The sequence below is a fragment of the Pseudobutyrivibrio ruminis CF1b genome, assembly GCF_000424005.1.
Classification (GTDB): domain Bacteria; phylum Bacillota; class Clostridia; order Lachnospirales; family Lachnospiraceae; genus Pseudobutyrivibrio; species Pseudobutyrivibrio ruminis_C.
The window spans coordinates 115344-173014 of sequence record NZ_AUJB01000012.1 but is presented as its reverse complement, the minus strand read 5'-3'; the positions used below and the strand labels follow the sequence as shown (position 1 = coordinate 173014).

General features: G+C 38.7%; 45 protein-coding genes and 1 tRNA gene (2 of these 46 cut by a window edge). 38 read left to right on the top strand and 8 right to left on the bottom strand.

Annotation, left to right across the window (positions count from 1 at the left end; all coding sequences use genetic code 11):
* On the top strand, positions 1-266 hold the final stretch of the coding sequence (locus G592_RS0111510; RefSeq protein WP_028247950.1) for a DUF5688 family protein. 370 nt of this gene lie to the left of the window's left edge; 266 of the gene's 636 nt are visible here — the last part of the coding sequence; the start codon falls outside the window, past its left edge; its stop codon occupies positions 264-266.
* Positions 267-364: 98 nt separating this feature from the next.
* Here the strand turns inward: G592_RS0111510 and G592_RS0111505 are convergent, their stop codons facing one another.
* From G592_RS0111505 to G592_RS0111485, 5 genes are all read right to left on the bottom strand, one after another.
* A complete protein-coding gene (locus tag G592_RS0111505) occupies positions 365-1432 on the bottom strand; it encodes an ABC transporter substrate-binding protein (protein ID WP_028247949.1) in 1068 nt (355 codons plus the stop codon).
* Positions 1432-2217 carry an ABC transporter permease gene (locus G592_RS0111500; RefSeq protein WP_028247948.1) on the bottom strand — a complete coding sequence of 262 codons (786 nt, stop codon included), beginning with the start codon at positions 2215-2217 and terminating at the stop codon, positions 1432-1434. Before G592_RS0111500 ends, G592_RS0111505 begins: the two co-directional genes overlap by 1 nt.
* The gene (locus tag G592_RS0111495; RefSeq protein WP_036952748.1) at positions 2214-3041 is read right to left on the bottom strand and encodes an ABC transporter permease; all 828 of its coding nucleotides are present in this window, start codon (positions 3039-3041) and stop codon (positions 2214-2216) included. Before G592_RS0111495 ends, G592_RS0111500 begins: the two co-directional genes overlap by 4 nt.
* On the bottom strand, positions 3034-4101 hold the full coding sequence (locus tag G592_RS0111490) for an ABC transporter ATP-binding protein (RefSeq protein WP_028247946.1): 1068 nt from the start codon (positions 4099-4101) through the stop codon (positions 3034-3036). The genes G592_RS0111495 and G592_RS0111490 overlap by 8 nt, the downstream gene beginning before the upstream one ends.
* Positions 4102-4130: 29 nt before the next feature.
* Positions 4131-4203: transfer RNA gene (locus G592_RS0111485), tRNA-Thr, on the bottom strand.
* Between the two features lie 147 nt (positions 4204-4350).
* Here G592_RS0111485 and G592_RS0111480 point away from each other — a divergent pair.
* The 18 genes from G592_RS0111480 to G592_RS0111390 all read left to right on the top strand — a co-directional run bounded on the left by G592_RS0111480 (position 4351) and on the right by G592_RS0111390 (position 35202).
* Positions 4351-4698 (top strand): hypothetical protein, encoded by a 348-nt coding sequence (locus G592_RS0111480; RefSeq protein WP_028247945.1) that lies wholly within the window; start codon positions 4351-4353, stop codon positions 4696-4698.
* Positions 4698-5333, top strand: a complete 636-nt coding sequence (locus tag G592_RS0111475; RefSeq protein ID WP_036952744.1) for an epoxyqueuosine reductase QueH — start codon at positions 4698-4700, stop codon at positions 5331-5333. Before G592_RS0111480 ends, G592_RS0111475 begins: the two co-directional genes overlap by 1 nt.
* Positions 5334-5352: 19 nt before the next feature.
* Positions 5353-6732: an argininosuccinate lyase gene (gene argH, locus G592_RS0111470; protein WP_036952741.1), complete on the top strand. Its 1380-nt coding sequence runs from the start codon at positions 5353-5355 to the stop codon at positions 6730-6732.
* 67 nt (positions 6733-6799) lie between these two features.
* Positions 6800-7885: an aspartate-semialdehyde dehydrogenase gene (asd, locus tag G592_RS0111465; RefSeq protein ID WP_028247942.1), complete on the top strand. Its 1086-nt coding sequence runs from the start codon at positions 6800-6802 to the stop codon at positions 7883-7885.
* A 774-nt stretch (positions 7886-8659) separates the two neighbouring features.
* Entirely contained in the window at positions 8660-10939 is a 2280-nt protein-coding gene (locus G592_RS16400) for an ATP-binding protein (protein WP_242830169.1), read from the top strand.
* A 27-nt stretch (positions 10940-10966) separates the two neighbouring features.
* Positions 10967-11731 (top strand): response regulator, encoded by a 765-nt coding sequence (locus G592_RS0111455; protein ID WP_028247941.1) that lies wholly within the window; start codon positions 10967-10969, stop codon positions 11729-11731.
* Between the two features lie 118 nt (positions 11732-11849).
* Complete coding sequence (locus G592_RS0111450; protein WP_028247940.1) at positions 11850-13211, top strand: ATP-binding protein; 1362 nt, start codon at positions 11850-11852, stop codon at positions 13209-13211.
* Between the two features lie 104 nt (positions 13212-13315).
* Positions 13316-17125 carry a DNA topoisomerase III gene (locus G592_RS16395; protein ID WP_081660402.1) on the top strand — a complete coding sequence of 1270 codons (3810 nt, stop codon included), beginning with the start codon at positions 13316-13318 and terminating at the stop codon, positions 17123-17125.
* Positions 17126-17143: 18 nt separating this feature from the next.
* Entirely contained in the window at positions 17144-17812 is a 669-nt protein-coding gene (locus G592_RS0111440; protein WP_028247939.1) for a UDP-N-acetylglucosamine pyrophosphorylase, read from the top strand.
* Between the two features lie 184 nt (positions 17813-17996).
* Positions 17997-20126, top strand: a complete 2130-nt coding sequence (locus tag G592_RS16390) for an HD domain-containing phosphohydrolase (RefSeq protein WP_036952738.1) — start codon at positions 17997-17999, stop codon at positions 20124-20126.
* A 17-nt stretch (positions 20127-20143) separates the two neighbouring features.
* Positions 20144-24154, top strand: a complete 4011-nt coding sequence (locus G592_RS16385) for an ATP-binding protein (protein WP_196801841.1) — start codon at positions 20144-20146, stop codon at positions 24152-24154.
* A 16-nt stretch (positions 24155-24170) separates the two neighbouring features.
* On the top strand, positions 24171-26552 hold the full coding sequence (locus G592_RS0111425; protein ID WP_028247938.1) for an HD-GYP domain-containing protein: 2382 nt from the start codon (positions 24171-24173) through the stop codon (positions 26550-26552).
* 203 nt (positions 26553-26755) lie between these two features.
* Entirely contained in the window at positions 26756-27448 is a 693-nt protein-coding gene (locus G592_RS0111420) for an iron-sulfur cluster assembly scaffold protein (protein WP_015549537.1), read from the top strand.
* A gap of 21 nt (positions 27449-27469) precedes the next feature.
* Positions 27470-28480, top strand: coding sequence for a GGGtGRT protein (locus G592_RS0111415; RefSeq protein ID WP_015549538.1), 1011 nt, complete (start codon positions 27470-27472; stop codon positions 28478-28480).
* 131 nt (positions 28481-28611) lie between these two features.
* Positions 28612-30063, top strand: coding sequence for an extracellular solute-binding protein (locus G592_RS16380; protein ID WP_081660401.1), 1452 nt, complete (start codon positions 28612-28614; stop codon positions 30061-30063).
* Positions 30064-30075: 12 nt separating this feature from the next.
* A complete protein-coding gene (locus G592_RS0111405) occupies positions 30076-31800 on the top strand; it encodes a methyl-accepting chemotaxis protein (protein WP_028247937.1) in 1725 nt (574 codons plus the stop codon).
* 460 nt (positions 31801-32260) lie between these two features.
* Complete coding sequence (locus tag G592_RS0111395) at positions 32261-34117, top strand: methyl-accepting chemotaxis protein (protein WP_028247936.1); 1857 nt, start codon at positions 32261-32263, stop codon at positions 34115-34117.
* 107 nt (positions 34118-34224) lie between these two features.
* Positions 34225-35202 carry an aldolase catalytic domain-containing protein gene (locus G592_RS0111390; protein WP_028247935.1) on the top strand — a complete coding sequence of 326 codons (978 nt, stop codon included), beginning with the start codon at positions 34225-34227 and terminating at the stop codon, positions 35200-35202.
* Between the two features lie 4 nt (positions 35203-35206).
* On the opposite strand, the gene G592_RS0111385 is transcribed toward G592_RS0111390, so the two are convergent.
* Complete coding sequence (locus tag G592_RS0111385) at positions 35207-36361, bottom strand: glycosyltransferase (RefSeq protein ID WP_028247934.1); 1155 nt, start codon at positions 36359-36361, stop codon at positions 35207-35209.
* Positions 36362-36472: 111 nt separating this feature from the next.
* On the opposite strand from G592_RS0111385, the gene G592_RS17125 reads away from it, so the two are divergent.
* The 3 genes from G592_RS17125 (at position 36473) to ilvC (ending at position 38825) form a co-directional block, all read left to right on the top strand.
* Positions 36473-37129 (top strand): 4'-phosphopantetheinyl transferase family protein, encoded by a 657-nt coding sequence (locus G592_RS17125; protein ID WP_051194894.1) that lies wholly within the window; start codon positions 36473-36475, stop codon positions 37127-37129.
* A 139-nt stretch (positions 37130-37268) separates the two neighbouring features.
* The gene (gene ilvN / locus G592_RS0111375) at positions 37269-37769 is read left to right on the top strand and encodes an acetolactate synthase small subunit (RefSeq protein ID WP_028247933.1); all 501 of its coding nucleotides are present in this window, start codon (positions 37269-37271) and stop codon (positions 37767-37769) included.
* Between the two features lie 27 nt (positions 37770-37796).
* Positions 37797-38825, top strand: coding sequence for a ketol-acid reductoisomerase (gene ilvC / locus G592_RS0111370; protein ID WP_028247932.1), 1029 nt, complete (start codon positions 37797-37799; stop codon positions 38823-38825).
* A 108-nt stretch (positions 38826-38933) separates the two neighbouring features.
* On the opposite strand, the gene G592_RS0111365 is transcribed toward ilvC, so the two are convergent.
* Positions 38934-39743: a hypothetical protein gene (locus tag G592_RS0111365; RefSeq protein ID WP_028247931.1), complete on the bottom strand. Its 810-nt coding sequence runs from the start codon at positions 39741-39743 to the stop codon at positions 38934-38936.
* Between the two features lie 80 nt (positions 39744-39823).
* On the opposite strand from G592_RS0111365, the gene G592_RS0111360 reads away from it, so the two are divergent.
* The 16 genes from G592_RS0111360 to thiI all read left to right on the top strand — a co-directional run bounded on the left by G592_RS0111360 (position 39824) and on the right by thiI (position 57377).
* A complete protein-coding gene (locus G592_RS0111360; RefSeq protein WP_242830168.1) occupies positions 39824-40543 on the top strand; it encodes an AzlC family ABC transporter permease in 720 nt (239 codons plus the stop codon).
* Positions 40536-40841 (top strand): AzlD domain-containing protein, encoded by a 306-nt coding sequence (locus G592_RS0111355; RefSeq protein ID WP_028247929.1) that lies wholly within the window; start codon positions 40536-40538, stop codon positions 40839-40841. Before G592_RS0111360 ends, G592_RS0111355 begins: the two co-directional genes overlap by 8 nt.
* A gap of 309 nt (positions 40842-41150) precedes the next feature.
* Entirely contained in the window at positions 41151-42290 is a 1140-nt protein-coding gene (chvE, locus tag G592_RS0111350) for a multiple monosaccharide ABC transporter substrate-binding protein (protein ID WP_028247928.1), read from the top strand.
* An 86-nt stretch (positions 42291-42376) separates the two neighbouring features.
* Complete coding sequence (gene mmsA, locus G592_RS0111345; protein ID WP_028247927.1) at positions 42377-43939, top strand: multiple monosaccharide ABC transporter ATP-binding protein; 1563 nt, start codon at positions 42377-42379, stop codon at positions 43937-43939.
* Positions 43929-45095: a multiple monosaccharide ABC transporter permease gene (gene mmsB, locus G592_RS0111340; RefSeq protein ID WP_028247926.1), complete on the top strand. Its 1167-nt coding sequence runs from the start codon at positions 43929-43931 to the stop codon at positions 45093-45095. The genes mmsA and mmsB overlap by 11 nt, the downstream gene beginning before the upstream one ends.
* 74 nt (positions 45096-45169) lie before the next feature.
* Positions 45170-45961 (top strand): response regulator transcription factor, encoded by a 792-nt coding sequence (locus G592_RS0111335; protein WP_028247925.1) that lies wholly within the window; start codon positions 45170-45172, stop codon positions 45959-45961.
* Complete coding sequence (locus tag G592_RS0111330; RefSeq protein WP_028247924.1) at positions 45961-47778, top strand: sensor histidine kinase; 1818 nt, start codon at positions 45961-45963, stop codon at positions 47776-47778. Before G592_RS0111335 ends, G592_RS0111330 begins: the two co-directional genes overlap by 1 nt.
* Positions 47768-48607, top strand: coding sequence for a substrate-binding domain-containing protein (locus G592_RS0111325; protein ID WP_028247923.1), 840 nt, complete (start codon positions 47768-47770; stop codon positions 48605-48607). The genes G592_RS0111330 and G592_RS0111325 overlap by 11 nt, the downstream gene beginning before the upstream one ends.
* 7 nt (positions 48608-48614) lie before the next feature.
* The gene (locus tag G592_RS0111320) at positions 48615-49673 is read left to right on the top strand and encodes a galactose ABC transporter substrate-binding protein (RefSeq protein ID WP_028247922.1); all 1059 of its coding nucleotides are present in this window, start codon (positions 48615-48617) and stop codon (positions 49671-49673) included.
* A 93-nt stretch (positions 49674-49766) separates the two neighbouring features.
* Positions 49767-50633, top strand: coding sequence for a hypothetical protein (locus G592_RS0111315; protein WP_036952733.1), 867 nt, complete (start codon positions 49767-49769; stop codon positions 50631-50633).
* Between the two features lie 32 nt (positions 50634-50665).
* Positions 50666-52336, top strand: a complete 1671-nt coding sequence (locus tag G592_RS0111310) for a glutamine--tRNA ligase/YqeY domain fusion protein (RefSeq protein ID WP_028247920.1) — start codon at positions 50666-50668, stop codon at positions 52334-52336.
* Between the two features lie 28 nt (positions 52337-52364).
* Entirely contained in the window at positions 52365-53246 is an 882-nt protein-coding gene (locus G592_RS0111305; RefSeq protein WP_028247919.1) for a DUF2225 domain-containing protein, read from the top strand.
* A 61-nt stretch (positions 53247-53307) separates the two neighbouring features.
* Positions 53308-54267 carry a 50S ribosomal protein L11 methyltransferase gene (gene prmA / locus G592_RS0111300; RefSeq protein ID WP_028247918.1) on the top strand — a complete coding sequence of 320 codons (960 nt, stop codon included), beginning with the start codon at positions 53308-53310 and terminating at the stop codon, positions 54265-54267.
* Positions 54268-54279: 12 nt separating this feature from the next.
* Positions 54280-55011, top strand: coding sequence for an RsmE family RNA methyltransferase (locus G592_RS0111295; RefSeq protein ID WP_028247917.1), 732 nt, complete (start codon positions 54280-54282; stop codon positions 55009-55011).
* Between the two features lie 2 nt (positions 55012-55013).
* Entirely contained in the window at positions 55014-56171 is a 1158-nt protein-coding gene (locus G592_RS0111290) for a cysteine desulfurase family protein (protein ID WP_036952730.1), read from the top strand.
* A gap of 24 nt (positions 56172-56195) precedes the next feature.
* The gene (gene thiI, locus G592_RS0111285; protein ID WP_028247915.1) at positions 56196-57377 is read left to right on the top strand and encodes a tRNA uracil 4-sulfurtransferase ThiI; all 1182 of its coding nucleotides are present in this window, start codon (positions 56196-56198) and stop codon (positions 57375-57377) included.
* Positions 57378-57443: 66 nt separating this feature from the next.
* Here the strand turns inward: thiI and G592_RS0111280 are convergent, their stop codons facing one another.
* On the bottom strand, positions 57444-57671 hold the 3' portion of the coding sequence (locus G592_RS0111280; protein WP_015549566.1) for an HPr family phosphocarrier protein. 3 nt of this gene lie beyond the right edge of the window; the window shows 228 of its 231 coding nt (coding positions 4-231); its start codon lies off the right edge, out of view; its stop codon occupies positions 57444-57446.

Here is a 57671-nt window from a genome sequence, read left to right as displayed (position 1 = left end):
TTGCCACTTACGGGGCCGGTGTGGTCCTTTACAAAGATATGCTAAAGGCTTTCGCAGCCAGAAAAAAGTCAGATCTTTACATTATTCCATGTTCTATTCATGAGCTCATCCTGGTAGCGTCATCAGAGTGCGAGGGGCTGGACGTTAAAGCGTTGAAAAGTCTCATCGAGGATGTAAATAGGTTTGACTTACCTAGTGATGAAGTTTTATCAGACAATCTATATTTTTATAATAGAAAAGAAAATAAAGTAAGTTTGGTTGCATAAAAATAAGCTGGTAGGTAACAAGCTATTAGATTTCCTTAGCGAAACATGTTAGTTGAGCGGGGAAATACTAATGCTTGTTACCGTAACCAGCGTAGGTTCTAGTAAGCTTTAAGCTTCTTCCATAATGTAGTTGTATAGTCGAGGGTGTCTTTATCGTAAGCTTCATAAAGCTTGCAGCGTGACAGAGTCTCTTTTGTTGGGAACACAGTCTCATCAGCGAGAGTCTCTTCATCCTCGTGCTGTGCAACTTTTGTATTTGGTGTAGCGTACCATACGTACTCAAAGTTTTCTGTGGCAGCTTGTTCCTCACACATAAAGTCTATCCATTTCATGGCTGCATCATAGTGCTTGCAGGTGCGAGGCACGAACCAGGAATCAATCCAAAGGTTTCCACCTTCATCAGGCACGATGTAATCCAAATCATCATTGTATTCCATACCCATGGCTGCTTCTCCGGAGTAGCATACTGCCATGGCAGCATCCTCGGAAATCATACACTCATAGGTCTCGTCCTGAAGGTACGCATATACGTATTTCTTTTCATCACAGAGAAGATTGAAGGTGTCATCCAGCTCTTTTCTGTCTGTGGTGTTGATGTCGTATCCCAGCTTTTTCTGGGCAACCATAAATGCATCGCGCTGAGAATTTATCATTACGATGCGGTTGTTAAATGCTGGATCCCAGAGGCAATCCCAGGATGAAACAGTTTTTTTATCTACCATGTTGGTGTTGTAAAGGATACCAACTGTACCGTAGAAATAAGGAACGGTGTACTTGTGGGTAGGGTCGAAGGCTGCTGAAGACTCGATGATATCTGGGTCTATGTTTTCATAATTTGGAAGAGAGTTGTAATCGATAGGGATGAGCTCACCTTCCTGACGCATAGTCTCAATCATGTAGTCGGAAGTGCAGATAACGTCATAATTGATGGAACCTGCCTTGTATTTAGCGTACATATCTTCAACAGATTCGTACTCTTCGTATTTAACTTTAATTCCAGTTTCCTGCTGGAATCTTTTCAGAACATCAGCTTCGATGTATTTTCCATAATTTAAAACAACAAGTGTGTCAGTGGCTTCTGCATCAGAACCGCAGCCTGTAAAGCTGAGAACTGGGGTAGCACACAAAACAAAAATACTAAGAAGGCTAATAAATTTCTTTTTCATTATTTTGCAGCCTCCTTTCTAACATCCTTTTTGAAGTTCATTACAAGCAGAAGAATGAATGCAAGTAAGAACAGGATAGTAGACAGGGCGTAAAGCTCTGGCTGGATTCCCTTCCTAAGCTGTGTGTAAAGCATAGTAGAAAGAGTGTTAACACCGGCACCCTTTGTAAAGTAGGTGATGGTGAAATCGTCAAGTGACATTGTAAGAGCCATTAAGAATCCTGATAAAACACCAGGGAAAATCTCTGGCCATACTACCTTGTAGAAAGCGTAGCTTGGTGTGGCTCCCAAATCCATGGCTGCCTCAAAGCATGCCTCGGAAAGTGACTGTAATCTAGGAAGTACATTGAAGATTACATATGGTACCGAAAATGCGATATGTGCAAGCACTACTGAAAACTCTCCAAGTGGAGTGAATCTGGTGAATAGAAGCATCAGTGAGATACCTGTAACGATATCTGCATTTAAAAGTGGGATGTTGGTGGCACCAAGCATAACTGCAGCATGTCTCTTCTTCATGTAGTGGATACCGATGGCAGCTGATGTGCCAAGGATGGTAGCCAGTATTGAAGATGTGAGAGTGATTCTGATGGTGGTGCCAAGGGCTCCCATTATGTTGTCGTTTGAGGTGAGATTCATGTACCACTTAAATGTGAATCCGCCCCATACTGTACGTGACATTGAGTCGTTAAATGATAAAACAATAAGCACTAAGATAGGTGCGTATAAAAACAAAAATACAAGCCCGAGATAGAAGTAGGATGTACCTTTTTTAATCTTTGTCATACAAGCATACCTCCATTCTCAGAATCATCAATCCTGTTCATGATAGACATAGAAAGAAGCACGAATATCATGAGAATGATTGAAAGGCCGGAACCTAAATTCCAGTTTCTTGCAAGAGTGAATTCCTGCTCGATAACATTACCGATAAGGAGAACCTTTCCTCCACCTAAAAGGTTGGAAACAACGAATGAAGAAAGGGCTGGTACGAATACCATAATGATGCCTGAGATGATGCCATCCTTTGAAAGTGGAACAGTAATCTTAATGAAAGTAGTCCACCAATTGGCACCCAGGTCGGCAGCAGCCTCTACTACAGAATCGCTTACCTTTGATAAAGCGTTGTAAATAGGCAGAATCATGTAAGGCAGGAAATCGTATACCATACCAAGTGTAACAGCAGCCTTAGTGTATAAAATATGGACTGTTGGAAGGCCAATAGCTGAAAGAATGCTGTTTAAAATTCCGTTGTTTGAAAGGATGATCTGCCATGCAAGAATACGAAGCATGAAGTTCATCCACATTGGAAGGATAAAAAGGAATACTACGAATCCTTTGTTTGTGATTTTCAGGTTATGCAAAATAAGCGCAACTGGATAAGCAATAATCAGGCAGATTATTGTGGTGACAAAAGCAACCTCGATGGAAAGCCAAAGTGACTTCAGATGAACTGCATCGGTGATTGCAAGTAAGTTTGCAAGGGTGAAGCCTCCTGCGTCATTTGTCAGGGCATATCCTAAGATGTAAAACAGTGGAAGAATAGTGCAAATCAATACCCAGACTGCATAAGGTGCTGCAAGGAAGCTTGTTCTAAAGCGATTAATCATCTTCCTTCATTACCTCCTCATCCTCTGATTCAGGCTTGTTCATAATCTGGATGTTAAATGGTATTACATTTAATGAAACGTGCTGGCCAACCTCGAAGTACTTGGTAGTGTGAACTAGCCACTCGTATTCACCACACTGAACATCAAGCTCGTAGTGAACACCCTTGAAGAGACAGTCTGTGATGACGCCATCCATGAATCCCTTTCCAGGAGCCCCAAGCTCCACATCCTCAGGACGGATAACAACGTCGACTGGCTTCATGGTACCAAATCCACGGTCAACACAAGGAACCTGAACGCCAAGGAATGAAACAAGCTCATCCTTAATCATGATTCCTTCTATGATATTGCTCTCGCCGATGAAATCCGCAACGAAAGCATTTCCAGGCTCGTTGTAGATGTCCTCTGGAGAACCAATCTGCTGAATGTAACCCTGGTTCATAACTACGATAGTGTCAGACATGGTAAGAGCCTCTTCCTGATCGTGTGTAACGTAAAGGAATGTGATGCCAAGCTCCTGCTTAATCTTCATAAGCTCGTACTGCATGTTCTGACGAAGCTTTAAATCAAGGGCGCCAAGTGGCTCATCTAAAAGAAGAACCTTTGGCTCATTTACGATGGCGCGGGCAATGGCGATACGCTGCTGCTGGCCACCTGAAAGTGAATCGATGGAACGCTTCTCGAAGCCGTCTAAGTTTACAAGCTTTAAAGCGTATTTAATCTTGTCGTTGATGTATTCCTTTGATTTCTTCTGGATGTTGAGACCAAATGCGATATTTTCCTCGATAGTCATGTGTGGGAAAAGAGCATACTTCTGGAATACTGTGTTGATAGGACGAAGGTTCGCTGGAAGCATGGTGATGTCGTTTCCGTTGAGATAGATGCGTCCTGAATCAGGCTTTTCAAAACCACCTAAAAGGCGGAGAGTGGTAGTCTTACCACAACCTGATGGGCCAAGAAGAGTCACGAAGGTGTTCTCCTTGATGTATAAATCCAGCTCATCTAAGACAAGCTGTTTGTCGTAGCTTTTTGATACGTGATCGAATTGAATAAATTCCAATTTTTCATCCTCCTTATCTATATGAAAAGAGCTCCGAATCAGACTCGAACTGACGACCCCCTCATTACGAGTGAGGTGCTCTACCAACTGAGCTATCGGAGCAATAAAAAACAAGCAATTTATATATGTAACTGCGGTTTTTAGTCTAATATAATTACCTAAAAAAATCAATTATATTGTTGAGAAAATCGGGCTATTTTATTATAATGACACTTGTAAAAAAATGATTAAAAAGGTTAGGAGAATAACATGGCTCAGAATACTAAAAAGACATTACCTACATCAGTTCTTAAATCCTATATTAATAAGGATAATCTTCCATTGATAGCACTTATATGGCTGGTTGTTTTTTCGGTTGTGGCCATCATCGTTTCCTGCGTAGCTTTCGATATTAATGTTGTGGTTGCCTGTGTGATGGTAGTGCTTGAGGCTGCTCTTGCTGCATGCCTTAACAGAATCCCTATCTGGATTCATGGTCTTGTGTTTATCGCGCAGATTGTTATCGGCATCCTTGCATCACAGGTTGCATTTATGGTACTTATGGCGTTCATTTATGTTTTCGCCATTGCATTTTTATTTATTTGGGCAAGTAGATAATGGTAAAGATTAATTATCAAAAAGAATTAGATAAGTTAATAGCAGAACTTGAAAAAGAAGGCCGCGTGCCTTCTTTATTGCTACATAGCTGTTGTGGGCCATGTAGCAGTTATTGTATTGAGTATTTATCTCAGTATTTCAATATCACAGTGTTTTATTACAATCCTAATATATATCCGGACGAGGAATACTATCACAGGGTGAAGGAGCAGCAGCGTTTCATCGAGGCTTTCCCTGCAAAGCATCCTGTCAGCTTCATTGAAGGAGATTATGATAAGCTTCGTTTTTACGAAATGGCCAAAGGCCTAGAGCACGAACCAGAAAAGGGAGCACGTTGTCACAAGTGCTACGAACTCCGTCTCAGACGGACAGCTGAAGTTGCTTTAGAAAAAAGCTTTGACTTTTTCACAACAACGCTTACAATATCTCCAATGAAAGATTCTCAGGTTCTCAATGAAATCGGGATTCGTATAGGCGAAGAATTGGGAGTGGCATGGCTTCCATCCGACTTCAAAAAGAAGGAGGGCTTTAAGAGGTCTACAGAGTTATCAGCGGAATATGATATGTATCGACAGGACTACTGTGGATGCGTTTATTCATATAATGAAAGACAGTTACAAAAAGAACAGACTTAAGAAACACGGAGGATTAGTTATGGCACAGTTGTGGGGAGGTAGATTCACAAAATCTACCGATCAGATGGTTTATGATTTCAATGCTTCAATCAGTTTTGATAAAAAACTGTTTGCGCAGGATGTCCGCGGTAGCCGAGCACATGTTAAAATGCTTGCTTCTGTTGGAGTTATCACTGACGATGAGCGTGACCAGATTTTGGCTGGTCTCGACAGCATTGAAAATGATGTTAATTCAGGGGCACTTGAGATTACCTCTGAGTACGAGGATGTCCACAGCTTTGTCGAAGCTAACCTTATCGATAGAATAGGAGACGCAGGAAAGAAGCTTCACACAGGCCGCAGCCGTAATGACCAGGTGGCTCTTGATATGCGTCTTTACACACGTGACCAGGTCGATGCCACATCTCAGGCTCTTACACATTTACTTCAGACCATTCTTGGTATCATGGAAGAGCACATCGACACTATCATGCCTGGTTTCACACATCTTCAGAAGGCTCAGCCTATCACACTTGCACATCATATGGGTGCTTACTTTGAGATGTTCAGAAGAGACGTACTTCGTCTTTCCGATATCAGAGTTCGCATGAATTACTGTCCACTTGGTTCGGGAGCCCTTGCTGGTACCACATATCCACTTAACAGAGATATGACAGCAGAGCTTTTGGAATTTGATGGTCCTACTTTAAATTCCATGGACGGTGTTTCTGACAGAGATTATCTTATCGAGTTTTTATCAGCCCTTGCTACAATTCAAATGCATCTTTCTCGTTTTTCAGAGGAAGTTATTATCTGGAACAGTAATGAGTATCGTTTCGTAGAGATTGACGATGCTTACTCTACAGGCTCATCTATCATGCCACAGAAGAAGAACCCAGATATTGCAGAGCTTGTTCGTGGTAAGACAGGCCGTGTTTACGGTGCACTTACATCACTTCTTACCACTATGAAGGGTATCCCTCTTGCTTACAATAAGGATATGCAGGAGGACAAGGAGATGGCATTCGACGCCATGGAGACAGTACAGAACTGTATCGTTCTCTTTGATGGCATGCTTGCCACTATGACATTCAACAAAGAGGTAATGGCAGAATCTGCTAAGAAGGGCTTCACAAATGCCACTGATGCTGCCGATTATTTAGTTAATAGAGGTGTGCCTTTCAGAGATGCACACGGTATCATTGGTCAGCTTGTTCTTTACTGCATAGACAGGGACAAGTCTATCGATGAGCTTTCATTAGAGGAATTAAAGGCAATTTCTCCAGTTTTTGAAGAAGATATTTACGATTCAATTTCCATGGAAACCTGCGTAAATAAGCGACTTACAACAGGTGCTCCTGGACATGACGCTATGATTGGGGAAATTAATGCTTGCAAGGAGTTCCTTAATAGTTTATAATGCCGTATAACGACTGCGGCGGACAAATGTCCGCGACAGAAAAACAAATTTAAGGAGAGTGTTTGAAATGAGCGAGAAATTAAGAGTCGGAATTCTTGGTGGAACTGGTATGGTTGGTCAGAGATTTATTTCTCTATTAGAAAACCATCCTTGGTTTGAGGTTACTACAATTGCTGCCAGCCCAAGAAGTGCCGGTCAGAGATACGAGGATGCAGTAGGCGGAAGATGGAAAATGACTACTCCAATGCCAGAAGCAGTGAAGGACATCATCGTAAAGAACGTAAACGAGGTTGAGGAAGTAGCTTCAGAGGTTGATTTTGTATTCTCAGCTGTTGATATGTCTAAGGACGAGATCAAGGCCATTGAAGAAGCTTATGCAAAGACTGAGACTCCAGTAGTTTCAAACAACTCAGCACATAGATGGACTCCAGATGTTCCTATGGTAGTGCCTGAAATCAATCCACAGCACATGGAAGTTATCGAGTTCCAGAAGAAGAGACTTGGTACAACACGTGGTTTCGTTGCAGTTAAGCCAAACTGCTCAATCCAGTCATATGCACCAGTTCTTACAGCTTGGAAGGAATTCGAGCCATACGAGGTAGTAGCTACAACATACCAGGCTATCTCAGGTGCAGGTAAGACATTTAAGGATTGGCCAGAGATGGAAGGCAACATCATCCCATTTATCTCAGGTGAGGAAGAGAAGTCAGAGAAGGAGCCACTTAGAATCTGGGGCGAAATCAAGGACGGAGTTATCGTTCCAGCTGATGATGTAAAGATTACATGCCAGTGTATCCGTGTACCAGTTCTCAATGGTCACACAGCTGCAGTATTTGTTAAGTTTAGAAAGCAGCCTACAAAGCAGCAGCTTATCGATGCAATCAACAACTTCTCAGGTGTTCCACAGGAGCTTAAGCTTCCTAGCGCACCAAAGCAGTTCATCCGTTATATGGAAGAGGACAACAGACCTCAGGTATCTCTCGACGTTGATTACGAGAACGGTATGGGCGTTTCTGTTGGACGTATCCGTGAGGATAGCATCTACGATTGGAAGTTCGTTGGACTTTCACACAACACAGTTCGTGGTGCTGCAGGCGGCGCTGTACTTTGCGCAGAGCTTCTTAAGGCTCAGGGCTACATCACAAAGAAATAGAATATTAGCACTTGTTTGTTGACACTTATTTAACAGCTAATTCACAAGTTATTACCCCTTCTTATGCTAAGATAAGAAGGGGTATTTTTGACTGCGGTTTAAGAGGTTTTTATGGGGACAATTAAAAGCAAATATGTAGCTAACAAAAATTTAACAATAATTAGTTCGACTATATGGGCTTTTTTTACTCTTATTTGTGTGCTTTCTATTGTTTTTCATTCCCATCCTGTGTACAAATTGGGGTATATATATATAATAATTTTTCTTTTTCCTTTTTTGCTTATTGCAGGCTTATATGGATATCTTATAAGCATGTTTTCTTTTATAGTATGTTTTCTTGTTTCCTTGATTTTTAATAGTGAACAAGCATATTCTATGGCCGTTTTTCTAATAGCTATGTTTGGTTATTCTCTTTTTTCTCAATATTTTTGGTTTAAAAGTGCTGTCAAATCTGTTTTAGCGGTACTGATAACATCCACTTTGACAACAATTATAGCAATACTCTGTTTTCCGGTTGTAAGTAGAAATGATTTATCAGATCCATTTTGGATGGTTATTTTAGGCTATTTTTGTGGAACCTTTATATTAGTATCTACTGCAACTCTTATATTAGCTATTTTTTTTAATTTTGGATCAGATACCTCTAAAACTCTTTTTCCATTAGCTTATGGATATACAAAGGAGTATCAAAGAAATGAGTTTTATCATAGATACAACAGAAAAACAAAAGTAAGTATTAAAATAACAACAATTATTATTGCAGTTGAGTTAGTATTGAGCATATCAGTAGCCTTCTTTATACCGATTTTATTTCCGGATTTGAAGGCAATGATGATTGATACCATTGATGTCCAAAACAAAAGTGAAACTATAGATAATATGAATGGTAATGTTTACTCATATATATCAGATGCCAATTACAAAATGAATGATATGGCTATCATATTTGATATAAAGATGAGCCTTTTGATGATGTGTGTTGGTGTTCCTCTGGCAGCCATTGCAAATTACTATACAAAGACATCTATAGGTGGACCATTGGGACTTATGTCTGACTTTATGCATTCTTTTGTTCTTACCAAGGATGAGGACAAGCTGAAGGTCATAAGACAGATTAGCAATATGGAAATAAAAACAGGCGATGAGATAGAGGTGTTGTCGGATTATGCAAAGTCTACACTTCTGGAAATGGCCGATTATATTGAAAGATATGAGAAACAGCAAAAGCTGGAGACAGAGCTTGAAATTACAAAACAGGCTAGTGAAGCTAAATCAAGCTTCCTATCAAATATGTCTCATGAAATACGTACTCCTATTAATGCTATCATCGGTATGAATGAGATGATTATCAGGGAATGTACTGATGAACAGATACTGGAGTATGCCAATAATGCCAAATCAGCTGGAAACTCGCTTCTTTCTCTTGTAAATGATATTTTGGACTTTTCAAAAATTGAGGCTGGCAAAATGGAGATTTTACCAGTTCAGTACGATCTTGCTTCCATGGTAAATGATTTGGTAAATCTTATTGCGGCAAGAGCGGAAGAAAAGGGCCTTGATTTAGAAATAAATGTAGATAGTTCTATACCTTCACTTCTCATTGGAGATGAAATTAGACTAAAGCAGGTTGTTACAAATTTGCTTACTAATGCTGTCAAATATACAGAAAAAGGAATTGTAGCTTTAAGCGTTTCTTATGAAAAGAGTGATGAGAACAATATAATTCTTCATTTCGAGGTAAGTGATACAGGTATAGGTATTAAAGAAAGTGATTTAGCAAAGCTTTATTCCCCATTCGAGCGAATTGAAGAGATTAGAAATAGAACAATCGAAGGCACTGGCCTTGGTATGAGTATTGTTCGTAAGCTTTTAGCTTTGATGGATACAAAGCTTATTGTTGAAAGTGAGTACGGCAAAGGTTCATCCTTTAGATTTTTCGTTAAACAGGAGGTTGTTTCCTGGGATGAAATCGGTGATTTCAAAGACAAATACAAGGAATTTATTAATTCAGCAGAAAAATATCATCAGAGATTCCAGGCACCTACTGCCAATATTCTTGTGGTAGATGATACTGAAATGAACCTTACTGTTATAAAGAGTCTTTTAAAGAAGACCCTTGTAAATGTAGATACAGCTATTAGTGGATTTGAAACCTTAGATAAGGTTAAAGAAAAGAAATACGATATCATCTTCCTGGATCATCGAATGCCGGAAATGGATGGTATCGAAACCTTTGAAAAGATGAAGGTTTTAAATGGAAATATTAATAAGGCAACACCTGTAATTGCCCTTACCGCAAATGCTGTATCAGGTGCAAAGCAGGAGTATCAGAATATAGGCTTTAATGACTATCTGGCAAAACCTGTTAACTCCGTAGAGCTGGAAAAGATGATGGAGTTCTATTTACCTCCAGAAAAGATAGAATCCGTAGCTATCGACAATGGTTTTGAAAAGTATTTTGATGGAAAATTAGATATTCCGGAAGGAAGCTTCCTTGCTAACCTTAAAGAAATTGATTTGAAGCAAGCTATCACTAATTGCGGTGGGGCAGAGGTGCTTGAAAATGTTGTTAAAGACTTCCTTGTTTCTCTGGATAATAAAGCGGATGCTATTGAAAAATATTTGAATGATGGTGATTTAAGAAATTATACAGTTTATGTCCATGCCCTAAAGAGCTCGGCAAGATTAATCGGAGCTATGGAGCTTTCAAAGATGGCTGCAGATTTAGAGGCAGAAGGAAATGAAGGTAATTTTATCGCTATTCATGAAAGGACACCTGCTTTACTTGAAAAATACAGAAGCTATAAAGAACATTTAAAGGCTGCTATGGAAGATGAGGATAATACAGACAAACCACTGATTCCAGAGGATGATTTGAAGCGAGCATTTAAGGATATTAAAGAATTGGCTGAAGCATATAATTATGACGCTATAGATTATATTCTTTCAATGCTTGGAGAATACAGTATTCCTGAGGATTATAAGGATACCTATAATAAAATCAAACAATTAACAGTTGCGGTAGATAGAGATAGAATTTTAGAGTTGTTGTAACTATTGTTTTCTTAAGAGGATTTGACTATGGAAAAGAGACTTGTTCTGGTTGGTGATTCAAAAAGCTTTATGGTTTCATCAATTGCAAAGGAGCTGACAGACAATGGCTTTGATGTCATTAAGGCATCCTATAACGTGGATGCTTTGAGTCAGATCGCCAATCGTCCTTCGGTATTTCTTGTTTATATCGATGACTTTGGAGAAATAAAGGATTTGTTTGTTTATTTGAAGGACAGCACCCTAGAAGGAGACATATCACTGTCTGTTATTGGTTCCCAAAATGATATAGACAGTGTTAAGAATCTTATGCCAAATACTCCTCTTGCTGCATCTTTCTTACGTCCAATTAACGTAAAAGATATGGCGGTGGCCATGGATAAAGTATTACAGGCTGAGGATGAGCGTCTTCAAAATAAGAAAATTCTTGTTGTTGATGATGACGGAACCATGCTTAGAACCATTAAGAGCTGGTTGGAAGGATACTATCAGGTGTTTATGGTTAATTCTGGAATGGCAGCCATTACATTTTTGGCAAAGAATAAAGTCGATTTGATTTTGCTGGATTATGAAATGCCAGTAACACCAGGACCACAGGTTCTAGAGATGCTTAGGTCAGATCCTGCTACATCACATATTCCAGTTATGTTCCTTACAAATAAAAGTGACAGGGAATCTGTTATAGCAGCAGTTGATTTAAAGCCAGAAAAGTACTTATTAAAGACAATGAAGCCTATGGAAGTCCTTAAGTCCATTAATGAATTTTTTGAGAAGGAGAAGGCAAAGAGTTATTAAAAATCTACAAATTATTAAATTTGAATAAAATTCTTTTTTGGTGTAGTCTGCTAAAGTGAAATGTGTTATTATAGTAGCCGTACTGATATATTGAAGAAAATTGCTAGGGAGAATTGTTATGGTTACTAGAACAAACGAACTCAAGAAGTTAGATGCTATTTACCAAAGTAATACTAATAATCTGGTTCTTATGTATGGTAGAACCGGTAGCGCAAAGGAAGCCCTTTTGGATTCCTTTACAACAGGCAAGTCTTATTTCTATTACAGAAGCAGACAGTGTTCGGACGCTAAGCAGCTTTTCTATTTAGATAAGCAGATGCGCGAAACATATAGTTTTCTCAAGGCAAGCCAGAGCTTCGAGGAGAGCTTTAAGAACTTCCGCTCAAAGGATGGTTCAAAGCTTGTTGTCATTATTGATGAGGCTCAGTTTGCTATTAAGAAGAATACAGAACTGTTCTATGCACTTTGTTCTCTTAAGAACCGTAAGCTTTACCCTGGTAAGGTTATGATAATTGTTGTCAGTTCATCTATCGTATGGGCAGAGAACACTTTCCCAGAGGTAGTAGGTTCTCTCAAGTCATCAGTGGATGAGACTATTAAGCTTGAAAATCTTTCATTCCTTGATGTGGTTAGAGCATTCCCAAGCTATTCAGTTGCACAGTGTGTCAGCACCTACGGTATTATCGGTGGCGTAGCTGACTATGTGGACAGATGGGATGGCCGTAAAAACATTAAGGCAAATGTCTGTGAGCATATCCTTAGTCCTACAGGATTTTTATATAAGGAGGCTGAAGGATATATTTCATCAGAGCTTCGTGAACTTTCTTGTTACAATACAATCCTTGGTTCAATTGCCAGTGGAAATGAAAAACTTAATGATTTATTCGAAGATACAGGATATTCCCGCGCTAAGATTTCTGTTTATATGAAGAATCTTGCTGCATTTGATGTAGTTGATAAGGTTGTTTCATTTGAGACAGGTGGATGGGATAATACTAAAAAGGGTGTTTACAGAATAGTAGATCCATACATCAATTTCTGGTTTACATTTGTTTATCCTCATTTGTCAGAGCTGATTTCCCGTACACCTGAGTCTTTCTATAACGAGTTTATTTACCCTCATCTTGATAGATACTTGCAAACATATTTTATTGATGTTTGCCGTGAGTACTTACATCTGCTCAATGTAGTTGACCAGCTTCCAATCAAGCTTGTGAAGATTGGTACATGGGTAGGTAAAGAGGGCAATATCGATGTTATCGGTCAGAGTTCTAACCGCGAGAATGTGGTTGGTATTTGTAACTGGGCTGACAAGCAGATGAGCTACAAGAGATACGAGGAATTGCTTGAGTCTATGAAGAAGGCCCGCATCACAGCAAATACAATTTATCTCTTCTCAGCTACCAAGTTTGATGATAAGCTCATAGAACTTTCTAAGGAAAATAAATCTGTAGTTCTGGTAGACATGACAGAGCTATAATTGATATAATTAATAGGAATTTTACAGGTAGAAGCCTTTGCAAATCTGATTTGCAGAGGCTTCGATTTTGTTGAATCTAGAAATAATTTTTAGGGAGTTATGTTTTGGGAAAAAAGCTTATCATCACTGAGAAACCATCAGTTGCCAGAGATTTTGCCAGAGTGCTTAAGGTCAGCGGTAATAATAATGGTTATATTGAAAATGGTGAGTATGTCGTTAGCTGGTGCTATGGCCATCTGGTTCAGATGGTTTATCCAGAGGAATACGACATTAAATATAAAAAATGGAATCTTGAGGATTTGCCTTTCCTTCCTCAGAATTATAAATATGGCGTTGTTGAATCTGCAAAAGAGCAGTACAAGGTAGTTAATTCCCTTTTACATAGAGAAGATATAGATACTGTTTACTGGGCAGGTGACTCGGGAAAAGAAGGACAGACTATTGAGGAAAATATCCGTAATTATGGTGGCGTTCGTGAAGGAATGACAGAGCTTCGTGTATGGATTGATTCTCAGACTGATGACGAAATCCTTAGAGGAATTCGCGAAGCAAAGCCTATGAGCGATTATGCAAGGCTTGGAGCTTCTGGAATTATGCGTACTATAGAGGATTATAGTCTTGGTATTAACTTTTCCAGAGCTCTTTCAGTTAAATATGGAAGATTAATAAATGATGCAGCTGCTACTTCAGGTTATTCAGCTATTGCTATTGGCCGCGTTATGACATGTGTTCTTGGCATGGTAGTAGAGCGTGAGCGAGAAATCCGTAATTTCAATGAAGATCCATTCTTTAAGGTTATTGGAAAGTTTTCAGAAGGTGCTTTCCCAGCGGAGTGGAAGGCAGTAGAAGGATCTAAATATTTCGAGTCACCATTGTTATACGGCGACAAAGGAAATGGCTTTAAAGAAAAGGAAAGTGCAGAGAAATTAATTGCAGAATTAACAAATCTTTCTGCCAAATTAGTAGATAAAGATACTGGTATTTCAAAGAAAAAAGCTCCTCTTTTATTTAACCTTGCGGAGCTTCAGTCTGAGTGTTCCAAGAGATTCAAGATTTCTCCAGCACAGACTCTTGATATTATTCAGGAATTATACGAAAAGAAATATACTACATATCCTAGAACTGATGCCAGAGTACTTACTACAGCTGTAGCAAAGGAAATCAGAAAGAATCTATATGGCCTTCAGAATTATGGCCCTACAGCAAATTTCGTTAAAGACATTATAGGTAATCAAAAGTTTGTTGGTATAGAAAAGACTTCATATACTGATGACAGCAAGGTTACTGATCACTACGCTATTATACCTACTGGTCAGTGTAATGGCATTGATAAACTATCTCCACTTAGCCAGAGAGTATATGATTTGATAGTACGTCGTTTCTTATCTATCTTTTATCCTCCTGCAGAGTACAAAAACGTAAAGGTTACTGTTCAGGTGGGGGATGAAAAGTTCTTTGCCGGAGCAAAGGTACTTGTTAAACCTGGCTATTTGGAAATTGCAGGTATTCCAAAGGCGAAGGATTCCGCAGATAATGATGGAGAGGATTCTGAGGAAAGTGAAGACAGCTTTTCTAAGGAAGATTTCGTTAAATTTGTAGAATCTGCAAATATCGGAGATGAAGTTTCTGTCAATGGTTTTGACCTAAAAGAAGGCAAAACTTCACCACCTAAGAGATATACTTCGGGTTCACTTATTCTTGCTATGGAAAATGCAGGAAAGCTTATAGAGGATGAAGAGCTTAGAGAGCAGATAAAGACTACAGGTATTGGTACTTCAGCTACAAGAGGTGAAATCCTCGAAAAATTAGTACGTATTGGATACCTTAATCAAAATAATAAGACCCAGGTCATTACACCAGAAAAGCTTGGTGAAATGATATACGAAGTTGTTCTTCTTACAACACCATCACTTTTAAAGCCAGAGCAGACAGCAAACTGGGAAAAGGGATTGGAAGGAATTATAAATGGTTCTGTTGAATTTACAGATTACCGCAGCCAGCTGGAAGATTATATTCGAAATGAAACAAAGAATATGATTGATCAGGATTTGACACAGAACATTGCCATGAACATTAATCAGTTTACTGGCAAGGATTCTAAGGGTGTGGCTACTAGAAAGCCTCTTGGAATCAAGTGTCCTAAATGTGGAGGAGAACTTACAACTACATCCTTCGGATATGGCTGTACAAACTACTTCGATGATAATATAAAATGTAAATTTAATTTAGGACAGGTTGCTGGAGTTGATGTTCCAGAAGAACAATTTAAGAAATTAGTCACTGAAGGTAAGACAGATTTAATAGAAGGCTTTAAGAGTAAATCAGGTAAGCCTTTTAAATCAGTCCTTAAAATGGAAAAGAACGAAGATGGAGAATTTGTTACTTCATTTGATTTTTCTGAGACACCTACAGAATTCATAGAAGGCTTAAATTGCCCTGCCTGCGGTGGAAGAATTTTCCAGACGGCTTATGGTTTTGCCTGCGAGCATAGATTCCAGGAGGAAAATCAATGTTATTTCTCAATCGGAGAGGTTGCAGGAAGAAAACTTACTGTAGATGAGTTCAGTGCTCTTATTAAAGAAGGAGTTACTCCTGTACTTAGTGGTTTTAAATCAAAGACTAATCAAAAATTTGATGCAAAGCTTCGAATTAAAACTAACGAAGAAGGGAAAAAGGTAATTTCCTTCGATTTTGATGGGATTGAAGCTACCAAGCTGGAAGGTTGCAAGTGTCCAGACTGTGGCGGAGATATTGCTGTAAAAATGTCAGGCTATGGCTGTGTAAACTACAGCTCTTCAGATGAAAATTCCTGCAAATTCTACATTGGAAAGACTATTGCAGGAAAGAATATTAGCCCACAGGTTGCTACACAGCTTTTAAAAGAAGGCAAAACAGATACTTTAAGAGGCTTTAAAGGAAAATCTGGAAAGAAATTCGATGCGGTACTGATTCTTAAAAAGAATGAAGAGTCCGGCAGGACTGAGGTTGTGTTTGACTTTGATAATGCTGAGCCTAATTTTGTTCCTGATATTGTTTGTCCTGATTGCGGAAGCAAAATAGTAAAGACTAATTTTGGATTTGCATGCGAAAAGTATTTTGATAAAGAAAACAAATGTGATTTTGTAATTGGTGAAATTGCATCTAAAAAGCTTACAGATGCTGATGTTAAGGAGTTGCTTTCAACAGGAAGTACAAAGACAGTCAGAGGATTTAAGGGAAAGTCTGGTAAAAAGTTTGACGCCTGCCTTGTTTTAAAGAAGAATGAAGAATCAGGAAAGCACGAAATCTCCTTTGATTTTGACAATGTGGAGGCAAAAGAAATCAAGGATGTTGCCTGCCCAATCTGTGGTGGTAAGATTGTGGTTACTCCATTTGGATACGGATGCAGCAATTACAATAAAGACGACCCAGATAATTCCTGCAAATTTAATATTGGTCAGGTGGCTGGAGTGAAGCTTAAGGAAGCTCAGGTTAAAGAACTTCTTTCTAATGGTATAACAGATACCATATCAGGCTTTAAATCCAAGAAGGGCACTAAATTTGATGCGAAGCTTACCCTTTCAAAGGATGAGAATGGCAAGGTAACTGGAATAGGATTTGTGTTTGAAGATGAAACAAAAGAGATGCCAGGATTAACATGTCCTAAGTGCGGCAGTCCTATTATCAAGAATCATTTTGGATATAAATGTAAGAATAATATTCAGGGAAACGTGGATAGCTGCAGCTTCTTTGTAGGTAAGGTAGCAGGTGTAGATATTCCAGAAGATCAGTTTACAAAATTAATCAAGGAAAAACGTACTGATGTTATCACTGGATTTTTGAGCAAAAAAGGTTTATTCTTTGATGCGAGATTAAAACTTAATGATGAGTTTAGAACAGAGTTTGATTTTGAGAACTTTAATGGTCAAAACTAATTAAGATAGGAGTTTACAATGGAACAAGCTAAAATTAAATCTATGTATAATTTAAATGAAACTATTGCTGCAGATTTATTCGAGGGCAAGGATTATCCTTGGGAGGTTCTTCCAGAGATTTCTGATTTTATTAAGAAGTTAGGACCTACTCTTGATCCAGAGAAGTTTGAACAGCGTGGAGAGGATATCTGGGTTGCAAAGTCTGCAAAGGTTTTTGATTCAGCATATCTTAATGGCCCACTTATTATTGATGAGGATGCTGAGGTTCGTCAGTGTGCTTTTGTTAGAGGTTCAGCAATTGTTGGTAAAAACTGCGTAGTAGGAAATTCTACAGAGCTTAAGAATGTTGTTCTTTTCAATAATGTTCAGGTTCCTCACTACAATTACGTAGGTGATTCAATATTAGGCTACAAATCTCACATGGGAGCTGGCTCTATTACTTCAAATGTTAAGTCTGATAAGACATTAGTTGTAGTAAAGGCTCGTGATGGAGAGCAGATTGAGACTGGTCTTAAGAAATTTGGAGCTATGCTTGGAGACAATGTGGAGGTTGGTTGCAATTCTGTACTTAACCCTGGCACAGTTGTTTGTCCTCGTTCTAATATTTATCCTCTTTCACCAGTTCGTGGTGTCATCGAATCTGACAGTATTTTTAAGTCACAGGATAATATTGTAAAAAAGAATTAAACTAAATCAATATTAATATATTAATACGCCTGCTCAGGTGATTGAATCCTTCCACTAATAAATTAGGAGAAGGATACCAATCTCTTGGACAGGCTTTTTTAATATTTAATAAACAAAATAAACATATTATTGTTATAAGATATTTATGTACTGTGTACTCTAGGTTTTTTGCGGGGGTGTGGTTTTGAGCTTTCACTATACTAAAAGAAACTATAGCAAATATTATCTTATTATCTTTAGTGTTGCAGGTATATTATTGAATGTCTGCTTAAATTATCTTGCTATAAAAATGAATCTTCCTATGTACTTAGATACTGTAGGAACCATTTTTGTCACATTTCTTGGAGGCGTTTTGCCTGGCATTATTGTTAGTTTGATAACAAGCATGCTTTTAAATATTTTTTCTCCTGGATATCTATATTATTCTTTAATTACAGTCATTATCGCTATTTTAGCAGGCTGGTTTTTCCGTTACTCAAAGTCTTCAAAAATTCTAAAATTTCTATATTCTGTTCTAACGGCAGCACTGGTATGTTCTGTTTTCGGAGCTTTTATTCAGAACTACATTTCTGGCCTTCCTTTTGAAGAATATGTTGAAGAAATATTCCAGTATGTAAATGTGAAAAATGAATTTAGCTATATGCTTGTTGTTATTTTTGCTGTTTTTTTACTAAATATCGTTGATAAAGGTATTGCTATTGGATTGGCTACCTTATTTTTCCACCTTATTCCAGAAAGAACGAGAGACTATATTGCAAATTATGGATGGAAACAAAAACCATTAACATTACAGGAAATCAGAGAAACCAGAAATATAAGTACCAATAAAGCTATTCATAAAAAAATAAGTGTTATGCTTTCTACAACAATTTGTTTACTAAGCATTATTATGATTTGGATTAGTATTACTTTCTATTATGAAGATTGTAAAGAAGAGTATTCAGATGAGGCTTTTGCAATAGTAGAAAACGCTGCATCAATCTTAGATGGTGATGAAATATATGAATATGTAAAGTGGGGTGACAAAGCCAAAGGGTATCATGATGTAGAAAAACAAATGAAAATGCTGTTAAACAACACGCAGGGTGTTGTAAAACTTTCATTTTTTATTCCTGAACAGAATGGTTTTTTATACCTATTTCAGGTAGGAAAAGAAGGGGTTACTCTTTCAGATAATGGAATAATCATTCCTTATTATGATGAGTTTTCTAAGTACAATGATTATTTTAAAAATAAAGAAGTAATCAATGAGATTATGTTTAATAGTGATAAATCCGTTATGTTTGCTTCTTACCCTGTAAGAAATTCCAATGGGGAAATAGTTTGTTATGCTATTTCTGACGTGTATATGTCATTTCTTTCCGAATATGCCAGGGATTATTTGATGAAAATTTTCCTATGTTTTTCTGGATTTGTTGTTATGATTATGATTTTTGGTTTTACTCTGGCAGGATATGAGCTTGTTATTCCTATTAATTGTATTACAAATGCTGCATGTGAGTTTCTGGATAGTCATGGCAATCAAAATGCATTAGATGAAAATGTTCGAAAGACACGTTCAATAGGCATTTGCACAGGGGATGAGGTAGAACAGCTTTATAGAACTATATGTCAAATGGAATCAGAAATGGCTGAATATGTTAGAGATTTACGGCATTTTGCGGATACAACGAGAAAAACTCAGACGGGGCTTATTATTACTTTGGCAGGTATTGTTGAGAGTAGAGACATCAATTCTACTTCTCATGTTCATAATACAGCAGCATATGTTCGAATTATATTAAATGGTTTAAAGAAAAAGGGCTATTATTCTGAAAAGCTTTCTGATGAGTATATGGAGGAGGTTGAAATGTCTGCGCCTCTTCATGATATAGGAAAGATTCAGATTTCTGATTCTATTATAAATAAGCGAGATGAACTTACTAATGAGGAAGAGGAGATATACAAATTACATACGGTTTACGGAAGACGCATTATGGAAAAGGCTATAACAATAGTAAATGATGATACGTATCTGAAAGAAGCCAGAAATATGGCAGCTTATCACCATGAAAGATGGGATGGAAAGGGCTTTCCTGAGGGACTTCACGGAGAAGTTATACCGCTGTCAGCAAGAGTTATGGGACTGGCTAATGAACTTGATGAATTAATCTCACCTAGAGGCTTTAAAATCTCCTGCACATTGGATGAAGCTATAGAGATTATTAAATCTGAGTCGGGAAAAAAGTTTGATCCTAAATGTGTTGATGCATTATTGGAATGTATCAGTGATGTTAAAACAGTTATAAACAACAGTAATTTTAGAAGATATTGATGGGGGCAATTTATAGTATGAGTCGAAGAATAAAAGTATTGCCATTATTAATATTGATTTTTGCTTTGATGGTTTCTTTCGAAAAGAAACCTTATGTCTATGGAAAAGATACTGAGATAAAGCAGGAGAAAACGGAGAAAAAAGGCGGCGGTGGATATGCTGCCTCTAATCAGCTCAACGGTTTTGGATATACGGCAAAAGTATATGATTCGACAAATGGTCTACCTACTTCAGATGCTAATTATATTTTGTGTTCTGATTCTGGTTATATTTGGATAGGAGGATATAGTGGAATAATAAGATATGACGGAGCTGATTTTGAAAGGCTCGATTCATACGATGGACTTACTAGTAGTAGAACCCTGTATCAGGACAGAAATGGCCGTATGTGGGTGGGTACAAATGATAATGGCTTGGTTATTCTTGATGAACAGAGGAATAGAAGACATATTACAGATGAAGACGGCCTGCCTTCCCGATGCATTATGTCCATAATTGAGGATGGTAGAGGAAACTTTATTATTGGAACCTCAAAAGGTATTGCTGTTATCGATAAAGATGACAATATTAAATATATTGATGACAGTAGATTAGATTCTGGAAGGATAGTCAGACTTACACGAGATTATTATGGCGATATATATGGATATTGCGATAATGGTAATATATTCAAACTTATAGATGGAAAAGTAGAACAAATTCTTAGAGCTTCAGATTTAGATTTGGATTTTATTACCACAATTATTGCTGATCCTAATGATGTTGGAAAGGTATATATAGGTACAGAATCGGGATTAATCTACTACGGAAATTTTGGTGATTCCTATTCGGATTTACGAAAGATTAATGCGAAGCCACTAGATTACATTTATTGGCTTAGTATTGATTGCGACAGGGTATGGGCAGCATCACACACTTCTATTGGTTATATAGATGAACATAAAAATTTCAAGGAAATAAAAGATCTTCCGCTGAATACGGATATAGAAATGCTCACGTCTGATTACCAGGGGAATCTTTGGATTGCTTCATCTACAGCAGGTGTTATGAAAATAGTTACCTGCAATTTTACCAGCGTTACCAGTCGTTATGATTTTAATAATCTTGTGGTTTACGCAAATTATATAAATAAAAGTTACCTTTATATGGGAACAGAGGAAGGCCTTTATATATTAGATGTTTATGGAAATCAAGTTACAAATAAACTAACAGAGTATATAGGAAAATCTTGTGTTCGGCATATAATGAGTGATTCACAGGATAATTTATGGTTATGCGTATACAACAATGGATTAGGCCTTGTATGTCAGAAAAAAAGTGGTGAAATTATAAACTTTACTACGAAAGAGGGATTACCTAGTGTGCAGGTTCGCTGCTCATTAGAGTTATCCGATGGCACAATAGTAGTTGGTGGTAATAAAGGAATAAGTTATATTAAGGATTTTAAAGTCCAATCGAAGAAGAATATTGAAAGCTTAAGAATAGATGACAGTATTTTGTCTCTTTATGAAAAAGATAAAGATTTATATATAGGCACAAATGGAAACGGAATATATATTTTGAACGAAAGAGGTCTAAGACATTATAGTATCAACAATGGTTTGACCTCTGATATTGTTATGCGAATTATCTGGGACAAAACAAGGGAAGTATTTTGGGTAATTACTTCAAACTCCATACAATATATTAAAAACGACATTATTGTTAATGTAACATCTTTCCCTTACAACAATTGTTATGATGTATATTTTAAAGAAAATGGTAAGGACTTATGGGTTCTTGCTTCTGATGGTATTTATTGCGTAAATGCTCAGAGTATGATTGATGATAATGTTAATGAATATATACATTATAATCTTTTGAATGGCTTGCCAAGTATTCCTACGGGAAATAGTTACAGTTCTTTAGATGAGAATTCAAATTTATATGTATCAAGTCATAAGGGTGTTTGTAAATTTAACATAGAAAAGTTTGTGGAAGAATATGTTGATTTAAATTTTGAATTACGTTCGGTTATATGTGACGGCAAATACATTTATCCCGATAAAAATGGAAAATATATCATTCCAGCAGGGGCTAATCGAATTACTTTTGTTCCAGCTATTTTGGATTATTCTGAAACTAATCCTAAGATACATATATGTCTAGAGGGAGTGAAGGATCAGGGGGCAACTGAGCTTCTTAATAAACTTAGACCGTTGGAATTTACCGGTCTTAGATATGGAACATACAATCTACATCTTCAAATGCTGAATCAAAGTGGAAACGAAATTCTTCGGGAAAAAAAGTTTCTCATTGAAAAGAAACCATTACTTTATGAAATGGCTTTTGTTCAGGCTGTTATTTTATTATTGTTCCTAATTATAGGTGGTGTTTTGGCATGGAGAATATTGTTTAAAACAACTATAAGTAAACAGTATGAAAAATTACAGGAAACCACTGATGAACTGGCAAGAGCAAATAGCGTAAAAGAACGATTCCTTGCTAATATTTCAAATTTCCTTAGGACCCCATTGATTACGATTATGGGTGCCGATGAAATGATTCTTAGAAGAGATCCTACAGTTTCTTCTAATGAATATTTCTTCTCAGTTATTAATGATGCTATGGAAATAAAAAATGAATCTGAAAATCTATTGGAGTTAATTGATTCGTTAATATATATATCCAATATAGAATCAGGAAAGGCTACAGTTAATGAAAAGGAATACGATACTGTGGAGGCTATGCAAAGCGCAATATCAATAACGAGACATCTTTGCAATGAAAAAGGCCTATCTTTTGAGTTCGAAGTGGATGAAAAGATGCCAGTCCGCCTTTTTGGAGATGTTGATAAATTAAGCCAGATTATTTGGACATTGATTAATAATGGGGTTAAGTATACTTCTGATGGCGGTGTGACTATACGGGCAACAGTTGATTCAATAGAGAATAATTATTGTGATTTGAGCATTTCTGTAAAGGATACAGGAGCAGGAATTAGTGATGAATTCAAGGATGTTATATTTAACTCCTTTGAAACTATTGGATATATGACGGTAGGTCTTCCTTATGAATTTGGATTGGGACTTACTTTATCTAGAATGTTCGCTAATCTAATGAATGGAACAATCGAGGTTTCCAGTGAAGAGGGGCAAGGGGCAACCTTCACTTTTAAGGTTAGACAAAAAATAGTTAATTCAACACCAGTTAGTTTATTTAAGGAAAAAGAGAACAGGGTAACCCAGGGACTTTATATTCCTAGTTTTGTTGCTCCAGAGGCGGAAGTTCTTGTTGTAGATAACAATATGAAAAGCTTGAATATTGTCAAGAACATTCTGAAAGAAACAAGGATGTTTGTAGGAATAGCCACAACAGGTGAAGAATGCCTTGAGAAAATAAAATTTGGAAGCTATAACCTTGTATTGATGGATTATCATATGCCTGACATAACTGCTTCAGAACTTTTAATTCGTGTACGTGATATTGTTCCCGATATTCCTGTTTATGCTATTTCTTCCGTACCAATAGAGGATGAAGAATTCTATCAGTCTAAAGGTTTTAATGGTGTATTGTTAAAACCTGTTGATAGCAAATTGTTGGAAAAAACAATTTTAAAGCACATTCCAACAAAAATTTACATGAAGCTATCTGATACGGATGGTTATGAAGAGGATTCTGAACTTCCAAAAGATAAAGAATGGCTTTATAACATTAAGGAACTTAATGTACGAGATGGAATTAGAGATAATGGTGGGGCTGGTCAATATCTGACATCATTGCTTACATTTATGGATGCCATAAATAAATATGTTAACGGTATTGATGATGCTTATAAGAATTTAGATATCAAGCTATACACTATTAAAATGCATAGTTTAAGAACCTCCTGTTCAATTGTAGGCGCTAATGATTTGGTGGCAGTTGCAGAGTCTTTGGAGGCTGCAGGAAATCGTAATGATTTAGATTATATAGCAGATAATACAGACAGTTTCCTATCTGAATGTAGAAGTCTATATACCAAGCTTACAAAATTACACTCATTGTAGAGAGGATGAAAGAAGGATGTTAGAATTTTTTATCAAACATCAATTGGATCTGATGCTGGCTCTAAGCAGTATTTGCGGAACAATAGCAATTTTTGTAATTGTTGCTAGAGCTTTGCCTTTAAGCAGAAGAATTACGCTGTTGTTTTTGGAACTAAGCGCAATGACTTTGCTTTATTCTGATAGACTTTCATACTTCTACAATGGTGATATATCCCAATTAGGTCTTTTCATGCATCGTCTTTCTATTTTCATGGATTACCTATTTACTGATGTTATTGTATTGGCATTCAATCTATATCTTATTGATTTATATAAGAATGAAGGAAAGATGAAGAAGACTCCGCTACGACTGGATTTTTGCACGATATTTATGATTATTGGAATTATACTTTGTATTTTCTGTGGCTTATCAGGAATATATTATACATTTGATTCAAATAATATTTATAGCAGAGGACCGGGATATATTATAAGTTATATTTTCCCATTCTTCGTGCCTTTGATTCAATTGACTGCAATTATAAAATATAAAAGATATTTAGATTGGATAATTAATCTTTCAAATACTCTTTTTATTGTTGTTCCTTTAATCTGCTCAATTGCTCAATTATTTATAGCGGGAACATCAATGACCAATATAGGAATTATTATTACTTGCATATTTATTTACGTAGTAGCTTTATTTAAGCTTAATCGAGAAATGGAGGAGGGCAAGCGTAGCGAGATTGACTTTTTGAAAAAAGAGCAGGAGAGTATGCAACGTCTTTTCTATCAGACATCATCTGCTTTCATGGGGGCTATTGAGGCTAAGGATGTATATACATTAGGTCATTCGGATCGTGTTGCAAATTATGCAAAGGCAATAGCAAAAACCTGTGGGAAGAGTGATAAGGAATGTGATGAAATATATTCTGCTGCCTTATTACATGATATTGGAAAGGTTGGACTTCCAGAATCCATTGTTAGTAAGGGCAAGGATTTAAATGATGAAGAATTAAAAATCTATCGAAGAAAGACGGTTATTGGCGCAGATATTCTTTCTAATATTACTGAATATCCTTTCTTAAAGGATGGAGCACATTATCATCATGAAAGATATGATGGAAGTGGGTATCCTGACCATTTAAAAGGTGATGAGATTCCAGAGATAGCCAGAATAATTGCTGTTGCAGATTATTATGACAATATGACTTCAAGAAAAAGTGACAGGGATGCGTATCCTCAAGTGATTGTTAGAGAAGAATTTTTAAAAAAATCAGGAACAGCATTTGATCCACGTTTTGCAGCTATTATGATTAGTCTTATTGACAGCGATAAGGACTATAAGTTACGTGAAAATGTGGAAGATATAGATAATAAGCCTGATGAATACCTCTCTGTTAATGAATATAGAAGTAATGTTACAAAGGGAATTCTTATTGATGATAAGTTTACAAAAATCGGTTTTGAATGGAGCCTTAATAGCGATTCGCCAACGGGATTTTCGGCACCATCAATTATTGTTTTTGATGCTTACGATGGAAGAATCCATTCTGATGAGAAGAGTATAAGCGCGTTTGGGTATTTAGAATTTGGGGAGATTTGGTTTAATGGGCACTATAATTCCACTAAGGCTAAGAACATGGAAGTTACAATTTCTCAAAAAGGTGGAAGCATTTCGGAGTTTTACGGTGCTGCCTATGAGATGACTGCAGCTAAATGTGGGGATCATCTAAAGATAAGCATATCAAGTGATTCTGAAGTTATAGATGTTATTATGGCTTTACCTGAGAATTCAAAGTACGCCTATATAGGCATCACAGGTGAATATTGTAATATTAGTAACATAAATATAGAACGTACAGAAGAGATATTTACAGATGATCAGTTCACACGAATTGCTCCAGCCAACAATTACATTAACAGACTTGAAGGAGATTTACCTAATCTTCAGATTGATCGTTTCCGTTCGGCATCGTCTGATGGTACTCTTATAACGGATGGATTGAATTGTGAATTCCATACAATGAGCCTTCCAATGGCAAATTTCATTTGGAATTGCCCTTTTATAGTCGTGTACTCTTCAGATGATGGCAAGGTTGATGGGGAAAATTATTTGGAATATGCACTTATTCAAATGAATGGAGAGCTTAAGAGTGATTCAACACTTGCTACCAATGATCCTATAGTTAAAAAAACTAGGGAGTTTAAGAATTGGGATACCTGGAAAGAGAAAAATAAAAAGGGAATGGAATGCCATATTTCGTTTAGGATATCTGGCGACACTCTGGAGATGGCCATTGAAAATTCTGATTTTAAAATCAAGAATAAAACTATGTTTCTTCTTATGCCAGAAAAACTATATTTTTCTATTACAGGTGACCAATGTGCCATTACGGACATTAGAATTTATGAATAGAATGATGAGTTAGGTTATATGCATAACTCTTAGTCAAATTTTTAACAAAAAGTTCAAAAGAATACTTTACTAAATAAACAAAAAATGAGAAAATATTCTCGATAGCGCGCTTATGTTTATAAGCACGTTCTAAATTATGTCATTAATGTAAGTAGCAATTACATTTTAATGGTCATTAATCGAACGAAGAAAGGAGTTCTACAATGATTTACACAAAAGAAGTAGAAAACATGTGTCCTGTAGCTAAGGGCGCAAAGCATGAACCAGCTCCTATCCCTGAAGAGGGAAAATGGGTACACGCTAAGCAGATTTCTGATATTAGCGGTTTCACACACGGTGTAGGCTGGTGTGCTCCACAGCAGGGTGCCTGCAAATTATCTTTAAATGTTAAGAATGGTGTTATTGAGGAAGCTCTTGTTGAGACAATTGGTTGCTCAGGTATGACACATTCAGCTGCTATGGCAGCAGAGATCCTTCAGGGAAAGACAATCCTTGAGGCTCTTAATACAGACCTTGTTTGTGATGCTATCAATACAGCTATGAGAGAGCTTTTCCTTCAGATTGTTTACGGACGTACACAGTCTGCATTCTCTGATGACGGACTTGCAGTTGGTGCTGGTCTTGAGGATCTTGGAAAGGGTCTTCGTTCACAGGTTGGTACAATGTACGCAACAAAGGAAAAGGGTGTTCGTTACCTTGAGATGGCTGAAGGCTATGTAACAGGTATCGCACTTGATGCTGATAACGAAGTTATCGGTTACCAGTTTGTTTCTCTTGGAAAGATGACAGACTTCATTAAGAAGGGTGATGATCCTAACACAGCATGGGAGAAGGCAAAGGGCCAGTACGGTCGTGTTGACGATGCTGTTAAGATTATCGATCCACGTCAGGAATAATTATAGAAAGGAGAAACAATAATGTCTTTATTTGAATCATATGAGAGAAGAATTGATCAGATCAATGCTGTTCTTAATAAGTATGGTATCAGCTCAATCGAAGAAGCTGAGAAGATTACAAAGGACGCTGGTCTTGATGTATACGAGCAGGTTAAGAAGATTCAGCCTATCTGCTTCGAGAACGCTTGCTGGGCTTACACTGTAGGTGCTGCAATCGCAATTAAGAAGGATTGCCGTAAGGCTGCTGATGCAGCTGCTGCAATCGGAGAGGGTCTTCAGGCTTTCTGTATCCCTGGTTCTGTAGCTGATCACCGTAAGGTAGGTCTTGGCCATGGTAACCTTGGTAAGATGCTCCTTGAGGAGGAGACAGAGTGCTTCTGCTTCCTCGCAGGTCACGAGTCATTCGCTGCAGCTGAGGGTGCTATCGGTATCGCTGAGAAGGCTAACAAGGTTCGTCAGAAGCCTCTTCGTGTTATCCTTAACGGTCTTGGTAAGGACGCTGCACAGATTATCTCACGTATCAACGGTTTCACATTTGTTGAGACAAAGTACGATTATAAGGAAGCAAAGCTTAACATCGTTTCTGAGAAGGCATACTCAAATGGTCTTCGTGCAACAGTTAAGTGCTACGGCGCTGATGATGTTCAGGAAGGTGTTGCTATCATGCACCACGAGAACGTTGGTGTTTCTATCACAGGTAACTCTACAAACCCTACACGTTTCCAGCATCCAGTAGCTGGTACATACAAGAAGGAGTGCGTAGACCTTGGTAAGAAGTACTTCTCAGTTGCATCAGGTGGTGGTACAGGACGTACACTTCACCCAGATAACATGGCAGCAGGTCCTGCTTCATACGGTATGACAGATACTCTTGGACGTATGCACTCAGATGCTCAGTTCGCTGGTTCATCTTCAGTTCCTGCACACGTTGAGATGATGGGGCTTATCGGTATGGGTAACAACCCAATGGTTGGTGCTACAGTTGCAGTTGCAGTTTCAGTTGAGGAAGCTGCTACAGCTGGTAAGTTCTAATTATACTTAAATTATTAAAGAGCTCTCAGGCTTCCTGAGGGCTCTTTTTTATTGCCCTTGTTGACAATTCTGTAACATTTATATGCTATTCTATTGCTAGCAATTGATTTGTGCATGTAGGAGGTTTTTCTATGAGCAAAAGGTTTTTTAGTTTTTTTGTTTCTTTATTGTTAATCACAGCTCTTTTCGCAGGATGTGGTTCCAAGGAGGAGACTGCAGTAACAGCCGAAGCTCCTGAGGAAGAGACTGGATTGCCATCGGGTGATGTTTCTCTAAGAGTTTGGGGAGCCGATGAAGATGAAGAGCTGGTTAATCAAATAATTAGTGGCTTCATTAAAGAGTATGGTAGTATGGCAAATTTCAAAATTACCTTTGAGGCTCATAGTGAATCCAGTGCTAAGGATGAAATACTTGGAGATGTGTTAAATGCTCCAGATGTATTCACTTTTGCTGATGATCAGCTCATGGCTTTAGTTGCTTCTGGTGTCCTTAAAAAAGTTGAAAATGACAGTGAGATTTCAGGTAGAAATTTAGCAGCTGCAAGTGACGCTGCTTCCGTAAATGGAACATTATATGCTTACCCATTGACAGCAGATAATGGATATTTCTTATTTTATAATAAAGCGGTTATAAGTGATGAAGCAGTTCAGTCTATGGATAGTCTTATGGCAGCTGCAGGTGCTGCAGGACAAAAGGTATTTATGGAGATGAATTCTGGTTGGTACATGTATGCGTTTTTTGGAAACACAGACATGGAGATTGGTCTTAATGATGACGGAATTTCTACCTACTGCAATTGGAATGCAAAATACACAAATATAACTGGTCGAGATGTTGCAGAGGCTATGGCTGCAATTGGTAGAAATCCAGCATTTACATGTGAGAGTAATGATGGATTTGTAGGTGGGGCAGCTGATGGCACCTTTGCTGCTGGTGTTAGTGGTATTTGGGATGAAAATGGAATAAAGGAAGCTTGGGGTGATAATTATGCTGCATGCAAGCTTCCTACGTATACTGTGGCAGGACAGCAGGTTCAGATGTCCAGCTATGCAGGATATAAGCTTGTAGGCGTTAATTCTTATTCTAAAAATCAGGCTTGGGCAGCGAAATTTGCAGATTGGATGACCAATGAGCAAAATCAGACTTTAAGATTTGAAATGAGAGGACAGGGACCATCTAATACAAATGCTTCAGGCTCAGGTGCTGTTGCAGAATCTAAAGCTATTCAGGCATTACAACAGCAGGCAGAATATTCAAGCTTGCAGAGAGTTGGCGGAACCTATTGGGATCCGGCAGCTAACTTTGGAACGCTTATGAGCCAGGGTAATCCTTCGGGTAAAGATGTTCAGGTTCTTTTAAATGAAATGGTAACAGAAATTACTGGAGAGGAATCTACTGGTGACCTGGTAACAGAAGAAGGTGAAGCTGCTCCAGAAGAAAATAAAGAAGAAGCAACTGAAGATGTTGTAGAAGAAGCTACAGAAGAGACAACAGAAGAAACAACAGAAGAAACAACAGAAGAAACAACAGAGGAAATTATAGAAGAAACTACAACAGAAAATTCAGAGGAAAATAAGCAATAGGAGGGCGTCAGGATGAGTAAGAAAACAAGTATTAGATTATATATTTTAATCCCAGTCCTTTTATTGGGAATTCTATCTATTTTTTCTAATGTTATGGCACTCTTTAATTTGAGCAAGGTTAATCATACTGCTACAAAAATTGCAGATGAATATATGGTTGCTATTACAGAACTTGATACAATTGGCCAAACAGCAAAGGATATTCATTCACTTGCTCTTTCTCATATTGTTGCTACTGATTTTGAGACAATGACTTCAGTGGTATCAAAGATAGAAGAAGAGGAAGCTGTATTAGATAATGCCATGGTCGAGTATGGAAATCAGTTTGCGGCTGAAGATACAAATTTTGAAACTATGAAAGCTGACTTCCAAAGCTTTAAGGATTCTATAATGATTCTTCTGGCACAGAGTGCTAATCAGAGAACGAAGGATGCATATGCTACTGCAAACGGACAGGTAGCTGAAAGTGCACAGAAACTTAATCAGGATATAGATAATGTCATTGCAGCAATTCACACTGAATCAGATGTTCAAAGACAGGCTTTATCTACCGCAAACATGGTTGCAAGTTTTGCAAGTTTGATAATTGTAATTATAAGTATAATTTCAGTAATTGCGGCTGTTATAGTTGTTGCAAGAAAAATATTGCGCCCTGTTACTAAGGCAGAATCAGAACTCCATGAAATTATTGATGGTATAAATAGTAGAGAAGGTGATTTGACAAGAAGATTAACTATTGAGTCCAACGATGAAATAGGAATGCTTAGTCGTGGTATTAATGAGTTTATAGAACGTCTTCAGGGTATTTTTATCATGATTACTAACAATTCAACAGCCATGGACAAGGTAGTTAATGATGTTATGGGAAGTGTCAAAACATCAAATGACAGTGCTTCGGATTTGTCAGCATTAACAGAAGAGCTTTCTGCTACCATGCAGGAGGTGGCAAATAGTGCTGGCATGATAAATAACAACACAGAGCAGGTAAGAATCGAAGTTGATGAGATGGCGAATAAGAGCCGTGAAATCAACGAATATTCTAAGACTATGAAGGAGCATGCTGATGTTATGGAACAGAATGCTCGAGAGAACATGGATGAAACAAATAAAAAGGTTGATAACATTCTTGCAGCTTTAAATCAGGCTATTACAGATAGCCAAAGTGTAGATCAGGTAAACTCACTTACAGATGATATTATGAGTATCGCAAGCCAGACCAATTTGCTTTCTTTAAATGCTTCAATTGAAGCTGCCAGAGCGGGAGAGGCAGGAAAAGGTTTTGCTGTTGTTGCAGATGAGATTGGTGGTCTTGCAGAAAACAGCCGTCAGACTGCTGCTAATATTCAGGAGATTAACTCTGTAGTAGTTAATGCGGTTCATAACCTCGCAGATAATGCAAATGAGTTAGTAGATTACATGCAGAATTCTATTCTTCCAGAATTTGAACGTTTCGTAGAAGATGGTGAAAAGTATAAGGATAATGCTGATTATATTGAATCGGTTATGGCTGATTTTACTGATATAACAGAAGGATTTAAAGATAAATTCACTGAGATAGCAGAATCCATTAGTAGTATTACCTCGGCCATAGAAGATGGTGTTAAGGGCGTTTCTTCTGCAGCCGAAAGCACTCAGAATCTGGTATATGATATGGATAATATTTCTAAACGTATGGACGAGAACCAGAAGATAGCTGGAGAGCTTGAAGAGGAAACAGCTATTTTTACAAAGATTTAGTAATTGATTTCAATTACCTTCCAAAATATTGTTGTAAATGCAGTTATTCTAGCTGCATTTATTATCTATGCAATTGTTTCAAACAATGACATGAATAATGTAAGTTGCAGTTTCAGTTGAGGAAGCTGCTACTGCTGGTAAGTTCTAAATTACATTTTTGGGGAAGCTGAAAGCTTTCACAAAAATGTACTGGAGGGCTCAAATCTCCAAAGGAGATTTCTTTAAATGAGCCCGACTGTCATTGTTATATTGTATTTTAGAGCTCTTGGTTTATCCAAGAGCTCTTTTTTAGTTTTTAAAATGAGATTAATCAAATGTTTTATCTCATAAAAATCCATAGAAATTGTACATTTTTTAAACATTATATGTTTTTTTTGTGACACCTCTTAACCAATTAAAACGTATGGGTATATAATTTTATTAGCCATTAATTAGCCATTAATTTAAATGGGGGTGCGCAATGGGAACAGAAGAAAGGCAAGAGAAAATAAAACAGAGGCTTGATAAAAATCTTACAGCTGAGCAAAAGGAAAATCTTAAAGCTGTTGGAAAGGTTGTTGAAAATAATAAAGGCAACTTTTTCCAATCAATTTCTTTTCAAAACATAATTGTAAATGTTGCTATACTTGCGGCATTTATAATATATGCAGTGATTTCCAACTCAGCTATGCAAAGCGTAAAGTCACTGGCTTTAGTAGCAAGTGAAAATGAACTTATTTGCGCACAGGAATCGGCTGCATTACGTCAAGATGTAGTTCATATTTCAGCTGAAATTAATCGTACATTAGGACAACTTGAGGCAGGCAAGGAAATGCCAGCTGAAGAATTTGCGGAGATGGAAGGTTATATGAATGATATTGGCTCTCATCTTGATTATTTGGATGCTAGTATACTGGTTGGAAACCTACCAGATGGGCAGGAGAGAGTTGATAATCTCAGAGCTAGCGCAGAGGCATTAGTTGCTGCAGCTGGTGCTATGGAAAACTTTATCAAATCAGGTGATTTGACGGGAGCAATTGGCTGTGTATCTGGTGATTACGGAACAAGCCTTGTTGCAACAAATGATGCTTTAGATGCTGTTGATGAGGGAATTAATTCTCTAAGCGAGGGCTTTAGCGCTTATTTGGATGGTTACATTGCCCAGGTTTCTGTAAAGGGATATATAGTCATGGCAGTGGTTGTTGTCTTGATTATACTTAGCTTTGTGCTTTCATTTGTTAGAATTAATAAGACTATACTTGGTATTTCATATGAATTACAAGCTATCATTAATAATATCAATAAGGGCAAGGGCGATTTAACTGCCCGAATAAACACAAAAACAAAAACAGAGCTTGCACTTATATCTGATTGTATCAATCAGTTCTTAGGAACATTGCAGGGTGTAATCAGAGATGTTAAGGATGGAGCAACAGTTCTTACATCATCTGCAGATAGTGTTATTGTAAAGATTCAAAGTGCTAGTGATAATGTAACAAATACATCTGCAGCCATGGAAGAGCTTGCAGCATCTATGGAAAATGTTTCTGCAACAACTTCTGAGCTTAATGACAAAGTTCAGGAAGTTAGAGAGGCTACGGATGCTATTGATTCTGAAGCAAGAGCTGGTGCTGAAAAGGCAGATGAAATTAAAGAAGCTGCTAATTCTATAAAGAAGGAAGCAACGGAAAAGAAAGATAATACTGGCGCTAAGATGGAAGAGCTTTCAAAGGTTCTCGAGGAGTCTGTTAAGGAGTCTGAGCAGGTTAACCAGATTAGTGATTTGACTAATGAGATTTTGGATATTGCTAGTCAGACAAACTTACTTGCACTTAATGCATCAATTGAAGCAGCTCGTGCTGGTGAAGCTGGAAAGGGCTTTGCTGTAGTAGCAGATGAAATTAGTAAGCTTGCAGCAAATTCTAGAGATACAGCTGGTAATATTCAGGAGATTTCCGGTAAGGTTACAGCTGCTGTTAAGACACTTTCAGATAATGCTATTCAGGTTATTGAATTTATCAATGAAAATGTACTTGCTGATTATGATGCCTTTGTAGAAACTGGTTCTAAATATGAAGATACAGCTTCAATGATTGAGGATATGCTTGCTACTTTTACTGAAAAAGCTGACAATCTAAATGCTGTGATGAATGAGATGGCTGGACAGATTGAAACTATTTCTCGTTCAGTAGAAGAAAGCTCTAGTGCTATTGGTATGTCAGCAGCCTCAGCAACAGAAATTGTTGGTGAAATCCAGGGCATTAATGAAGCGATGGATCAGAATAATGATGTAACCAAGCAATTGAATGCTAGCACTCAGAAGTTTGAGATAGTATAATCCCTTTAGAACTTAATAATATTATAGTTGACAGTGCCTCCTGGTATGTTTATACTAGGAGGTACTTTAATACTTTTAAGCACTAAAGCAACCGGAGGACCACATAAATGAAAAAAGAAATATCTAAGCTTTTAGAGGTAAGAGAGAGCGTCAGAGTTGTTGATGCAACTTTACGTGATGGAGGTCTTGTAAATGATTTTTATTTTACAGATGAATTTGCAAAGGCTCTTTATCTTACAAATGTAAAGGCTGGAGTTGATTATATGGAAATGGGCTACAGAGCCGATAAAGAGCAGTTTGATGAGGACAAATTTGGCCCTTGGAAGTTTTCATCTGATGATTATATTAGAAAAATTGTTGGTGAAAACGATACAGATTTAAAGCTTGCTATTATGGCTGATGTAGGAAGATGTAATTACAAGGAAGATATTCGTCCAAAGGCTGAAAGCCCTGTGGATCTAATTAGAGTTGCTACATATCTTCATCAGCTTCCAGGAGCTGTTCAGATGATTGAGGATGCATATAATAAGGGCTACGAGACTACCTGTAATATTATGGCTATTTCTACAGCCTCTATGGAAGACATCAAATCAGCCCTTGATATTGTTTGTCAGACTCCAATTTCTTGTATTTACATTGTAGACAGTTATGGGTCTCTTTATCCTGAACAGACAGAGCGTATAGCTGATATGTACTACGAAATCGCATCAAAATATGGCAAGCGTGTGGGAATGCATGCTCATGATAATCAAAAGCTTGCATTCGCTAATACCATAGAGGCAGTTGGAGATAATGTTGATTATCTTGATGCTACATATTGCAGCATGGGACGTGGTGCAGGAAACTGTGCAATGGAGCTTCTTTTAGGATTTTTAAAGAATCCTAAGTATAAAGAAAGATATGCCATCAAGTTTGTAGAGGACTTTATGCTTCCTCTAAAAGAGCAGGGAGTTGTATGGGGCTACGATATGCAGTACCTTACAACTGGTCTTTTGAATCAACATCCAAGGACTGCTATAGAGTTTACTAAGCAGGGCAGAAAGGATTACTTTGCTTTCTACCAGGAGATGCTGAATTTAGATTAATAATTTATAGTGCGCTTAATAGCTTTTTTGCTATTTCAGCCCAGGTGTGGTTATTGGAAGCAATTTCATAACCACTCTGGGCTATTTTTTTGAGCTTATCCAGGTCTTTTAAATTCTCGTCTACTATAAATGTAGATTCATCTATATCTTTCAGGTCGTAGAACAGTATATTTTCCCCATGTTTATATTCATTTCTAAGCAAAGTGGTAGGGTCGGTGAGAGTGACGGCACCATTCAGCTGTGATGAAAAGACTCTATCATGACTTCCTGCCTTGAAATTAGGCATAATATTTACAGAGATTTTTGCTTTCGTAAATACGGTAAATGTGAGATTGAAAGGAATCTCTCTGTGAATGGTGGCATGCTTAAGTGGAAGCTCCTCCCAAAGGGCTCCAAAAAGGTGCAGTTCATGTTCACATTTATCCAGGGCTTCCACCAGCTTTTTTCTGTTGAGGCAGCGCACGTAAGCATCTGCCAGATAAAAAGTCTGGGTGTGAAGTGGTTTATCTAAGTTAATGTAGTCGTAGATTTCGTTCTCAGATAAAGTATCTACAGCTTCTTCTATAGTAAGGTCACTGTCGGCTTTTAACATTTCTATCAGCTCATAGACGGTTTCAGCTACAGGGGCAGGCATTATATTGATGGCAGTTTCAAGCCTGGCTGGTGCAGTATATGTGCCAGAAAAGAGAATATCGTATTTACGTTTATCAAATTCATCCCAGTCTATTTTTTCTTTGCCAAAGGCAAGTTCGCCTGTCATAGGAGTAACTGTAACTGATTTTATGTGAGGATAATACTTTTCGATATATTTTTTATGGTTGTCATCAAGACATACCACATGGAAATTCTGAAGTTTATGTTTTAGGGAATCGTGGTGATATAAAGGATGATCTAAAATGAAGTCGAAAAATGGGGCATCCACGTGGTCGAGAAAATATGAATCGTCATCCATGAGGGCTCTTGGCAAATCAGAATTGAAATCAATCATGGCATCAAAATGCTTACCAACATATTGCTCTAAATCATCCAATTGATTTTCATCGACTTTAAAGTATTCTACTGAGTGACCAAGGCTAGTAAGAGCATTGCCCAGAGAGTCTCCGAAATATAGATAAGAGTTGTAGCATACTGTTTTCATTTCAAAGATAAGAAAGTTCATAGCTAAAAACCTCACCAATTGTTCATAATTTGTTCCCCATATTTACTTTAAAGTTTAACATACTTTATACCCACTATGTTATACTTTGTATAAAGAGAGAAAGGGGAATCTATGATTAAAGCGGCTGCGTACAATTGCGAACCACTACAGAATCCATTTATTTTTGATGAAGTGTATGACATGATTAGTCCTCAGCGTAGGGCGCACGTTGATGAAGCTAAGACACTTAAAGGAAAGTGTGAGCGACTTGGTGCCTCTCATCTTTTGGAAAAGCTTTTATGGGAGAATCACATTCAAAGACCTTATGTTTATTCAAACACTTCCCAGGGAAAGCCAATTTTCTTACAACCTAAGAATGTGGATTTTAGTATAAGCCATGCAGATTTTTTTGCGGTGGCTGCCATATCAGACAAGCCAGTAGGAATTGATGTTGAAAGAATAAGGCCCTATGACCCAGATTTAGTAAAACGGTTTTTTACCAAATATGATTTAGAGCTTTTAGAATCAGTAAAGAAAACCGAGGTTAATAAGAAATTCACCGAGGTGTGGACCTTTAAGGAGGCCACCTGCAAGATGATGGACAGGCCTTTGATGCAGGTGCTTCAGTGGGTGGATTACAGTGAATACTGTGATTGCGAAAAAGGCAACGTGGAATGGACCAAGCAGGGATTTGAGTTCAGAGATTATTACATTACCCTTTGCTATGAGGATAAACGGCAGCCTATTCAGATGGGCTTATATAATCCGTACGATGGGAAGTACTACTAAATACCATAGGAGTGCTTCCTTTTTTATATTAATATTTAATAAATATTTCATGTTCTTATTGACATATATATGGTTTGTGATAGAATTCTATTTAGTTTCATGCTTCACAGTAGTGAAGTGGAAAAGGAGTATATAATTTATGGAGTCTACAAAAGTTCTTTCTATTTTAGTTGAGAATACACCAGGTCTCACAAGCCGCATTTCAGGCTTATTTTCACGAAGAGGGTACAATATAGACAGCTTTTCAGCTGGCGTTACTGCAGACCCAAGATATACAAGGGTTACTATTGTTACTCATGGAGACGAAATGGTTCTTGAGCAGATTGAGAAGCAGGTTTCAAAGCTCACAGACGTAGTGGATTTAAAGGTACTTGAGCATGGTACATCTGTTACCAGAGAGCTTATGCTTGTAAAGATTTCTGCAAGAAGCACAGACAGACAGGATGTTCTTACTATAGTAGAGATTTTCCATGGTAAGGTTGTTGATGTCACTCATGATTCTATGGTGCTTGAGATTACAGGCGGCCAGAGAAAGCTTGAGGCATTTTTAGACATGCTTGGCGATTACGATATTTTAGAGCTTGCCCGCACAGGTCTTACTGGACTTACACGAGGCAGCGACGATGTTGTAATTCTTTAATAAATTTTAAGTAGGAGGATAATTAGAATGTCACAGGAAGCAAAGATCTATTATCAGGAAGATTGTAATCTTTCATTATTGAAAGGTAAGACAATAGCTATTATTGGTTATGGTAGCCAGGGTCATGCACATGCACTTAACCTTAAGGAGAGTGGATGCGATGTTATCATCGGTCTTTACGAGGGTTCAAAGTCATGGGCTAAGGCTGAGAAGCAGGGACTTACAGTTTACACAGCAGCTGAAGCAGCAAAGAAGGCTGATATCATCATGATTCTTATCAACGATGAGAAGCAGGCTGATATGTACAAGAAGGACATCGAGCCAAACCTTGAGGCTGGTAACATGCTTATGTTTGCACACGGTTTCAATATTCACTTTGGTTGCATCAAGCCACCAGCTGATGTTGATGTTACTATGATTGCACCTAAGGGACCAGGACATACTGTACGTTCAGAGTACCAGGCAGGTAAGGGTGTTCCTTGTCTTGTTGCTGTAGAGCAGGATGCTACTGGTAAGGCTCTTGATCTTGCACTTGCTTACGCACTTGGAATTGGTGGAGCTAGAGCTGGTGTACTTGAGACAACATTTAGAACAGAGACAGAGACAGACCTCTTTGGTGAGCAGGCAGTTCTTTGCGGTGGTGTTTGTGCTCTTATGCAGGCTGGTTTTGAGACACTTGTTGAGGCAGGTTACGATCCAAGAAATGCATACTTTGAGTGTATCCACGAGATGAAGCTTATCGTAGATCTTATCTATCAGTCAGGCTTTGCAGGAATGAGATATTCTATTTCAAATACAGCTGAGTACGGCGATTATGTTACTGGACCAAAGATCATCACAGATGAGACAAAGAAGGCTATGAAGAAGATTCTTTCAGATATCCAGGATGGAACATTTGCTAAGGAATTCTTACTTGATATGTCACCAGCAGGACGTCAGGTTCACTTCAATGCTATGCGTAAGCTTGCATCAGAGCATCCATCAGAGAAGGTTGGAGAGGAAGTTAGAAAGCTTTACAGCTGGAACAATGAAGAAGATAAATTCATTAACAACTAAAAACTAAGAACCACCTGTTACGCTCTCAAGCCTTAGATATTACTTCGCTCAGCTGAAGAAAGCTTCGCTTAAGTAACACTAAGAGCTTGATAGCTACAGGTGGCTTTTTTATGCTTCTCTATAATTTTTATTTCTGAAGAACTTATATAAGTGAGATGATATTTTTATTTCAGTATATATGTCAGCATATTCGCGTGGTGAATATTCTGAAACAAAGTTTGTAGGGAACTTTCTCTTCATGCCGCGCGAACGGCATAAGTCTACGGCTTTGTTGTAGGCGATGGCAGCCTTTGCTTCGCTGGAGTATCTTCCCACTATAAAGTCTCCATTGAGATGTATTTTGGCAACGTATTTTACCTTGCCTTTTTTTTCTTCTTTGGATACACCGTGATATTTATTTACAAGGATGATATTGGAATATCGTAAATCCGTTTCGTCTCCATTTGCAAATTTATAATCACGATCCTTTACACTATATGGCTTGATTCCATATCTACTGAGAATGTTGTACTGCATTCCGTAATCGCTCACAAACATGTGGCCACCACGGTTCTGTATCTTGTGAGTCGAATAGTAGAATAAGTCATCATTGTCAAATTTAAGGACTGTAGATGGGTCCAAATAATAAACAAAGTAATTTCGATGAAGGTAAACAGGGTTTTTAATGTAAATGTTATTGTCCCTGTAATTAATAAGAGTTACACATTTTTCAAATGGTAATTCTTTTATTGAATTCTGATAGGAAAGTAAAGTGATTTTTTTATCCTTTAGAATTTTCCACGCTTCTTTATAGGCGCGATTACATTGAGCCTCGGTGTTAAAGCTTCCGATGCTGATGTGCTTACCATTGTAGGTTATGTTACCTCGATAATAGGTAGTGCCATTCTTACGTGTTGCTTGATAAACTCCAGGCTTCATTTTGTTTGCCTCCCCGTGTTCTTAATTATTATTGTACACTTTTGAGAAAATGAAAGTATTAAAAAACTATGAATAATTCTATGATTAGCACGAAAACATTAGCTTATAGAGAGGGTACCAAAGACGGTGTTCCAATAGCACTGGGATATTTCGCTGTGGCCTTTTCTCTTGGCATTCTTGCAAGAAATGCAAATTTCACTCCGCTGCAGGGATTTATCAATTCATTTTTGAATCATGCCAGCGCAGGAGAGTATGCAGTTTACACTGTTGTGGCTGCCGGGGCAAGCTATGTGGAGATGGCCATTATGACTCTTGTGGTAAATGCCAGATACCTGCTTATGTCCACAGCTCTCAGCCAGAAATTTGATTCCAAGACATCCATGCTTCACAGAATGTGTGTAGGCTTCACTGTGACTGATGAATTATTCGCAATTACGATAAAGCGCCCGGGACATATAGAGCCATTCTATAATTACGGAGCATTTATCATTGCTGTACTTGGCTGGTGCTTTGGAACTTCCTGTGGAATCATTGCAGGAGAACTGATGCCATTGAGACTTGTCAGTGCATTTTCAGTTGCATTGTATGGAATGTTTTTGGCATGCATTATGCCAGAGGCTAGAAAGCACAGAATTGTAGCAGTATTGATTATCATTAGTTTTGTTCTAAGTTATATTGCATCGAGAGTATCGCTATTTGCAGGCATTTCTTCTGGAACTAAAACTATTATTCTTACAGTAGTTATTGCATCTATTGCTGCTATAGCATTTCCACATCCGGAGGAAGAGGACGATGACTAAAACATACATTTATATACTGGTGGCAGGAATAGTTAGTACCATTATCAGAGTGCTCCCAGTAACAGTATTTAGAAAACCTATAAAGAATCGCTTTGTAAGGTCATTTCTTTATTATGTGCCATATGTGACACTTGCAGTCATGACTTTTCCAGCCATCATTGATGCCACACAGAGTAAAATATCAGGAATACTTGCACTTGTCTGCGGCACCATAGCAGCCCTGCTGAATCAGAGTCTATTCAAGGTGGCCTGCATCTGCTGCGCAGTAGTGTTTATAAGTGAATTAGTTTTATGTTAAGAAAATCTTAGGTCCAGGTCCAGCTTTTAAGGCTGGACCTTTTTTGGATTTTCAATATATGGGAGTTTATTTTTTATATTGAAAATTCAAGAAATATATTTTCAACAGAACAAGATATCATTCATATATTGAAAATCTAGAGAGTATATATTACTGGAAAAAGAGTATGTGAAAATTCTGTGTGTAGAATTTCAAAGATTTAACATAGAATTTTATATTTTAAACAAATATGAGAGCTGATAATATCTAAATATAGTAAAAATGCCCAAGGGGTTTGGGCTGTAAACACAAATTTTAGGAGGAGAAGAAATGAAAAAAAGAGTTTTAAGTTTAATGCTCACTGCTGTTATGGCTATGGGGTTAGCCGTAGGTTGCGGACCTGCTGACACAGGTGCTCCTGCAGATTCAGGCGCAGCTACAGAGGCTACAGATGATGGGGGAAGTGCTCCAGCAGCTTCAACTGGAAAGAAGGTTGCAGTTGCAATGCCTACACAGTCTTCTGAGAGATGGATTAATGATGGTAGCAACATGAAGGAGAAGCTGGAAGCTTTAGGTTACGAGGTTGACCTTCAGTATGCTGAGGATGATGTACAGGCTCAGGTATCTCAGATTGAGAACATGATCGCAGCTGGCGCTGACTGCTTAGTAATCGCAGCTGTTGACTCATCAGCTCTTGTAAACGTAGAGGCACAGGCTAAGGAAGCTGGTATTCCTATCATCGCTTATGATCGACTTCTTATGGATACAGATGCTGTAAGCTACTATGCAACATTCGATAACAAGGGTGTTGGTACAGCTATTGGTAAGTACATCGAAGAAAACAAGGATCTTGCTAACACATCTGAGACATACACAATCGAGTTCTTCATGGGCTCTCCAGATGATAACAACGCTGTAATGCTTTACAACGGACTTATGGAAGTTCTTCAGCCATACCTTGACAATGGTACATTGGTATGTAAGTCAGGAAGAACATCATTCGAGGATACATGTATCCTTAGATGGTCTCAGGAAACAGCACAGCAGAACTGTGAGAACTACCTTACAGGTTTCTATGCTAACGATAAGTTAGATATCTGTGCAACAGCTTTTGATGGTTTCGCTTATGGATGTAAGGCAGCTCTTGAGGGAGCAGGCTACAAGGTTGGCGAGGATTGGCCACTTATCACAGGCCAGGATGCTGAGCTTATGGCTACAAAGAACATCATCGCTGGTTCACAGGGAATGTCAATCTACAAAGATACACGTCTCCTTGCTGACAAGTGCGTAACAATGGTTCAGGCAGTTCTTGAAGGTGCAGAGCCAGAAATCAACGATACTACACAGTATGACAATGGAAAGCTTGTCGTTCCTTCATACCTTTGCACACCAGTTGCAGTTGATAAGGATAACTACAAGGAAATCATTGTAGATGGTGGTTATTACACAGAGGAACAGTTAGCAGAATAATTGAAGTTGACACCTCATCCGCCCTCGGGCACCTTCCCCTTATGGGGAAGGCTGGATGGGGTGTTTTATAAGAAGGAGAAGTTAATATGTCAGATTACATCTTGGAAATGAAACATATCACAAAAGAGTTTTCCGGTGTGAAGGCCCTTGATGATGTTAATCTGCAGGTGAAAAAGGGAGAAATCCATGCTCTTTGTGGAGAAAATGGAGCTGGTAAGTCTACACTGATGAACGTTCTTTCCGGAGTGTATCCTTACGGTACCTATGAAGGTGACGTTGAATACCATGGGGAGGTTTGTAAATTCCATAACCTTAGGGATTCAGAGGCCAAGGGCATAGTTATTATTCATCAGGAACTTGCTTTAAGTCCCCTTCTTTCCATTGCAGAAAATGTATTCTTAGGTAACGAGCAGCTTTCCATGAAGGGCGTTATAGATTGGACAAAGACCAGACAACGTGCTCAGGAAATGCTTGCAAGAGTTGGTCTTGAAAATGAAAATGTCAATGCTCCTGTAAATTCTCTAGGTGTTGGTAAACAGCAGCTGATTGAAATTGCAAAGGCAATGGCAAAGAAGGTAGAGCTTCTTATTTTGGATGAGCCTACCGCAGCTTTAAATGATGAGGAGTCAAAGAAGCTTCTCGATATCATGTTAGAGCTTAAAAAGCAGGGAATTACCTGTATCATTATTTCTCATAAGTTAAATGAGATTAGCTATGTTGCGGATGCTGTAACAATCATTCGTGATGGTAAAACAATCGAGACTCTCGTTAAGGGAGTGGATGATTTCTCTGAGGACAGGGTTATCAAAGCTATGGTAGGTCGTGAGCTTACAAACAGATATCCTGTAAGAGAGGGTGTCACTATCGGTGATACAATTTTTGAAGTTAAGAACTGGAATGTATATCATCCAGATGATGCAGAGCGTCAGGTTCTTAAGAACATTAACATTGAAGTTAAGGCAGGAGAGGTAGTTGGTCTGGCAGGACTTATGGGCGCAGGACGTACAGAGTTTGCCATGAGTGTTTTTGGACACAGCTACGGACAGAAAATCTCCGGTACAGTAAAGATTAATGGTAAGGAAGTAAATCTTCATACTGTTAAGGATGCCATTGATAACAAGCTTGCTTATGTTACTGAGGACAGAAAGACAAATGGTCTTATCCTGATAGGTGATATTAAGGAAAATATGACTATTGCAGCCCGTCCAAAGTTCTTCTCAAAGCGCGGCGTAATCAATGGTAATGAAGAGATTTTAGCTGCTGAAGAATATAAAAAGAAAATTAACGTAAAAGCGAATTCCATCAATCAGGTGGTTGGATCTCTTTCAGGTGGTAACCAGCAGAAGGTTGTACTTGCAAAGTGGATGCTTACTCAGCCAGATGTTTTGATTTTGGATGAGCCAACACGAGGCATCGATGTAGGTGCTAAATACGAGATTTATTGCGTCATTAATGAGCTGGCAAAGCAGGGCAAGGCGGTAATCGTAATTTCATCAGAAATGCCTGAAATTATCGGTACCTGCGACAGAATCTATGTCATTAATGAGGGAGAGATTGCGGGCGAGCTCACAAGCGCTGAGGTTTCTCAGGAGAAGATTATGCAGTGCGTAATGGCCCACAATAGAAAGGATGATGGAAATGGAAAATAAAAGAGTTAATTTAGACATGAAACAATATGGCATGTTCATTGCTCTTATTGTTATTTATTTAATCTTTGCCCTCCTTACTGGAGGAAAGAACCTTACACCTATGAACATTAACAACCTGGTAATGCAGAACGGCTACGTTGTCATTCTTGCAATCGGTATGTTGCTTTGCGTATTAACTGGTAATGTCGACCTTGGTGTAGGTTCTGTAGTTGCTCTTTGTGGTGCCACAGCTGGCATCATGTTGATGGATTTAAAGATGAATATGTGGATAGCTATTCTTGCAGCTCTCGCTATTGGTCTTTTGGTTGGTATGTTTGCAGGTTTCTTCATTGCATACCTGAGCATCCCACCTTTCGTAGTAACACTTGCTACTATGCTTATGGGCCGTGGTCTTACCTATACACTTTTACAGGCACAGACAAAAGGCCCTCTCCCTACAAATTACAACTTTATCGGAGCTGGTTTCCTTCCAACCTATAAGATTTTCTTCGGTGAGGGAATTCTCGATTTAGTTTCAATAGCTGTTGCAATTATCGCTTCAGTTGCTATTATCTGGGCAGAGCTTAAGAGTGTTAAGACAAAGAAGAAATATAACTTCGCACTTGCACCAGCATGGCAGACAATCGTAAAGGTTGCAATCGAGTTATTTATTCTTTGGTTCTTCCTTTGCAAGCTTGCACGTTACAATGGACTTCCATTTGTACTTCTTATCATGGTAATCCTTATTGCCATCTATGCATTCATTACTACAAAGACAGTAGCTGGTCGTCAGATTTACGCTCTTGGTGGTAACAGAAAAGCAGCTAATCTTTCAGGTATTGATACAAACAAAGTATTCTTCTGGGTATACACAAACATGGGTGTACTTGCAGCAATCGCAGGTATCGTCCTCTCAGCAAGAAACGGATCTTCAACACCTAAGGCTGGTGATGGTTTCGAGATGGATGCCATCGCATCTTGCTACATTGGTGGTGCTGCCGTAGCCGGTGGTTCTGGAACAATCCTCGGTGCAGTTGTAGGTGCCTTCGTAATGGGTGTACTTAACAATGGTATGTCACTCTTTGGATGGTCTACAGATATTCAGAAAATTGTAAAGGGTGCCGTACTTCTCGGTGCCGTTACGGTAGATGTTCTTTCAAAACGTAAAAAGAATTAATCAAAAAAGGATGCCGTAAGGCATCCTTTTTTGCTATAATTATCCTAGTTTTTACGTATTCGGGGGAATAGGGAATGTATAATGTTATGCTTGTTGATGACGAGGAGGAAATCCGTCTCGCCATCGAAAAGAAAATTGACTGGGCGGAGCTGGATTTTAATGTAGTAGGTTCTGCGAGTAATGGGTGGGATGCTTTGGATATGGCTCTTGAGCGCCATCCAGATGTTGTTTTGACTGATATTAATATGCCTTTCATGAACGGTCTCGAGTTTTCAAAGAGACTGAAGGCAGAACTTCCAGACACTAAATTTGTTATCCTTACTGGCTATGATGAGTTTGAGTACGCCAAGGAAGCCATCGAGCTTGCTGTGGTGGAGTACATTTTAAAGCCAGTGGATTCTGATGAGCTGTATCAGCTATTTTCACGTTTAAAAGTGCGCCTTGATGATGAATCAGAAAAGAGACGCAATCTTGAAAATCTAGAGCGATATTATCAGGAGAGTTTTAAATTCTTTAAGGAACAGATTCCTGAGGCCACAGCAAATAATCTAATTGATAAATCTTTGGAGTACATCAAAGAACACTACAAGGATTCAGATTTATCAGTGGATAAGATTTGCTCTTATTTGAATGTCACTCCAAATTATTTTTCCACATTATTTAGAAAACAGACAGGCAAAAACTTTGTGGCTTACCTTACAAATCTTCGTATGGAAAAAGCAAAGTGGCTCCTTGAAAATACAGATGAAAAAGCATACATGATTGCGGGAATGATTGGCTATGATGAGCCTAATTATTTCAGCTATGTATTCAAAAAAGCCTACGGTATTTCACCATCCAAGTACAGACAGCAGAGAGGTAATTAATGAGAACTATTGATTTTCAAAATCAATTTAAAAAAGTTCGTCGTGCCTCTAAAAGGCGAAGCATTCAGCTGATTATTTCTATTTCATTTACCATTGTTTCTATTGTTTCAATGACATTTGTTACACTGGCCCTTTATACCACTTATATAAACAAGGCCCGTGAGACTGCCATAGAAAATAATAAGCAGGTGATTGATCAGATGAGCTGGACCCTCAATTCTTATTTACGAAACATGATGGGGGTGTCCAACAGTATGTATTATGGAGTAATTAAAAATCTGGATTTGACCAGCGACTCCATGAACAGGGAGATGGATATTCTTTACGAGGCTAACAAAGATGATTTGATAAGTATCGCCTGCATTTCTCAGGACGGTGCTCTTATTTCTGCGGCTCCAATTGCCACCAGAAAATCTGGTGTGGATTTCACAGAGCAGGAGTGGTTCACAAGCACAGAAGAGAAAATCGAAAACTTTCATTTCTCAAAACCCCACGTTCAAAACATGTTCGAAAGCAGTAACTACAGATACTACTGGGTAGTGTCCCTGAGCCGAAGTGTGGATCTAAACTACATGGGCTACACAAGAAGGGGCATTCTTCTTGTTGATATGAATTACTCATCTATTGAGCAGATGTTTTCAAGGGTAAATGAGAAGGGGGCAGGCTATGTTTATCTTATAGATTCAGATGGAGACATTATCTATCATCCAAAGCAGAAGGCCATTTATGGCGGTCTTATGCAGGAGAACAACATAACAGCTGCCAGCTATGACGACGGCAGTCACATGGAAAATTTTGATGGAAGTGAAAGAGCGGTGGTGGTAAAGACTATCGGATATACCGGCTGGAAGATTGTTTCTGTTGTGCCGGCTTCAGAGCTTTCTGCACCATATAATCAGCTTCGTGCTTTCATGATGATTATTTTCACCGTTACCATTTTCCTGATTGTTTTCGGCAATATCGTAATTTCGAAGATTGTAACTGATCCAATACGTCAGCTGGAGGATTCTCTCAAGAGTATTGAGGAAGGAAGCCTTGATGCTGAAAAGGTATACATTGGAGGTTCCCATGAAATCAGGCATCTGGGAAGAACTATCAGGTCACTGGTTGTGCAGATGAGAGATTTGATGGATGAAAGAGTAAAGGAACAAAAGGAAAAACGTAAATCCGAATTGAACGCACTGCAGGCTCAGATTAATCCTCATTTCCTTTACAACACCCTGGACTCAGTTGTATGGATGATTGAAGCGGAAAAATATCCTGAGGCTATTTCCATGATTACCAGCCTTGCTTCACTTTTCAGAATCAGTCTTAGTAAGGGAAATAACATCATCACCATCAGGGATGAGATTACCCACGCGAAAAATTATCTGGCCATCCAAAAAGTTAGATATAAGAATAAATTTGAAGCCAATATAGATGTGGATCCTGCTATCGAGGACTGCGTTACTATAAAGCTGATTATCCAGCCGCTGATTGAAAATGCCATTTATCATGCGGTAGGAGATTTGGATGATGAAGGTGTTATCGATATCAAGGGCTACGAGAAGGATGGAGATGTCTACATCGAAGTCAGGGACAATGGCATGGGAATCCCACCGGATGTTCTTGAGGGACTTCTTACAGAAAAGACCAAGTCCAAGGGTAAAGGCAGTGGAATAGGTCTTTGGAACATTAATCAGAGAATCAATCTCTATTTCAAAAATGATTATGGCCTTAGCATTACCAGTGAATTGGATGAGGGCACAGTAGCTACTATCCGCATGCCTAAGATGACCATGGAAGAATACATGGGAGGTGAAGGCAATGAAAAATAGAAGATGGATAATGTTGTTCTTTGCTGCGGTAGGCATTTTGCTTTTGGCAGAGGCCATCATTTACATGAGCTACAGCAATAAGGAAAAAGGGCCTTTTACCATAACTTTTGTGGTGGATTCAGAGGAGCTTCAGGATTATGAAAACATGAAGGCTGGAGCCACAAATGCTGCTATGGATAACAACTGCATTATCGATTTTGTCAGTTCATCAAGAGAGGACAAAGTGGATTCCGATGAAGTGGTTACCGTGGAAAATAACAGTTTGTATTATTCAAAGGGAACGCTTACGGTAGACAAAGAGGCTATGGTTTCTGAGCTGGCTGAAAGGGTGATTGCCAGTGAAAACTGCGACAGGATTCTTCTTGTATCGTCAGGTGAAACAGATAAATATCAGAAGATTATAGATTTATTTAAAGCGGGTTTTGATGAAGCAGGCAGATATGTGGAATATAGACCTCTCTCAACAGATGAAAAGAAGCTGAAGCAGAGCATGTACAATTTGGAACAGTCTGGGCTGTTTGACTGTTTTATCGCACTTGATAAGGAATCCATAGAGGCAGCCTGCGAGGCCAATAACAGAGCCAACAGGTTCGTGGTAATCTACGGAATGGATAACAGCAGCGAGGCTGTATATTATCTGGATAACGGGGGCCTGGAAGCTTTGGCTTACGAGGATGAATATTCCCTTGGTTATATTGCAGTGCGCCAGCTTTTGAAGGACAGGGAAATAAAAAAAGTTTCTGAGAACAGAACCTTCTATTACATAGCAGACAGAGAGAGTATGTACTCGGCTGAGCTTGAGAAGGTATTGTTTCCATTTGTAAAATAGGAGTTGTATGAAAAAGTATTCTGCCATTGGGGCGGCTGTTTTGCTTTTGTTGATAGGGATTTTGTGTATCCGGGAATCTTCAATAGACAAAGCAGATAAGGACACAATTAAAATCGGGGTCACCATGTACAATGAGTTCGACCCTTTCACAGAGAAAATCAGGCAAAATATTCTGGATTATCTTTCTGAAGATGCCAAGGAACTGCAGCTGGATGTGGACTGCAATGTGGTTTACGCCGGTTCAAATCAGCTGGTTCAAAACGATCAGGTGGAGGATTTCATTGATAAGGGTTACGATGTAATCTGCGTAAATCTGGTGGACAGAACAGACGCGTCTGTTATTATAGAAACAGCCAAATCTGCAGATGTTCCGGTGATATTTTTTAACCGTGAGCCTGTAGAGGATGATCTTAATCGTTTCGATAAGCTCTATTACATCGGGGCAAAGCCAGAGGAAAGCGGAAAGCTACAGGGGCTTTTGGTGAGAGATGCCCTTAAAAGCAGATTCGAGGAAGTGGATATCAGCGGTGACGGTGTGATTCAGTATGTTATGCTGGAGGGAGAAGCTGGACATCAGGATTCCATCATTCGCAGCCGAGTATCAGTGGAGACTATTCAGGTGGGCGGAATCCGCCTTGAGCGCCTTGGAGATGAAATAGCAAACTGGGATCGCCAGCAGGCACAGACCAAAATCACCTCACTTTTACAGGGATACCCAAGACAGATAGAGCTGATTATTGCAAATGATGATAATATGGCTCTTGGAGCAGTGGATGCCCTGAAAAGCTTTGGCGTCCAGACCATGCCCCTTATAGTGGGAGTCAATGGCCAGGAGGAGGCTGTGGAGCTTGTGGGAGAGGGTGTAATGCTTGGCACAGTTTTAAACGATGCCAACGAAAAGGGAAGAATTATCGCAAAGATGGCCTTAAGCCTTGCCACAACAGGTCAGCCGCCAGAGGATATTTTCCTGGCAAAGGGAAAGTACTTTTACGTCCCATACAAGCTGATAGACAGAAAGAATTATTCCGATTTTATTGAGGATTCTGAAGCAGTTGCATTTCCTTGATATTTTTTCATAAATGGTTGCTATAATAGGCTTTAAAGGTTTATAATCTTTAAAGTCTATATTTATGTCTAAATTTAATTGCGGAGGTTTACATTGCTAGATAAATTAGAGAAAAAAATAGGTAAATACGCAATCCCAAATCTCATAGTTTATTTGCTTATTGGCTATGTGATTGGATATATGCTTCAGTTCGGTCAGAAATATACAGGGGTTCCATATCTCGATTATTTGACACTGGAGCCACACTTTATTCTCAGGGGAGAGGTATGGAGACTTGTGTCCTGGGTTCTTATCCCACCAAGTAATACTAGTATCCTCTTTGCTGCTATTATGTTCCTGTTATATTACCAGCTTGGAACATCATTAGAGCGTACATGGGGAGCATTCCGTTTTAATGTATATATCTTTGGAGGAATGTTTTTCACAATAATCGGTGCTTTTATTACTTATGCCATCTACGGCCCAACAGTTCCAATTGGACAGTTTATCAGCACTTATTACATTAACTTATCAATATTCCTTGCATTTTCTACTTGTTTTCCAGATATGCAGGTACTTTTATATTTCATCATTCCAATTAAGATGAAATGGATGTCGATTTTTTATCTTCTTATCATAGGATATTCAGTCGCCAACTACCTTATGGCAGGCTATTTATTTGCGGCCATGCCTATTATTGCATCGCTTTTAAACTGGTTCATTTTCTTTATGATGACCAGAAATCTCCAGCGCTACAATCCTAAGGATATTCATCGTAGAGCTGAGTTTAGGAGACAGGCCACACCACCTCGTACACAGTACAGAGATGGCACACCTATAGCACGTCACAAGTGCGCAGTTTGCGGACGTACTGAGATTTCAAATCCAGAGTTGGAATTCAGATTCTGCAGCAAGTGCAATGGAAATTATGAGTATTGCTCTGAGCATTTATTTACTCATCAGCACATAAAAAATAATTAGAAAGTAATTTATAGAAGGGACTATATTAAATAATGAGTGAAGAAGTAGTAAGCAAAAATTTTATCGAGCTTGAGATCGATAAGGATTTGAAGGAAGGGGTTTACGACCACGTTTGTACACGTTTCCCTCCAGAGCCTAATGGATATTTACATATAGGACATGCAAAATCTATCATCTTAAACTATGGTCTCGCTAAGAAGTACAACGGCGAGTTCCACATGAGATTCGATGACACAAACCCTACAAAGGAAAAGGTAGAGTTCGTTGATTCTATCAAGGCTGATATTCAGTGGCTTGGTGCAGATTGGGGCGAGCACCTTTATTTTGCATCAAATTATTTCGATAAAATGTATGAGGTTGCTGTTGACCTTATCAAGAAGGGTCTTGCATACGTTTCAGACCTTACAGCAGAGGAAATGAGAGAGTACCGTGGTGATTTCGAGCACCCAGGTAAGGAAGATCCAAACAGAAACCGTTCTATCGAAGAGAACCTTCAGATGTTCGAGGATATGAAGAACGGCAAATATGAGGATGGTAGCCACACACTTCGTGCAAAGATCGACATGGCATCGCCTAACATCAACATGCGTGATCCAATCCTTTACAGAGTTGCACACATGACACATCACAATACAGGTGACAAGTGGTGCATCTATCCAATGTACGATTTCGCACATCCACTTGAGGATGCCTTCGAAAATATTACACATTCTATCTGTACACTAGAGTTTGAGGATCACAGACCTCTTTATGACTGGGTAGTTAAGTCAGCAGGCTTTGCTAATCCACCACGTCAGATTGAGTTCGCTAAGATGTACCTTACAAACGTTGTTACAGGTAAGAGATACATTAAGAAGCTTGTAGAGGACGGAATTGTTGACGGATGGGACGATCCACGTCTTGTTTCTATCGCAGCACTTCGTCGTCGTGGTTTCACACCTACATCAATTCAGAAGTTCGTTGAACTTTCTGGTGTTTCTAAGGCTAATTCATCATCAGACTACGCTATGCTTGAGTACTGTATCCGTGAGGACCTTAAGACAAGCCGTAGCCGTGTAATGGCAGTTCTTGATCCAGTTAAGCTTGTTATTGATAACTATGAGAGTGATGAAGTAGAGTGGCTTGAGGCTCCAAATAACCTTGAGAACGAGGAGCTTGGCAGCCGTAAGGTTCCATTTGGTAAGGAGCTTTACATCGATAGAGAGGATTTCATGATTGAGCCTCCTAAGAAATACTTCAGACTTTATCCAGGAAATGAAGTACGTCTCATGAACGCTTATTTCGTTACATGTACTTCATATGAGACAGATGAAAATGGCAATGTTACTTGCATTCACTGTACATACGACCCAGCTACAAAGGGTGGAGATGCTCCAGATGGCCGTAAGGTTAAGGGAACAATTCATTGGGTTGCTGCTAAGACAGCTCTTAATGCAGAGGTTCGTCTCTACGAAAATATTGTAGACGAGGAAAAAGGAGTGTATAATGAAGATGGTAGTTTGAATCTCAATCCAAACTCACTTACAGTTCTTAAAAACTGTCTTGTGGAGCCATCTTTAAAGGATGCAAAGGCTTACGACAGTTTCCAATTTGTTAGACAGGGATTTTTCTGTGTAGATGCTAAGGATTCTAAGGAAGACGCATTAGTATTTAACAGAATAGTTTCTTTGAAGAGTTCATTTAAGTTACCTACAAATAACTAATTGTTTACTCACGAGAAGAGGACGGGTTATGAATTTACTTTCTGGAATGGAAAAGTTCGGTTTCTCTATGGATGGGGAACTGGATATTTTGGCGGATGAAAAGCCAAAGAAAGGCGACGCTGCTGGAGCTAAGACCGCAGCACCTGTTGTTAAACAGGAGACGGACTTCGTTATCGATAAGAAGGTTCGCTGCCCTGTGTGTGACAAAGAATTCCCTATTAAGGCTGTTCTTGCTACAAAGCTCAAAAGACTTGAGCCGGATTTCGACTTGAGACCTAATTATGAGCACATTGACAAGATTAAATATGACTTTTTGTCATGTCCTAACTGTGGATTCTCTGCATTGGATACCACATTCTCCAAGATTGATACAGCTCGTGTAAAGCTTATCAGAGCAGAATTTTGTCCAAGCTTTAAGCCACAGCCAAATGAGACTCTTCCAGAGACTTATTCATATGACTATTCAGTGGAAAAGTTCAAGCTTGCACTTATCTGCACCATGAAGAAAAAGGCAAAGATGTCTGAGAAGGCATATGTTTGTCTGAAGATTGCATGGCTCAGACGTGCACAGCTGAAAGAACTTGAACAGGATAAGGAAGCAGATCCAAAGGTTATTGAGTTGGTTAAGAAGGAATACGAAGGCTTCTACAGCCAGGCCTATGAAGGTTTCATGAAGGCCATTTCTTCAGAGACACCACCATATTGCGGAATGGCTTCCGAAGCAGTAGATTTCATGCTTGCTAATATGTCTATGCACTACAAGAAATATGATGCAGCCATGAAGCTTGTTGCGAGACTTATTCAATCGCCAAGCACATCCCGAAAGCTCAAAGACAAATGTGTCGATCTGAAGGATGAAATCACTGAAAAGGTTGCAGCGGCCAAAGCGGCAGCAGCAAATCAAGAATAATAAAGACTTATGGACCACATATCATTTCGATATGTGGTCTTAAAATGTATAGAGGTAGACTATGAATTGGATTAAATATTCCATTAACACAACTACAGAGGCAGAGGATATTGTTGGCGCAGCCCTTATGGAGCTTGGCATTGTTTCTATCGAGATCGAGAACAATGTACCAGTTTCAGGCGAGAAGCAGGGCGGCGAGTACGAGGAGCTTCAGCCAGATCTTCCAGAGGATATGGGCTTATCAAAGGTGAGCTTCTATCTTGGAGAGGAAGAGGACCACGAATCACTTCTCCTTCAGGTAAAGGCAGCTCTTGAAGAGCTTAGAGAGACTATGGATATCGGCGAGGGCACAATCGACACTTCTGTTACAAAGCAGGAAGACTGGATTAACAACTGGAAGCAATTTTTCAAATCCTTCTATATAGATGACATCCTTATTAAGCCTACATGGGAGGAGATTGCTCCTGAGGATAAGGGAAAGATTTTTGTTGAAATCGATCCAGGAGTGTCTTTCGGTACAGGAAAGCACGAGACTACTCAGCTTTGTATCCGTCAGCTTAAGAAATATCTTAAGACTGGGGATGAAATCCTTGATATTGGTTGTGGCTCTGGTATTCTTTCAATCATAGCTAACAAGCTTTTAGATGGAAAATGTCACCTTGTTGGTACAGATATAGATGATGACTGCATCGCTTCTACATATGAGAATTTCGAAGTAAACCATATTTCAAAGGATGCAGGAGATTTTTATGTAGGAAATCTTATCGATGATAAGGATTTACAGGATAAGGTTGGTTATGAGAAGTATGATGTTGTTGTAGCTAATATTTTGGCAGACATTATCATTGCCATGGCACCAGCCATTCCACCTACTATGAAGTCGGGAGCATATTTCATTTCTTCAGGAATTATTAATTTCAAAGAAGATGAAGTAAAGAACGCTCTTGAGGCAGTTGGCCTTGAGATTGTAGAAATCAATCATCAGGGTGAATGGGTAAATATCACAGCTAAGAAGAATTAAAAGAGAACTTATATGCAACAGGTATTTGTAAATGCTGGGCCAGTTGATGGCAAATTTAATATTACGGGGCAGGACGCACATCATCTTACAAAGGTAGTGAGGCTTCGTCCGGGAGAGCGCATCCGTGTTTCAGTAGCCGACGGCACCAATTTTATTTGTGAGGTGTCGGACTATGTAGATAAGGATTTGGAGGCCACAGTGGTGGAGGAGGTTCCATCCACAGAGCTTCCAAATAAGATTTATCTGTTCCAGGCTCTTCCAAAGGGTGATAGAATGGAGACTATCATTGAAAAATGCGTGGAGCTTGGAGCGTACGAAATCATCCCAGTGGAAATGAAAAACTGTATTGTGAAGCTGGATGACAAGAAAAAGAAATCCAAGGTAGAGCGTTATCAGGCCATCGCCAAATCGGCGGCAGAGCAGTCCAAGCGTTCCATTATCCCTAATATTCATTCAGTAATGACTTTCAAGGAAGCCTTTGAATATGCAAAGGAGCTTGATGTTCTTTTACTTCCGTTTGAAAGCAAGAATGGAATGAAGGATACGTATGATTGCCTTTCAGAGCTTAAAGCAGGCCAGAGTATCGGCGTGTTTATTGGACCTGAAGGTGGATTCGCTCCAAATGAAATAGAAATGGTAGAAGGCAGTGTGAAGCTTATTTCACTGGGCCACCGAATACTTAGAACTGACACAGCAGCAATATGCTCACTTAGTATGTTGATGCTTAAATGCGAGGAATTTTAGAAATGATATATTTTGACAACTCAGCTACTACTAAATGCGATGAAGACGCAGTTGCTTTAATGAATAAATGCCTTTTGGAGGATTTTGGAAACCCATCATCACTTCATGGAATGGGAGCAAAGGGCAAGGATTATTTAAAGGAATCCAGAGAGATAATCGCTGGTATTTTAAAGGCGCAGCCAAAGGAAATTTATTTTACTTCAGGCGGTACAGAGAGCAATAACTTGGCTATAAAGGGCGGTGTTGCTGCCAAGAAACGTCGCGGTAATCACATCATCACTACAAAGATTGAGCACGCTTCAGTACTTAATCCTATTAAGTATCTTGAAAAGAAGGAAGGCTTTGAGGTTACATACCTTGGCACTGATGAGTACGGTGTTATCAGCCTTGATGAATTAAAGGCAGCCCTTCGCGAGGATACTATCTTTGTTTCTATTATGATGGTTAACAACGAAATCGGTGCGTTGCAGCCAATCGAAGAAGCTTCAAAGATTATCAAGAGCTTCAATAAGGAGATTCTTTTCCACGTAGATGCTATTCAGGCTTTTGGAAAGCTTGCAATTCAGCCAAAGAAGATGGGAATCGACCTTCTTACAGTCAGCGGACATAAGATTCACGGACCTAAGGGTTCTGGATTTATATATATCAATGAGGCTATCTACAATATTATGGTGCCTCAGATTCTCGGCGGAGGACATGAGAGAGGAATGCGTTCAGGTACAGAGAATGTTCCTGCTATTGCAGCTCTTGGTGTGGCGGCTAAAAAAGCCTATGAAAACCTTGACGAGAATCAAAATCACTTGTATGCTATGAGACATCGTTTAATCGAAGGTGTTTCTGCTATCGAAGGTGTCAGCGTTAACGGACACTTGGATAACAACAGTGCGCCTCAGATTGTCAGTGTTTCTATCAAAGGAAACCGTACAAGAGCCCAGGTTATTTTAAATGCGCTCCAGGATAATTATGGTATTTACGTATCGGCAGGTTCAGCTTGCTCATCAAACAAACCAGCTATCAGTGAGACATTAAAATCAATCGGACTTGAAAAGGATTTATTAGAGCGTACAATTCGTTTCAGCTTCTGCCCAGAGAACACAATGGAAGAAGTGGAGACTGCAATTAAGGCTCTTACAGAGTTAGTTCCAATGATGCAGTTATAGTTTTGTTTATATAGAAAGGACATTATGACTTACCAGGCATTTTTAATTAAGTATTCAGAAATAGGTGTGAAGGGAAAGAATCGTTATATCTTCGAGGATGCCCTTGTTCGCCAGATTAAGAGATCTCTTTATGAGGTTGATGGTAAATTTATCGTTAAGAAGCAGAGCGGTCGTATCTTCATCTCTGTTGAAGGCGATTATGATTATGATGAGGCTGTAAAGGCACTTCAGCACGTATTCGGTATCAGTGCCATCTGCCCAACAGTAGTTGTACCTGATGAGGGCTTTGATGCTCTTGCAGATGCAGTTGTTAAGTACGTAGGCGAAGAGTTCGAAGATAAGAACTTCAGCTTCAAGGTTATGGGTCGTCGTGCAAACAAGCAGTATCCAATGACTTCTATGGAAGTAGCTGCTGAGGTTGGTGCACGTCTTCTTGATGCATACCCAGAGATGAGCGTGGATGTTCACAAGCCAGATAAGATTATCTATGTAGAGGTTCGTGAGAATATCGCTATCTATTCTACAGAGATCCCTGGCCCTTGCGGAATGCCAGTAGGTACAGCTGGAAAGGCAATGCTTCTTCTTTCAGGTGGTATTGATTCACCAGTTGCAGGTTACATGATTTCTAAGCGTGGTGTTACACTTTCAGCTACATATTTCCATGCGCCACCTTACACATCAGAGCAGGCAAAGCAGAAGGTAGTTGACCTTGCAAAGCTTGTAGCAAAGTATTCAGGTCCTATAGATTTACATATTGTAAACTTTACAGATATTCAGCTTTATATTTATCAGCAGTGCGCACATGATGAGCTTACCATTATCATGCGTCGTTACATGATGAGAATAGCAGAGCATTTTGCAAAGGAGAACGACTGCCTCGGTCTTGTTACTGGAGAGTCTATCGGTCAGGTAGCATCACAGACAATGCAGTCACTTAACTGTACAAACGCTGTTTGCTCACTTCCAGTTTACCGTCCACTTATCGCATTTGATAAGCAGGATATCGTAGATATTTCAGAGAAGATTGATACATATGAGACTTCAATTTTACCTTATGAGGATTGCTGTACAATTTTCGTTGCAAAGCATCCTGTTACAAAGCCAAAGCTTGAGGCTATTGAGAAGCACGAGCATTTATTGGATGAGAAGATTGACGAGCTTATGAAGCAGGCAATTGAGTCAGTAGAGATTATCAAAGTAAAATAAAGCAATAAAAAAGACCAGACGAATAAGTCTGGTCTTTAGAATTACTTTTTTAAGGTAAAAAAAGGATTAAACGATATAATCCTTTAATGTAGACATTACATCTTCTGCATCGCCATCAGCGTGAACAGTAAGATCGATTGGCTTAGAAAGATCAAGAGAGAAAATTCCCATGATAGACTTAGCATCAATCACATAACGTCCACTAACAAGATCAAAGTCATAATCGAACTGGCTAATTGTGTTAACAAATGACTTTACCTTGTCGATTGAGTTAAGAGAAATCTGAACTGTTTT

Excerpts from the sequence above, each read along its gene's own strand:
- G592_RS0111325 (WP_028247923.1), top strand. The coding sequence starts at position 47,768 with ATGAAAAATAGAAGATGGATAATGTTGTTCTTTGCTGCGGTAGGCATT.
- G592_RS0111295 (WP_028247917.1), top strand. The coding sequence starts at position 54,280 with ATGCAACAGGTATTTGTAAATGCTGGGCCAGTTGATGGCAAATTTAAT.
- G592_RS0111475 (WP_036952744.1), top strand. The coding sequence starts at position 4,698 with ATGGTAAAGATTAATTATCAAAAAGAATTAGATAAGTTAATAGCAGAA.
- G592_RS0111355 (WP_028247929.1), top strand. The coding sequence starts at position 40,536 with ATGACTAAAACATACATTTATATACTGGTGGCAGGAATAGTTAGTACC.
- asd (WP_028247942.1), top strand. The coding sequence starts at position 6,800 with ATGAGCGAGAAATTAAGAGTCGGAATTCTTGGTGGAACTGGTATGGTT.
- G592_RS0111415 (WP_015549538.1), top strand. The coding sequence starts at position 27,470 with ATGTCTTTATTTGAATCATATGAGAGAAGAATTGATCAGATCAATGCT.
- thiI (WP_028247915.1), top strand. The coding sequence starts at position 56,196 with ATGACTTACCAGGCATTTTTAATTAAGTATTCAGAAATAGGTGTGAAG.
- G592_RS16380 (WP_081660401.1), top strand. The coding sequence starts at position 28,612 with ATGAGCAAAAGGTTTTTTAGTTTTTTTGTTTCTTTATTGTTAATCACA.
- G592_RS0111335 (WP_028247925.1), top strand. The coding sequence starts at position 45,170 with ATGTATAATGTTATGCTTGTTGATGACGAGGAGGAAATCCGTCTCGCC.
- argH (WP_036952741.1), top strand. The coding sequence starts at position 5,353 with ATGGCACAGTTGTGGGGAGGTAGATTCACAAAATCTACCGATCAGATG.
- mmsB (WP_028247926.1), top strand. The coding sequence starts at position 43,929 with ATGGAAAATAAAAGAGTTAATTTAGACATGAAACAATATGGCATGTTC.
- G592_RS0111320 (WP_028247922.1), top strand. The coding sequence starts at position 48,615 with ATGAAAAAGTATTCTGCCATTGGGGCGGCTGTTTTGCTTTTGTTGATA.
- G592_RS0111290 (WP_036952730.1), top strand. The coding sequence starts at position 55,014 with ATGATATATTTTGACAACTCAGCTACTACTAAATGCGATGAAGACGCA.
- G592_RS0111310 (WP_028247920.1), top strand. The coding sequence starts at position 50,666 with ATGAGTGAAGAAGTAGTAAGCAAAAATTTTATCGAGCTTGAGATCGAT.
- G592_RS0111500 (WP_028247948.1), bottom strand. The coding sequence starts at position 2,217 with ATGACAAAGATTAAAAAAGGTACATCCTACTTCTATCTCGGGCTTGTA.
- G592_RS0111440 (WP_028247939.1), top strand. The coding sequence starts at position 17,144 with ATGGAACAAGCTAAAATTAAATCTATGTATAATTTAAATGAAACTATT.
- G592_RS0111505 (WP_028247949.1), bottom strand. The coding sequence starts at position 1,432 with ATGAAAAAGAAATTTATTAGCCTTCTTAGTATTTTTGTTTTGTGTGCT.
- G592_RS0111305 (WP_028247919.1), top strand. The coding sequence starts at position 52,365 with ATGAATTTACTTTCTGGAATGGAAAAGTTCGGTTTCTCTATGGATGGG.
- ilvN (WP_028247933.1), top strand. The coding sequence starts at position 37,269 with ATGGAGTCTACAAAAGTTCTTTCTATTTTAGTTGAGAATACACCAGGT.
- G592_RS0111390 (WP_028247935.1), top strand. The coding sequence starts at position 34,225 with ATGAAAAAAGAAATATCTAAGCTTTTAGAGGTAAGAGAGAGCGTCAGA.
- G592_RS0111330 (WP_028247924.1), top strand. The coding sequence starts at position 45,961 with ATGAGAACTATTGATTTTCAAAATCAATTTAAAAAAGTTCGTCGTGCC.
- G592_RS0111480 (WP_028247945.1), top strand. The coding sequence starts at position 4,351 with ATGGCTCAGAATACTAAAAAGACATTACCTACATCAGTTCTTAAATCC.
- G592_RS0111425 (WP_028247938.1), top strand. The coding sequence starts at position 24,171 with ATGTTAGAATTTTTTATCAAACATCAATTGGATCTGATGCTGGCTCTA.
- G592_RS0111405 (WP_028247937.1), top strand. The coding sequence starts at position 30,076 with ATGAGTAAGAAAACAAGTATTAGATTATATATTTTAATCCCAGTCCTT.
- G592_RS0111360 (WP_242830168.1), top strand. The coding sequence starts at position 39,824 with ATGATTAGCACGAAAACATTAGCTTATAGAGAGGGTACCAAAGACGGT.
- G592_RS0111495 (WP_036952748.1), bottom strand. The coding sequence starts at position 3,041 with ATGATTAATCGCTTTAGAACAAGCTTCCTTGCAGCACCTTATGCAGTC.
- ilvC (WP_028247932.1), top strand. The coding sequence starts at position 37,797 with ATGTCACAGGAAGCAAAGATCTATTATCAGGAAGATTGTAATCTTTCA.
- G592_RS0111395 (WP_028247936.1), top strand. The coding sequence starts at position 32,261 with ATGGGAACAGAAGAAAGGCAAGAGAAAATAAAACAGAGGCTTGATAAA.
- G592_RS0111365 (WP_028247931.1), bottom strand. The coding sequence starts at position 39,743 with ATGAAGCCTGGAGTTTATCAAGCAACACGTAAGAATGGCACTACCTAT.
- G592_RS0111420 (WP_015549537.1), top strand. The coding sequence starts at position 26,756 with ATGATTTACACAAAAGAAGTAGAAAACATGTGTCCTGTAGCTAAGGGC.
- prmA (WP_028247918.1), top strand. The coding sequence starts at position 53,308 with ATGAATTGGATTAAATATTCCATTAACACAACTACAGAGGCAGAGGAT.
- G592_RS17125 (WP_051194894.1), top strand. The coding sequence starts at position 36,473 with ATGATTAAAGCGGCTGCGTACAATTGCGAACCACTACAGAATCCATTT.
- chvE (WP_028247928.1), top strand. The coding sequence starts at position 41,151 with ATGAAAAAAAGAGTTTTAAGTTTAATGCTCACTGCTGTTATGGCTATG.
- G592_RS0111385 (WP_028247934.1), bottom strand. The coding sequence starts at position 36,361 with ATGAACTTTCTTATCTTTGAAATGAAAACAGTATGCTACAACTCTTAT.
- G592_RS0111455 (WP_028247941.1), top strand. The coding sequence starts at position 10,967 with ATGGAAAAGAGACTTGTTCTGGTTGGTGATTCAAAAAGCTTTATGGTT.
- G592_RS16385 (WP_196801841.1), top strand. The coding sequence starts at position 20,144 with ATGAGTCGAAGAATAAAAGTATTGCCATTATTAATATTGATTTTTGCT.
- mmsA (WP_028247927.1), top strand. The coding sequence starts at position 42,377 with ATGTCAGATTACATCTTGGAAATGAAACATATCACAAAAGAGTTTTCC.
- G592_RS0111450 (WP_028247940.1), top strand. The coding sequence starts at position 11,850 with ATGGTTACTAGAACAAACGAACTCAAGAAGTTAGATGCTATTTACCAA.